Source organism: Saccharothrix lopnurensis (assembly GCF_042658445.1).
Classification (GTDB): domain Bacteria; phylum Actinomycetota; class Actinomycetes; order Mycobacteriales; family Pseudonocardiaceae; genus Actinosynnema; species Actinosynnema lopnurensis.
The window spans coordinates 57672-108044 of record NZ_JBHSQO010000023.1 but is presented as its reverse complement, the minus strand read 5'-3'; the positions used below and the strand labels follow the sequence as shown (position 1 = coordinate 108044).

General features: G+C 74.4%; 50 protein-coding genes (1 of these 50 cut by a window edge). 29 read left to right on the top strand and 21 right to left on the bottom strand.

Annotation, left to right across the window (positions count from 1 at the left end):
• Nucleotides 1-516 precede the first annotated feature (516 nt).
• Entirely contained in the window at nt 517-678 is a 162-nt protein-coding gene (locus ACFP3R_RS22270; protein WP_380638305.1) for a hypothetical protein, read from the top strand.
• Between the two features lie 3 nt (nt 679-681).
• On the opposite strand, the gene ACFP3R_RS22265 is transcribed toward ACFP3R_RS22270, so the two are convergent.
• From ACFP3R_RS22265 to ACFP3R_RS22230, 8 genes are all read right to left on the bottom strand, one after another.
• On the bottom strand, nt 682-1056 hold the full coding sequence (locus ACFP3R_RS22265) for a DUF3040 domain-containing protein (protein ID WP_380638304.1): 375 nt from the start codon (nt 1054-1056) through the stop codon (nt 682-684).
• Between the two features lie 318 nt (nt 1057-1374).
• The gene (locus ACFP3R_RS22260; RefSeq protein ID WP_380638303.1) at nt 1375-2238 is read right to left on the bottom strand and encodes a hypothetical protein; all 864 of its coding nucleotides are present in this window, start codon (nt 2236-2238) and stop codon (nt 1375-1377) included.
• The gene (locus tag ACFP3R_RS22255) at nt 2238-2591 is read right to left on the bottom strand and encodes a type VII secretion target (protein ID WP_380638302.1); all 354 of its coding nucleotides are present in this window, start codon (nt 2589-2591) and stop codon (nt 2238-2240) included. The genes ACFP3R_RS22260 and ACFP3R_RS22255 overlap by 1 nt, the downstream gene beginning before the upstream one ends.
• A 15-nt stretch (nt 2592-2606) precedes the next feature.
• Nucleotides 2607-3128 (bottom strand): YbaB/EbfC family nucleoid-associated protein, encoded by a 522-nt coding sequence (locus ACFP3R_RS22250; protein WP_380638301.1) that lies wholly within the window; start codon nt 3126-3128, stop codon nt 2607-2609.
• A 107-nt stretch (nt 3129-3235) separates the two neighbouring features.
• Complete coding sequence (locus ACFP3R_RS22245) at nt 3236-4087, bottom strand: hypothetical protein (protein ID WP_380638300.1); 852 nt, start codon at nt 4085-4087, stop codon at nt 3236-3238.
• 205 nt (nt 4088-4292) lie between these two features.
• On the bottom strand, nt 4293-5012 hold the full coding sequence (locus ACFP3R_RS22240) for a spermine/spermidine synthase domain-containing protein (RefSeq protein ID WP_380638299.1): 720 nt from the start codon (nt 5010-5012) through the stop codon (nt 4293-4295).
• Nucleotides 5013-5308: 296 nt separating this feature from the next.
• Nucleotides 5309-6739 carry an RICIN domain-containing protein gene (locus ACFP3R_RS22235; protein ID WP_380638298.1) on the bottom strand — a complete coding sequence of 477 codons (1431 nt, stop codon included), beginning with the start codon at nt 6737-6739 and terminating at the stop codon, nt 5309-5311.
• A gap of 164 nt (nt 6740-6903) precedes the next feature.
• Nucleotides 6904-8040, bottom strand: a complete 1137-nt coding sequence (locus ACFP3R_RS22230; RefSeq protein WP_380638297.1) for a substrate-binding domain-containing protein — start codon at nt 8038-8040, stop codon at nt 6904-6906.
• Nucleotides 8041-8168: 128 nt separating this feature from the next.
• On the opposite strand from ACFP3R_RS22230, the gene kduI reads away from it, so the two are divergent.
• Together kduI and ACFP3R_RS22220 are read left to right on the top strand one after the other, a co-directional pair.
• Nucleotides 8169-9008 carry a 5-dehydro-4-deoxy-D-glucuronate isomerase gene (kduI, locus tag ACFP3R_RS22225; protein ID WP_380638296.1) on the top strand — a complete coding sequence of 280 codons (840 nt, stop codon included), beginning with the start codon at nt 8169-8171 and terminating at the stop codon, nt 9006-9008.
• Nucleotides 9005-9775, top strand: coding sequence for an SDR family oxidoreductase (locus tag ACFP3R_RS22220; RefSeq protein ID WP_380638295.1), 771 nt, complete (start codon nt 9005-9007; stop codon nt 9773-9775). The genes kduI and ACFP3R_RS22220 overlap by 4 nt, the downstream gene beginning before the upstream one ends.
• Before the next feature lie 9 nt (nt 9776-9784).
• Here the strand turns inward: ACFP3R_RS22220 and ACFP3R_RS22215 are convergent, their stop codons facing one another.
• Nucleotides 9785-10891 carry a substrate-binding domain-containing protein gene (locus ACFP3R_RS22215; RefSeq protein ID WP_380638294.1) on the bottom strand — a complete coding sequence of 369 codons (1107 nt, stop codon included), beginning with the start codon at nt 10889-10891 and terminating at the stop codon, nt 9785-9787.
• 395 nt (nt 10892-11286) lie between these two features.
• Between ACFP3R_RS22215 and ACFP3R_RS22210 the strand changes: the two genes are divergently transcribed.
• From ACFP3R_RS22210 to ACFP3R_RS22185, 6 genes are all read left to right on the top strand, one after another.
• Entirely contained in the window at nt 11287-13302 is a 2016-nt protein-coding gene (locus tag ACFP3R_RS22210) for a DUF2264 domain-containing protein (protein WP_380638293.1), read from the top strand.
• Between the two features lie 81 nt (nt 13303-13383).
• Nucleotides 13384-14688: an ABC transporter substrate-binding protein gene (locus ACFP3R_RS22205; RefSeq protein ID WP_380638292.1), complete on the top strand. Its 1305-nt coding sequence runs from the start codon at nt 13384-13386 to the stop codon at nt 14686-14688.
• 81 nt (nt 14689-14769) lie between these two features.
• Nucleotides 14770-15693 carry a carbohydrate ABC transporter permease gene (locus ACFP3R_RS22200; protein WP_380638291.1) on the top strand — a complete coding sequence of 308 codons (924 nt, stop codon included), beginning with the start codon at nt 14770-14772 and terminating at the stop codon, nt 15691-15693.
• Entirely contained in the window at nt 15693-16607 is a 915-nt protein-coding gene (locus ACFP3R_RS22195; RefSeq protein ID WP_380638290.1) for a carbohydrate ABC transporter permease, read from the top strand. Before ACFP3R_RS22200 ends, ACFP3R_RS22195 begins: the two co-directional genes overlap by 1 nt.
• A complete protein-coding gene (locus tag ACFP3R_RS22190; RefSeq protein WP_380638289.1) occupies nt 16604-17296 on the top strand; it encodes a hypothetical protein in 693 nt (230 codons plus the stop codon). The genes ACFP3R_RS22195 and ACFP3R_RS22190 overlap by 4 nt, the downstream gene beginning before the upstream one ends.
• A gap of 37 nt (nt 17297-17333) precedes the next feature.
• On the top strand, nt 17334-18515 hold the full coding sequence (locus ACFP3R_RS22185) for a glycoside hydrolase family 88 protein (RefSeq protein ID WP_380638288.1): 1182 nt from the start codon (nt 17334-17336) through the stop codon (nt 18513-18515).
• Here the strand turns inward: ACFP3R_RS22185 and ACFP3R_RS22180 are convergent.
• Nucleotides 18506-19246: an AfsR/SARP family transcriptional regulator gene (locus ACFP3R_RS22180; protein WP_380638287.1), complete on the bottom strand. Its 741-nt coding sequence runs from the start codon at nt 19244-19246 to the stop codon at nt 18506-18508. The two genes, ACFP3R_RS22185 and ACFP3R_RS22180, sit on opposite strands and share 10 nt — an antisense overlap.
• A 333-nt stretch (nt 19247-19579) precedes the next feature.
• On the opposite strand from ACFP3R_RS22180, the gene ACFP3R_RS22175 reads away from it, so the two are divergent.
• The 7 genes from ACFP3R_RS22175 (at nt 19580) to ACFP3R_RS22145 (ending at nt 27148) form a co-directional block, all read left to right on the top strand.
• Nucleotides 19580-20533 carry a helix-turn-helix domain-containing protein gene (locus ACFP3R_RS22175; RefSeq protein WP_380638286.1) on the top strand — a complete coding sequence of 318 codons (954 nt, stop codon included), beginning with the start codon at nt 19580-19582 and terminating at the stop codon, nt 20531-20533.
• A gap of 42 nt (nt 20534-20575) precedes the next feature.
• A complete protein-coding gene (cmtR, locus tag ACFP3R_RS22170; RefSeq protein ID WP_380638285.1) occupies nt 20576-20935 on the top strand; it encodes a Cd(II)/Pb(II)-sensing metalloregulatory transcriptional regulator CmtR in 360 nt (119 codons plus the stop codon).
• Nucleotides 20936-21079: 144 nt separating this feature from the next.
• Nucleotides 21080-21658, top strand: a complete 579-nt coding sequence (locus tag ACFP3R_RS22165; RefSeq protein ID WP_380638284.1) for a cation efflux transmembrane domain-containing protein — start codon at nt 21080-21082, stop codon at nt 21656-21658.
• 177 nt (nt 21659-21835) lie between these two features.
• On the top strand, nt 21836-23197 hold the full coding sequence (locus tag ACFP3R_RS22160) for a PP2C family protein-serine/threonine phosphatase (RefSeq protein ID WP_380638283.1): 1362 nt from the start codon (nt 21836-21838) through the stop codon (nt 23195-23197).
• Nucleotides 23198-23528: 331 nt separating this feature from the next.
• Complete coding sequence (locus tag ACFP3R_RS22155; protein WP_380638282.1) at nt 23529-23963, top strand: STAS domain-containing protein; 435 nt, start codon at nt 23529-23531, stop codon at nt 23961-23963.
• Nucleotides 23964-24213: 250 nt separating this feature from the next.
• The gene (locus ACFP3R_RS22150) at nt 24214-26094 is read left to right on the top strand and encodes a PLP-dependent aminotransferase family protein (RefSeq protein WP_380638281.1); all 1881 of its coding nucleotides are present in this window, start codon (nt 24214-24216) and stop codon (nt 26092-26094) included.
• Nucleotides 26095-26275: 181 nt separating this feature from the next.
• On the top strand, nt 26276-27148 hold the full coding sequence (locus ACFP3R_RS22145; RefSeq protein ID WP_380638280.1) for an SAM-dependent methyltransferase: 873 nt from the start codon (nt 26276-26278) through the stop codon (nt 27146-27148).
• Nucleotides 27149-27169: 21 nt separating this feature from the next.
• Here the strand turns inward: ACFP3R_RS22145 and ACFP3R_RS22140 are convergent, their stop codons facing one another.
• Entirely contained in the window at nt 27170-27700 is a 531-nt protein-coding gene (locus ACFP3R_RS22140; protein ID WP_380638279.1) for a GNAT family N-acetyltransferase, read from the bottom strand.
• Between the two features lie 235 nt (nt 27701-27935).
• Here ACFP3R_RS22140 and ACFP3R_RS22135 point away from each other — a divergent pair, with 235 nt between their 5' ends.
• Genes ACFP3R_RS22135 through ACFP3R_RS22125 form a run of 3 tightly spaced genes read left to right on the top strand, consistent with a single transcriptional unit; the run spans nt 27936 to nt 30758 of the window.
• A complete protein-coding gene (locus ACFP3R_RS22135) occupies nt 27936-28871 on the top strand; it encodes a DUF6807 domain-containing protein (RefSeq protein ID WP_380638278.1) in 936 nt (311 codons plus the stop codon).
• Nucleotides 28868-29608 (top strand): cupin domain-containing protein, encoded by a 741-nt coding sequence (locus tag ACFP3R_RS22130; protein WP_380638277.1) that lies wholly within the window; start codon nt 28868-28870, stop codon nt 29606-29608. Before ACFP3R_RS22135 ends, ACFP3R_RS22130 begins: the two co-directional genes overlap by 4 nt.
• Before the next feature lie 55 nt (nt 29609-29663).
• Nucleotides 29664-30758: a Gfo/Idh/MocA family protein gene (locus tag ACFP3R_RS22125; RefSeq protein ID WP_380638276.1), complete on the top strand. Its 1095-nt coding sequence runs from the start codon at nt 29664-29666 to the stop codon at nt 30756-30758.
• Between the two features lie 10 nt (nt 30759-30768).
• On the opposite strand, the gene ACFP3R_RS22120 is transcribed toward ACFP3R_RS22125, so the two are convergent.
• Nucleotides 30769-31287 (bottom strand): putative immunity protein, encoded by a 519-nt coding sequence (locus ACFP3R_RS22120; RefSeq protein WP_380638306.1) that lies wholly within the window; start codon nt 31285-31287, stop codon nt 30769-30771.
• Nucleotides 31288-31424: 137 nt separating this feature from the next.
• Nucleotides 31425-31979: a sigma-70 family RNA polymerase sigma factor gene (locus tag ACFP3R_RS22115; protein WP_380638275.1), complete on the bottom strand. Its 555-nt coding sequence runs from the start codon at nt 31977-31979 to the stop codon at nt 31425-31427.
• Between the two features lie 64 nt (nt 31980-32043).
• Between ACFP3R_RS22115 and ACFP3R_RS22110 the strand changes: the two genes are divergently transcribed.
• Entirely contained in the window at nt 32044-32304 is a 261-nt protein-coding gene (locus tag ACFP3R_RS22110) for a zf-HC2 domain-containing protein (protein WP_380638274.1), read from the top strand.
• A gap of 8 nt (nt 32305-32312) precedes the next feature.
• Here the strand turns inward: ACFP3R_RS22110 and ACFP3R_RS22105 are convergent, their stop codons facing one another.
• The 3 genes from ACFP3R_RS22105 to ACFP3R_RS22095 form a co-directional block, all read right to left on the bottom strand.
• On the bottom strand, nt 32313-33515 hold the full coding sequence (locus tag ACFP3R_RS22105) for an ATP-grasp domain-containing protein (protein ID WP_380638273.1): 1203 nt from the start codon (nt 33513-33515) through the stop codon (nt 32313-32315).
• Nucleotides 33512-34639, bottom strand: coding sequence for a cysteine synthase family protein (locus ACFP3R_RS22100; protein WP_380638272.1), 1128 nt, complete (start codon nt 34637-34639; stop codon nt 33512-33514). The genes ACFP3R_RS22105 and ACFP3R_RS22100 overlap by 4 nt, the downstream gene beginning before the upstream one ends.
• Nucleotides 34640-34886: 247 nt before the next feature.
• A complete protein-coding gene (locus ACFP3R_RS22095) occupies nt 34887-35585 on the bottom strand; it encodes a DJ-1/PfpI family protein (protein ID WP_380638271.1) in 699 nt (232 codons plus the stop codon).
• Between the two features lie 550 nt (nt 35586-36135).
• On the opposite strand from ACFP3R_RS22095, the gene ACFP3R_RS22090 reads away from it, so the two are divergent.
• From ACFP3R_RS22090 to ACFP3R_RS22070, 5 genes are all read left to right on the top strand, one after another.
• Nucleotides 36136-36552, top strand: coding sequence for a universal stress protein (locus tag ACFP3R_RS22090; protein ID WP_380638270.1), 417 nt, complete (start codon nt 36136-36138; stop codon nt 36550-36552).
• Between the two features lie 216 nt (nt 36553-36768).
• Nucleotides 36769-37848, top strand: coding sequence for a GDSL-type esterase/lipase family protein (locus ACFP3R_RS22085; RefSeq protein ID WP_380638269.1), 1080 nt, complete (start codon nt 36769-36771; stop codon nt 37846-37848).
• Between the two features lie 400 nt (nt 37849-38248).
• Entirely contained in the window at nt 38249-39364 is a 1116-nt protein-coding gene (locus ACFP3R_RS22080; protein ID WP_380638268.1) for a hypothetical protein, read from the top strand.
• Nucleotides 39361-40785 (top strand): substrate-binding and vWA domain-containing protein, encoded by a 1425-nt coding sequence (locus tag ACFP3R_RS22075; protein ID WP_380638267.1) that lies wholly within the window; start codon nt 39361-39363, stop codon nt 40783-40785. Before ACFP3R_RS22080 ends, ACFP3R_RS22075 begins: the two co-directional genes overlap by 4 nt.
• Nucleotides 40786-40813: 28 nt before the next feature.
• Nucleotides 40814-41488: a hypothetical protein gene (locus ACFP3R_RS22070; RefSeq protein ID WP_380638266.1), complete on the top strand. Its 675-nt coding sequence runs from the start codon at nt 40814-40816 to the stop codon at nt 41486-41488.
• Between the two features lie 353 nt (nt 41489-41841).
• Here ACFP3R_RS22070 and ACFP3R_RS22065 read toward each other — a convergent pair whose 3' ends face one another.
• On the bottom strand, nt 41842-42123 hold the full coding sequence (locus ACFP3R_RS22065; protein WP_380638265.1) for a metal-sensitive transcriptional regulator: 282 nt from the start codon (nt 42121-42123) through the stop codon (nt 41842-41844).
• A gap of 160 nt (nt 42124-42283) precedes the next feature.
• Here ACFP3R_RS22065 and ACFP3R_RS22060 point away from each other — a divergent pair, with 160 nt between their 5' ends.
• Together ACFP3R_RS22060 and ACFP3R_RS22055 are read left to right on the top strand one after the other, a co-directional pair.
• Complete coding sequence (locus ACFP3R_RS22060) at nt 42284-43249, top strand: hypothetical protein (RefSeq protein ID WP_380638264.1); 966 nt, start codon at nt 42284-42286, stop codon at nt 43247-43249.
• Nucleotides 43242-45518: a heavy metal translocating P-type ATPase gene (locus tag ACFP3R_RS22055; protein ID WP_380638263.1), complete on the top strand. Its 2277-nt coding sequence runs from the start codon at nt 43242-43244 to the stop codon at nt 45516-45518. Before ACFP3R_RS22060 ends, ACFP3R_RS22055 begins: the two co-directional genes overlap by 8 nt.
• Before the next feature lie 7 nt (nt 45519-45525).
• Here the strand turns inward: ACFP3R_RS22055 and ACFP3R_RS22050 are convergent, their stop codons facing one another.
• The gene (locus ACFP3R_RS22050) at nt 45526-47091 is read right to left on the bottom strand and encodes a serine/threonine-protein kinase (RefSeq protein ID WP_380638262.1); all 1566 of its coding nucleotides are present in this window, start codon (nt 47089-47091) and stop codon (nt 45526-45528) included.
• Between the two features lie 759 nt (nt 47092-47850).
• On the opposite strand from ACFP3R_RS22050, the gene ACFP3R_RS22045 reads away from it, so the two are divergent.
• Together ACFP3R_RS22045 and ACFP3R_RS22040 are read left to right on the top strand one after the other, a co-directional pair.
• On the top strand, nt 47851-48063 hold the full coding sequence (locus ACFP3R_RS22045) for a hypothetical protein (RefSeq protein WP_380638261.1): 213 nt from the start codon (nt 47851-47853) through the stop codon (nt 48061-48063).
• Nucleotides 48064-48177: 114 nt separating this feature from the next.
• On the top strand, nt 48178-48570 hold the full coding sequence (locus ACFP3R_RS22040; RefSeq protein WP_380638260.1) for a hypothetical protein: 393 nt from the start codon (nt 48178-48180) through the stop codon (nt 48568-48570).
• Here ACFP3R_RS22040 and ACFP3R_RS22035 read toward each other — a convergent pair.
• The 3 genes in view from ACFP3R_RS22035 to ACFP3R_RS22025 are tightly spaced (each overlapping or abutting the next) and all read right to left on the bottom strand, a layout consistent with a single transcriptional unit that may run on beyond the window.
• Nucleotides 48506-49111 (bottom strand): hypothetical protein, encoded by a 606-nt coding sequence (locus tag ACFP3R_RS22035; protein ID WP_380638259.1) that lies wholly within the window; start codon nt 49109-49111, stop codon nt 48506-48508. The genes ACFP3R_RS22040 and ACFP3R_RS22035 overlap by 65 nt on opposite strands.
• Nucleotides 49108-49947 carry a carbohydrate ABC transporter permease gene (locus ACFP3R_RS22030; RefSeq protein WP_380638258.1) on the bottom strand — a complete coding sequence of 280 codons (840 nt, stop codon included), beginning with the start codon at nt 49945-49947 and terminating at the stop codon, nt 49108-49110. Before ACFP3R_RS22030 ends, ACFP3R_RS22035 begins: the two co-directional genes overlap by 4 nt.
• Nucleotides 49944-50373: the final stretch of a carbohydrate ABC transporter permease gene (locus ACFP3R_RS22025; RefSeq protein WP_380638257.1), read on the bottom strand. The gene runs 521 nt beyond the window's last position; only the last 430 of its 951 coding nucleotides appear in the window; its start codon lies off the right edge, out of view; the stop codon is at nt 49944-49946. Before ACFP3R_RS22025 ends, ACFP3R_RS22030 begins: the two co-directional genes overlap by 4 nt.

Here is a 50373-nt window from a genome sequence, read left to right as displayed (position 1 = left end):
GGGGTCGACCCGGGCAGGGTCACCGGGCAGTCCGCGCCGTCGTCCTCCACCGCCGCGATGGACACGTCACCGGCGGCGGCCCGGAGGGGCGTGGTCTTGGCCGTCGCCACCAGTGCTCCGGCGAGCGTCAACGCCGCTATCGCCAGCATGATGACCGTCGAACGGATTTTGGAGCGACCCAAACTGATGATCACCGATGCTCTCCTTTGAGACAGGTGGGCGGTAGGTCGCGACCACGACCGCTGATCACGTACCGACTGTCTAAAGTTTCGGACCGATTGCCGAAAGTTGTCAACACCGCTGCATCTCATCTGCCTGTCGTGCGGCCGAATGCCGTGCTCGGGTACGGCAATATGGTGCGGCAAGGGCGGTTTTCGGTGCACCGAAACTTTCGATAGACGTCATGCCCAGCGCGGCTCATTCCGCGGTGGTCATCATGGAGATCGCTACCGTTGCCCCGGCTCCCGGGGTCGCGGTCGGCGCGACGGGGCTCGGCCACGGAGGACAGGAGCGGTGATGGCGGGGAAAGCGGCGGTGTTCGGCCTGGTGACCCTCGTCCTGGTCGCCGGCGCGGCGATCCAGCAGGGGCCGCGCGCGGCGGTGTTCACGGGGCTGGGGTGCGCCCTGGCGGGGGTGGTGCTGCTCCTGCTCGCGCGATACCGGACGGGCGGGAGCTGAGCGTCAGGCGTCGCGGCGGTTCGGGCCGTCGCCGTCGGCCTCCGGCGGGAGGGGTTCGTCCGGTCCGGGGGCGGTGTGCGGCCGGGTCAGGGAGCGCAGGCGTCGCGCGAACTCCGGGTCCTCGGTCTCCAACCGACCCTCGATCGCCCGGAACAGCTCCCGCTCCCCGGGGCTCAGCACGACGGGCGCCAGGAGGAGCGCGGCGCGTCCCGACCCCGCCACGCCGCAGCGGTGGTGGGGGAGCCGGTCGCGGAAGCGGCGCCGCGCGCCGAACCCGGCGGTGACCAGGCCCGTGGCGAGGGCGGTGGCCACCGGTGGGGTGCGGGTGAGCGAGGCCAGCAGCAATCCGATCAGCACGAGCCACAGCGACCACCGCATGTCGGCCCTCCCCCCGCCCCCCGGCTCGGCGGCCGACACCCCGGCCGCCGTTCCCCTTGATGCTCTCCTGGCCGGGCGATGGGCAGAAGGGGTGAACGCGGCCGAGTGGAAGCCCCGTTCCTTGCCGGACACCGGCAAGCAGCGCGTTCGCCGCGTCCACCACGCGCACGGGCACGCCCCGCACCGCCAACCCGCACGCCGCCGCCAAGCCGGTCGGTCCGGCGCCCACCACCACTGCCGTGCAGGGCCGTGGCGGTCACCAACAGGTGTTGATCACTGACAGTTCGCCGCGAGCCCGGCCGGAACGGGAGCCGGATGTCACGCCGGCGCGGTCGCCTGGCTCTTCTTCAGCTCGTTGAGGGCGCGCCAGAAGCCGTCGAACAGGTCGCGCAGCTGGACCAGCCAGGTCAGCGCGCTCGACAGCGCCTTGCCCAGCGCCCTGAGCATGTTCGCCACGAGGCGCACCACCTGCGCGATCTTGGCGGTGGCCTGGGCCACGACCACCGGCGCCGCCGCGCCCAGCGTGCAGGCCAGCTCGATCGCCCAGCTCACCAGCGCGCCCGCCAGGGTCGCCAGCAGGTCCCGGATGGCCACCCGGATGCCGCCGACCACCTCGGCCATCGCCAGGGTGATGCCCGCGATGCCGTGCGCGCCGCCCGCCGCGCCCTGGGCGATGCCCGCGATCGCCTCCGCCTTGCGCAGGTAGCCGTCGGCGGCGTCCCCGGTCCAGGAGGGCACCCCGCCGCGCGCGGTCTCCCGGAACTCCTCGCCCAGCGCGAGCATCTCCTGCTCGATGTTGGTCCAGGTCTGGGCGTAGCCCTTGACCATGTCCGGGTTGCCGGTCACCGCGTGCAGCGCGGCCCGCGCCGGCTCGACGTGCTCCAGCATCCAGGAGAACAGCTGCCCGGCGACGTAGGCGATCGGGTCGACCGCCGCGCTCGCCACGTCCAGGGCGCCCGCCGCCACGCCGGAGATGATCAGGCCCAGGTCGTTCTGGTCGATGCCCTGGGCGATGGTCCACCCCGCCTCGAACGCGGTGATGCCGGTCATGAAGCCGGTGCCCTGCTCGGCGTCGGGCGCGCCCGTGTTCTCCAGGGGGTTGAGGTCCTGGAGGTAGTTGTTCCGCAGGTCCGACCGCTCGTCCACCAGCGGGTTGGTGCTGGAGCCGTCCACGTCGACCATCAGTTGCCTCTCCCGACGCGCGGCGCCGCCGACACGGCCTCCAGCGACCTGACCAGCGCCCGCAGCACCGCCGAGACCTTCTCCTCCGCCTCGCGGTAGGTCTTCGCGGTGTCGCCGAGGTCGGTCACCAGTTGGCGCAGGCTCTCCGAGGTGGCCTGGAGGGTGTCCACCCCGCGTTGCTGCGGGTCCTTGAGCAGGTCGGCGAACGGCCGGCACAGCAGGCCGTAGGCGTCGTCCAGGCTCGTGACGTGGCGGCCCGCGTCGGTGGCGGTGTCCGCCCGCGTCGCGAACCCGTCGAGCGCGCCGGCCTGGGCGGCCAGCTCCCCGGAGTCGACGGTGAACCCGTCTCCCATGGTCCTTCACCCTCCTCAGCGCAGGAACGACCGGTCTTCCCAGCCGTCGTCGGGTCCGTCGCCGCCCGGCGGCCGGCGCGGTGGCGGCTGCTGCTGCGGCGCGTCGTCCTCGACCTGGCCGATGCGCAGCTCCCGGTGCGCCTCGCGGCCGGCGTCCGGCTCCACGACCTCGTCGGGGAACCGCTCCCGGTACTGCGCGACGATGTTGCGCGCGGGCGCGTCGTCCACCGGCACGGTCGCCGCGACCAGGTCCTGGACCTGCTGCCGCAGCTTCGCCTGGGCGTTGCGCATCGCGGCCATGACCTGGGCCGAGATCGCCGCCGGCTCGGCGCCCCGCGCGCGGTCGGTCAGCGCGATGTCGGTGGGGACGCCGTTGCTGTCCACGGTGACCCGGGCGGTGCCGTCGGGCGACGAGGCGCTGGCGCTGGTGGCGTTCATCTGCTGTTGCAGCCGCAGGTACCGCTGCGCCCGCTGCTCAAGACCGGCGGCCCACCTGTCCAGGTCCTCCGCCGCCTTCGCGGGGTCGGGGTTGATCACAGGAGTCCTTTCCGGATGGTCGCGGGACGTCGTCGCGGTGGTCGTGGCGGGTTCGCACGCTAACCGCTCACCGGCGACCTCGCGGGCTTTTCGCCAGGTTCGCCCGATCAGGGGGTGGCCGGCCGCCGGGCCCAGCGGTTCCGCCGGGTCAGCACCAGCTCCCGCACCAGCGGGGCGTCGTCCACGGGCAGCACCCACTCGCCGGCGGCCGTCCGCACCAGCAGCGCGGGGCCGGGCGGGGCGTGGAGCACGGTGCCGTCCGGGAGCTGGAGCCAGGTCACGGGGGTGGGGCGCGGCGGCAGCGCGATCACCACGACGTCGCGCAGGTGGGCGAAGGGCACGACGCGCTCGGCGCGCGGGCCGGCGCCCCGGCCCCGGTGCAGGCGGGCGGACCAGGTGAGCCGGTCCTCCCCGACGTCGAGCCGCGCCGAGGCCAGGTCCGGCGTGGCGAGCGCGAACCGCACGGCGAGCGTGAGCGTGAGGTCGGTGGCGCCCAGCTCGGGCACCACGGGCGTGGTCAGGGCCCGGTTCGCCCGGTGGGCGAGGACGCAGGACGAGATCGCGCACGCCCAGGCGACGACGAACAGCACGCCCGCGGCGGCCCGCCCGCCGGAGGAGGACGAGTGCGAGAGCGCCAGCCCGGACCCCGGGACGACGCCGAGCAGCACCTGGCACCCCGCGACGAGGAACGCCGAGGCCAACCAGGACGACGGCTCCGCCGACCCCCGCCGCAGCCGCAGCACCCCGACCCAGGCCGCGGCCACCGCCGCCGACACCGGCAGCACCGCCCACCACGACCCGGCCAGCACGGCGAACACCGCGCAGACGCCCGCCACGGTCCACGGCAGCACCACCGCCGACCACCGCAGCAGCCGGGTCGTCCGCGCCCACCGCGGTTGCAGCGCCGCCACCGCGCCCGGGTCGGTCACACCGGGGATCGCGCCCGGGAGCACCCTCATGCCGTCACCGCCCGCGGGGGCCGGGACCACCGGGTGGCCCGGTGGGGTGAGGGCCGGCACGTCGACCGGAAACGCATGGGGTCCTCCGTCCACGTCGAACAGCCCACCGCGGTCACGGGTGGGTGTGCCGACCGGACTCCTCGACGTCGCGCGCCAAGATGCCGCACCGCGGGGTGCCGGCGCAAACCGGGGGTCCGGCGGGCGGTCACCCGGCCGACGTGGTCGCCAGGTAGACGGTGCTGGTCGCGTCGCGCCCCTGGAGGGGGTTGGGGAAGCGGACCACTTCGGCGACCGCGTGGGCGAAGTGCTCGGCCAGCGCCGCGGTGTAGCCGTCGTCGGGGGGTTCGTTGGACCACAGGGCGAACACGCCGCCGGGGTGGAGCCGCTGGGTGAGGCGGTGGATGCCGGGGGAGCCGTAGAAATCGGCGTTGTCCGGGTGCAGCAGGTGCCGGGGCGAGTGGTCGACGTCGACGACCACCGCGTGGAAGCGCCGGTGGGGCGTGGTCGGGTCGAGCCCGTCGGCGGAGCGCGCCAGGGCGAAGAGGTCGGCGTGCAGGAGCGTGCAGCGGGGGTCGCCGGCCAGCTCGGTCCCGCCGGGCACCAGGCCCCGGCGGTGCCAGTCGATGACCTCGGCGAGCGCGTCGACGACCAGCAGGGACCGCACGCCCGGGTGCTCCAGCACGGTGCGCGCGGTGTAGCCGAGCCCGAGACCGCCCACGAGGACGTCCAGCGGCCCGGTGAGCCCGGCGAGGGCCTTGCGCGCCAGCTCCACCTCGGAGACGGTGAACAGGCTGGACATCAGGAACTCGTCGTTGAGCTTGATCTCGTGGACCTCCCGGTCGAAGACCGGGTCCCAGCGGCGGCGCAGGACGAGTTCGCCCAGCGGTGTCCGGCGCCAGTCGAGCTCCTGGAAACGCGCACCCATCCGGTTGCCTCCGTGTCGTCCCTCGTCGGTCGTTGCCGAGCACCGCGGTGGTCCTCGGGGAACGAGGCCGGGCGGCGCCATGATCGCAGCAGTGGCGCGCGCCGGTCGCGGGGAGGCCGATCGCGAGGTCGGGGGGCGGTGGTCGGCCGGCAGTCGGCAGCCCGCCGGAGTGCACGTCCGTTGTGGACACCGCCGGCCCGCCGGTGGTGCGGCACGCCCTCGCGGGTGCCGCGCCGACCGGGAGCACGCGGGAACCGGGGCGGGCGGTCGGGACCACCCGCCCCGGCGCGCGGGCGTCAGGCGTTCGCCCTGGTCCACTGCTGGTTGTTGCCGCTGTTGCAGGCGTACTGCTTGATCAGCGTGCCGTCGGCGGTCGAGGCGCTCACCACGTCCAGGCACTTGCCGCTGTGGCGGGCCACGACGCGGACGTAGCCGTTGCCCGCGTCCTGCAACTGCCACTGCTGGTTGGCGCCGCTGCCGCACGTCCACTGCCCGACCACGGCTCCGTCGGTGGTGGAGCCGGCGTCCACGTCGAGGCACAGGCCGCTGTGCCGGGCGACCAGTCGGTAGTGGCCGTCACCCGTGCTCTGCGCCTCCCACTTCTGGTTGTTGCCGCCGTTGCAGGGGTACTGCTTGACCTGCGCCCCGGTGACCTGGCTGGAGGAGGGGACGTCCAGGCACTTGCCGCTGTGCCGGGCGGCCAGCGTGTAGGCGGGGGAGGACACCGGGGTCACGGTGCCCGTGGCGGTGTCGATGGTCAGCCGGGACGCGTAGCTCATCGACATGGTGGTGCCGCTGGGGAAGCTCAGCGGCAGCCACACGTACCGGGAGTCGTTGACCCGGCCGTCCCAGGCGCCGGCCCACCGGTCGCCCAGGTACAGGTAGGAGGTGGTCTGCGAGCCCTGGACGGGCAGCACGAACGCGGTCTGCGAGTTGTAGGCGGTGCCGTCGCCGACGTTGGCCAGCGCGCTCCACGTGCCGGCCACGCTGCTCGCCGTCGCGTACTTCTGCTGGTTGGGGGCCCAGCCGGTGGCGCCGGAGGTGAGCAGGAAGTACACGCCGTTGCGCTTGAACAGCGCGGGCGCCTCGCGCCAGGAGCCGGGCCACAGCACGTGCACCCTGCTGCTGACCTGGCGGTAGTCGGCGGTGAGCCGGTAGATGTGCAGGTCGGCGTTCTCCCGGGCGGCGGAGATCATGTACCCGGTGCCGTCGTCGTCGCGGAACAGGGTGATGTCGCGCGACATGTGGTTCAGCGGGCGGAAGCTGCCGTGCCAGGTGTAGTCCCCGTCGACGGTGGCGGAGCTGGCCACGGCCGCCCTCGCCTCGCCGTAGTCGCTGCCGTTCTCCTTGTGCATCCACATCACGAAACGGCCGGTCGAACTGTTGTAGATCACTTTCGGTCGTTCGATGTTGGCCACCGCCAACTCGGGGTTCGACGCCTGGGTCAGCACGTCCTTCCGGAATTCCCAGGTGCGCAGGTCGGTGGACCGGTAAACGGAAACCGCGCGGAAGGTGTTGTCCGCGTTCCGGTTTTCGCCGAACCAGTAGTAGTGCTGGTCCACCTTGATGACACCGCCACCGTGCGCGTGCACGACCTGCCCGGACGTGTCGGTGAACTGCGTTCCGTTGGCGATGGTGACGGGAGCCGCCTCGGCCGGTGTGACCAGCAGGGCGCTCCCGAGCAGGACCGCCGAGAGCACGGCGGTGGAGCCACGGCGTTGTGGCACGGCAACTCCTTGCAGGGAGGGTGTGTGATTCCGATCTCAGTCAGGTTAAGAGGACATGACCGACGGCAGCAAGGGGTGAAGTGAAAAATAGGACACGAGCCGACCGTGTTCAGGTCGCCGGAGAAGAAAAACGGAAATCGGCGCAGAGAAGCGAAGAAAAACGTTCAGGGACGGTTGCCGGTGGCCTGGCGCGGGGTTCGCGCGGGGGAGCCGGTCGAATCCCGTTCGAGCAGTTCGGAGCTGAGCACGACCCGGCGGACGGGCCGGTCCGCGCCGTGCGCCAGGCGGTCGAGCGCCAGGTGCACGGCGGTGCCGCCGATGGCGTACTTGGGCGGTCGCACGGCGGTGAGCGGGGGGTGGGCGAACCTGGCCACCTCGTCGTCGTAGGCCACGACCGCGAGGTCACCGGGCACGCGCACGCCCCGCTCCTCGGCCCGCTGCACCAGCGACACCGCCTCCCGGTCGGAGTGCACCACGAGCGCGGTGGCGCCCTGCTCGGCGCACAGGTCCAGGACCCGGTCGACGTCCACGCCCCAGCCCGGCTCGTAGTAGGCCGCGACGAGCACCTCCGGGGCGGGCGGGAGGTCGAGGTCGGCGGTCGCCCGGTGCCAGCCGTCGCGGACCTGGCCGGACGTGGGGCTGCTCGCGCTGACGACGAGCCCGATGCGGCGGTGCCCCCGGCCGTGCAGGTGGCGCACCGCCAGTTCGGCGCCCGCGGCGTGGTCGGTGCGCACGGACTCGACGTGCTGGCGGTAGGGGCCCGACACCGCGGAGCGCTCGACCAGGACCACCGGCACGGCCAGGGCCGTCAGCCACGAGACCAGCTCCTCGGCCTCCGCGCCCCGGGTGGGCGGCGCGACGAGCAGCGCGTCCACCGCGCCGCTGCCGATCATCCACTCCGCCTGGTGGCGCACCTCGTCGACCCGGTAGGACGCGCCGCGCAGCACGAGCCGGGCGCAGTTCTCCTGCGCGGCGTCCTGCGCGCCGCGGATGACCTCGGGCCAGTAGTAGTCGAGCGAGGGCACGACCATCCCGATGGCGGGCGTGGCGCCCGGCCCGCGCCCGGGGAGGGCGGCGGACGCGCCGGTGACGAGCCTGACCCCGCCGTGCACGCGCTCGACGAGACCTTCGCCGGCCAGGTCGTTGACGTCCCGCCGGACGGTCACCGGGGTGACGCCCATGATCCGGGCGATGTGGGTGATGCGCAGGACGCCCCGGCCCGCCAGGTGCTCCAGCAGCCACTGCCGCCGCGCGGCGGGCAGCATCGCGCCCCTGGCGTCCGCTCCGGGTGTGTCCGCCATGACCGCCTGCTCGCCTCGGGTGGTGATCGAAACTGATCGTAACAACGAACCGTACAGCCTTGCTTCCGCTTTGTGACTGGGATTGACTGTTTATTGTCGACAAGCGGTGAAACGATCAGCGAGAGAGGGTGAGGCTCGTGGAGCAGCGCTACGCGACCGCGCCGCAGCAGGTGCCGTCGATGACGACGGAGGAGCTGCGGGGGCACTACCTGGTGGAGGAGCTGTTCGCCGACGACGAGGTGCGGGCGGTGCACAGCCACCACGACCGGGTGGTGCTGGTGGGCGTGGTGCCGCGCACCGGCCCGTTGAGCCTGCCGGGTTTCCCGGAGATCCGGGCGGAGCGCTTCTTCGAGCGGCGTGAGGCCGGGATCGTCAACGTCGGCGGCGCGGGCACGGTGACGGTGGACGGTGAGGAGCACCGGCTCGCGCCGACCGCCTGCCTCTACGTCGGCCGGGGCGCGGTGGAGGTGTCCTTCGCCTCCGACGACACCGACGCGCCCGCCGCCTTCTACCTGTTCTCCGCGCCCGCGCACACCGCTTACCCGACGGTGTTGGTCGAGCCCGGCGGTGGCACGGTGCGCGAGCTGGGCGACCCGCTGACCTCGAACCGCCGGACGCTGACCCAGTACGTCCACGAGGACGGCGTGCGCAGCTGCCAGGTGGTGATGGGCGTGACCGCCCTGCACCCGGGCAGCATGTGGAACACCATGCCCGCGCACACCCACGAGCGGCGCACGGAGGTGTACCTGTACTTCGGCCTGCCCGAGGACGCCCGGGTGGTGCACCTGCTGGGCGAGCCGACCGAGACGCGGCACCTGGTGGTGGCCGACCGGCAGGCGGTGATCTCGCCGCCGTGGTCGCTGCACAGCGGCGTGGGCACCGCCTCCTACAGCTTCGTGTGGGCCATGGCGGGGGAGAACCAGTCCTTCGACGACATGGACCCGCACCCCGCGGCGGTGCTGCGGTGAACCCGGAGGTGTCGGGCCTGTTCGACCTGACCGGGCGGGTCGCGGCCGTCACCGGCGCGAGCCGGGGCATCGGCCTGGCGGTGGCGCGGCTGCTGGCCGCCGCGGGCGCCGACGTGATCGGCGTCAGCGCCTCGATGCCGGGGGGCGACAGCGCGGCGCGGGCGGCGGTGGAGGGCGAGGGCCGGGTGTTCACCCCGGTGCGCACCGACCTGGCCGACCCAGGGCAGGTGGCGGAGCTGGGCGCGCTGCTGGCCGCGCGGGATGTGGACGTGCTGGTCAACAACGGCGGCACGATCCGCCGCGCCCCCGCCGCCGAGCACGCCGACGCCGATTTCGACCACGTGCTGGCGGTCAACCTGCGCGCCACGTGGGTGCTCTCGCGCGAGGTCGGCCGGTCGATGCTGGCGCGCGGCTCGGGGCGGATCGTGAACATCGCGTCGGTGCTGAGCTTCCAGGGCGGGATCACCGTGCCCGGCTACACCGCGTCGAAGGCGGGCGTGGCGGGGCTGACCAAGGCGCTGGCCAACGAGTGGGCCCACCGCGGCGTCAACGTCAACGCCGTGGCCCCCGGCTACGTCGCCACCGACAACACCGGCGCGCTGCGCGCGGACCCGGACCGCACCCGGTCCATCCTGGAGCGCATCCCGGCCGGCCGCTGGGCCGAGCCCGACGACATCGCCGGCGCGGTGCTGTTCCTCTGCTCCCGCGCGGCCGACTACGTCCACGGCACCGTGCTCCCGGTCGACGGGGGCTGGCTGGCCCGGTGACCCCTCCGGTCAGCCCGCCGGCGGGGCCGTCGAACCGCGCACGCGCAGGGACGGGGTGATCACCACCCGGTGCGTCGGCCGGTCGGGGTCGTGCAGCCGGGCCGCCAGCAGCGCCAGCGCCGCCCGCCCGATGGAACGCCGCGGCGGGCGCACCGCGGTCAACGCCGGGGTGAACAGCGCCGCCACCTCGTCGTCGTAGGCCACCACCGACAACCCGGCGGGCACTTGGACGCCGCGCTGCTCGGCGCGCTGGACCAGGGCCATCGCCTCGGTGTCGGCGTGCACGAGCACCGCCGTGGTCCCGGTCGCCGCCAGCCCGTCGAGCACCGCGTCCAGCGCGGCGTCCCAGCCGGGCACACCGGGCCGGGGGACGGCGGTGTCCACGGTGGACGCCGGGTCGAGGCCGGTCTCCGCGCACGCGTCCAGCCAGCCGCGGTGCACGTGCGGCGAGGTGGGGCTGTGCTCGCTGGTGACGACGCCGATCCTGCGGTGCCCCAGGGAGGAGAGGTGGTGCACGGCCATGGCCGCGCCCAGGGCGTGGTCGGACACCACGGACTCCACGACCGCCTGGCGCGGGCCGACCGTCGCCAGGCGCTCGACGAGCACGACCGGGGTGTCGATGGTGCTCAGCCACTCGATCGTGGCGGCCGAGGACGGCGCGGTCAGGCTCGGCGCGGCGATCAGGCCGCACACGTCCTCGTGGTCCAGCAACCGCTCCAGTTGCGGCCGGTCGTCGGCGCTCTCGTAGGACGACCCCCGCAGCAGGATGCGCAACCCCTGCGCGGACGCCTCCTCCTCGGCCCCTCGGACGACCTCCGGCCAGTAGTAGTCCAGCGAGGGGACCAGCATCCCGGCCGAGCCGAGGTACGGGGGTCGGGCGGCGTCGAAGGGCGCCGCGCCGGGGACCGGGGTGTCGGCGGTGCGCAGGGTCGCGCCGCCGTGCACCCGGTGCAGCAGGCCCTCCCCGGCGAGGTGCGCGATGTCGCGGCGCAGCGTCACGGGGGTGACGCCCATCCGCTCGCTGAGGTCGGAGATCCGGACCACGCCGTCCCGGTGCAGCGCTTCGAGGATCGACGCGCGCCGGCTCGCGGCGAGCGTGCGGGACTCGGGGTTCACGGCGCCCCCGCCGCGGTGGTGCCCCAGGACGACGGCACGCCGCGTGACGGCACGCCGCGTGATGGCACGCCGGGCGCTGTCGCCGGCCCGGACGGCACCCGGTCCGCGCCGACCGTGCCGTTCCCCGTGCGCGCTCTCGTCACCGCGGACCCTCCCGTTGTTCGGACGTGGGCCCAATTATGTGGCCGGCCGGTGGTGATCCCTCGCGCCGACAGGCCGGGCTGGAGGTCCGGGCGCGCCCCGGTAACCGCGGCCGGTCGGGACGGTCCCGCTCCGTGTGACCCTTGACACGATCACTCGTGCACGTATTTACTGTTTGACGAGCAAAGCGATCAAAAACGAAAGTAACTGCGCATCGTGTGATCGAACGTCTTCCGACGACGAAGGACGGGCACATGCCGCCGGAACCCCTCCCGAGGGCCGCCGAAGCAGCCGCCGAGCGGACCCGCGAGCAGTGGACCCGCAAGCAGTGGACCCGCAAGCAGTGGACCCGCGAGCAGTGGACCCGCGGGCAGTGGGCGGCCACGGCCGACGGGATGCTGCGCGCGGTGCGCCCCCACGGCTCCCCGGGCCACGCGCGGATCTCGCTGCCCGGCCCGACCGGCGGCTACGGCGCCGACGTGGACGGCCTGGAGGGCTTCGCCCGCACCTTCCTGCTCGCCGCGTTCCGGCTCGCCGGCGAACACGGCGCGGACCCGGACAACCTGGCCGAGTGGTACGCCGAGGGCATCGCGGCGGGCACGGACCCCCGGTCCCCGGAGCGCTGGGTGCGCCTGGACGAGCACGGGCAGGCGAAGGTCGAGGCCGCCTCGCTGGCGCTGGCCCTGGACCTGACCCGGCCGTGGCTGTGGGACCGGCTCGACCCGGCCGTGCGGGAGCGGGTCGTGGACTACCTCGCCCCCGCCGTGGGCGACCCGACCTACCCGCGCATCAACTGGGTGTGGTTCCGGCTGGTCGTGCAGGCGTTCCTGCGCTCGGTCGGCGGCCCCTGGTCGGCCGCCGACGTCGAGGAGGACCTCGCCACCCACGACGGCTTCCGGCGCGAGGACGGCTGGATGGCCGACGGCCACGAGCGCGCGTTCGACCACTACGTGGGTTGGGCGCTGCACCTCTACCCGCAGCTGTGGGCCCGGATGCCCGGCGCGGCCGGCTTCGCCGAGGACCGCCGCGCCCGCGACACCGGGCTGCTCGACCGCTTCCTGCTCGACGCCGTCCACCTGGTCGGCGCGGACGGCTCGCCGCTGGTGCAGGGCCGCAGCCTGACCTACCGCTTCGCCGCCGCCGCGCCCTTCTGGGTCGGGGTCCTCGCCGAGGTCCCCTCCACCCCGCCCGGTGTCCTGCGCCGCGCCGCGACCGCCGTGGTCCGCCACTTCACCGACCGCGGCGCCCCCGACGAGCGCCGCCTGCTGTCGCTGGGCTGGCACGGCCCGTGGCCGCGCATCGCCCAGTCCTACTCCGGTCCGGGATCGCCGTACTGGGCGGTGAAGGGGATGCTCGGGCTGGTGCTGCCCGCCGAGCACCCGGTGTGGACGGCCGACGAGCAGCCGCTGCCCGTGGAGCGCGGCGACTTCGTGCGGGCGATCACGGCACCGGGCTGGCTGGTCACCGGCACGGCCGCCGACGGCGTGGTCCGGGTGGTCAACCACGGCACCGACCACGCCACCCCGGGCGACACCCGCGGCGACTCCCCGCTCTACGCCCGCCTCGGCTACTCCACCGCGACCTGCCCCCCGCTGGACCCCGGGAGCTGGGCCGACCCGTACGACCAGGCCGTGGTGCTGCTCGACGCCGAGGGCCGGGCGTCCCACCGGTCCGGCATGGCCGCGGGCCCCACCCGGGTCGTCGACGCCGACGGCGTGGCCGTGGGGTTGGGCTCCTCGTCCGGCGTGGTGCGCTGGCTGGAGCCCGACGAGGAGCAGGTCCACCACGGGTCGGGCTGGACGGGCCGCCACCACGACGCCGGGACCGCCACGGTGCACTCGCTCGTGCGCGGCCCGTGGGAGGTGCGCCTGGTGCGGGTCGACGACCTCGCCGAGGACCGACCTCCCGCGGCGCTGCGGCTGTCCGGGTGGCCCGTCGCGGGCGCGGAACTCGACATCGCCCCCGGCCCGGCGCCGGCCGTGCGCGCCGACGGCGGAACCCGGTCGGCGCTCACCGTCCTGCTCGGCCGGGCGACCGGCGCGGGCGTGTCCGTCCGCGCCGACGCCGGACCCCTCGGACCGGTCGCCGCGGTCCCCCGGGCGCACTTCCCCGCCCTGCCCGGCGAGTGGTTCGCCGTCCTGCTGGACCTGGCCCGCGACGACGGACCCCGGTCCGCCGAACCCGGGCTGCGGCTCGACCGCGACGGATCGACGACCTGGGTCGCCACCCGGTGGCCCGACGGCGTGCGGACCCGCACCGCACTGCCCTGACCGGACTGCCCCGACCGGCGGGCACCGCACACCCGGCGCCGGCGCCCGCCCTCCCGTTGGCCGACCAGGAAGTGAAGGACCATGCGACACCGGCACCCCAGGCGGACCGCCCTCACGGCCGCCGTCACCGCCCTCGCGCTCACCGCCACCGCGTGCGGCGGGAGCGACACCGCCGACAGCGGCGGCCCGGTCACCCTGACGATGAGCGCGTGGAGCCTCAACTCGACCCCCGAGTTCACGAAGCTCGCCGAGGCGTTCCAGGCGGAGAACCCGGACGTGAGGGTGGAGTTCAAGGAGTACGACGCCGCCAACTACGACACCCAGCTGACCGCGGACCTGGCCGCCGGCAGCGCGCCCGACATCTACGCGCTCAAGACCCTCAAGAACTTCATCACCTACCAGAGCGGCGAGCAGCTGCTGGACGTGTCCGACGTCGCGGCGGGACTGGGGAACCGGGTCAACGGCCTGGGCAACTACCAGGTGGACGGCGTGGCCTACGCCGTGCCCTACCGCCAGGACTCCTGGTACCTCTACTACAACGAGGACCTCTTCGCCGCCGCCGGCGTGGCGCCGCCCACCGACACCTGGACGTGGGCGGAGTACGAGCGGGCCTCGGCCGACCTGACCGCGGGCCTGAAGGCCGCGGGCTCCCCGGCCAAGGCCGCCTACCAGCACGTGTGGCAGTCCACCGTGCAGGGCCTGGCGCTGGCCCAGACCCCCGGCGCGGACCTGAACAGCGGCGACTACGGCTACCTCGAGCCCTACTACGAGCGCGCCCTGGCGCAGCAGGCGTCCGGCGCGCAGGTGGACTACGGCACGGCCACCACCAACACCCTCCAGTACCAGGCGCAGTTCGGCACGCAGCAGGCCGCGATGATGGTGATGGGCAGCTGGTACGTCGCCACCCTCCTCGCCCAGCAGGAGTCCGGTGACGCGCAGCCCTTCCGGTGGGGCTTCGCGCCCGCGCCGCAGCGGGACGGCAGCACCGAGGACCGGCCGGTCACCTTCGGCGACCCCACCGGTCTCGGCATCAACCCCGCCATCGACGAGGGCGAGGTGGCGGCGGCCAAGGAGTTCCTGTCCTTCGCGGCGGGGGAGGGCGGCGCGACCGCGCTGGCGTCCATCGGCATCACGCCCGCCACGCTGACCGAGCCGGTGACGCGGGCGTACTTCGCGGTCCGGGGCGTGCCGGGCGACGAGCTGTCCCGGTTCGCCTTCACCACGCACGACACCCGCGCGGAGAACCCCGTCTCACCGGAAACCGCCGCGTTGCAGAACATCCTCCAGGACACCCACTCGGCGATCATGTCCGGCAGCACGCCGGTGGACGAGGCCCTGCGCGAGGCGGGCGACCGGGCCCGCAGCGAGGTGCTCGGGTCCCGCTGACCCCCGTGCGGGCCCGGTGCCCCGTCGCCGGGCCCGCACCGGTCCCCTCCCGCACCCCACCCACGCAGGAGCACAGAGCCGATGAGCACCACGACGGTCGGCGGTCCGCGCACCCCGGCGGACCGGAGCAAGCGGTGGTACCGGGCGCGCCGGTCACTCCAGGGCGCCTCGTTCGTCCTGCCCAACTTCCTCGGCTTCGGCCTGCTCACCCTGGGCCCGGTCGTCGCGCTGTTCTACATCTCCCTCACCAACTGGAACGTCTTCGGCACCGCCAGGTGGGTCGGGCTGGACAACTTCACCCGCCTGGCCCGGGACGCGAGCTTCCACCGCGCCCTGCTCAACACCCTGTACTACTCGGCTTTCCACATCCCGCTCACGCTCGCGCTGTCGCTGGGCCTGGCCCTGCTGCTCAACCGGAAGCTGCGCGGCGTGGCGTTCTTCCGCACCGCCGCGTTCTTCCCCTACGTCACCTCGATCGTGGCCATCGCCATCGCGTGGAACCTGCTGTTCAGCCGGGACGCCGGACCGGTCAACCAGCTCCTGGGCCTGGTGGGGGTGGACGACCCGCCCGGCTGGACCGCGTCCTCGGACTGGGCCATGCCCGGTGTGGTCGTCGTCAGCGTCTGGCGGGAGGTGGGCTACTACATGCTGCTGTTCCTGGCCGGGCTCCAGACCGTGCCGCCGGAGCTGCACGAGGCGGCCCGGATCGACGGCGCGACCGCCTGGCAGCGCTTCCGCAACGTGACCCTGCCGTGCCTGCGCCCCACGACCTTCTTCGTCACGGTCATGCTCACCATCGGCAGCTTCAAGGTCTTCGACCTGATCCTGGTCATGACCAACGGCGGCCCGGGGCAGTCGACGCTGGTGCTGTCCCAGTACATCTACCAGAAGGGCCTGGTGGAGAACCGGTTCGGCTACGCCTCCGCCATCTCCGTCGTGCTGTTCCTGCTCTGCACGGCGGTCACGGTCGTGCAGTTCGCCGTCAACCGCAGGAGGAACCCCTGATGGCCGCGCCGCACACGCTGCCCGACCCCGCCCCGCCCGGCGCGGTCGACCCGGGGACGCGACCCGGGACGCCACCGCGCCGCCGCACCGGGCGGCTCCCCGCGCCCGGCCGGGTCCTGGGCCACACCGTCCTCGCGGTGGCGGCGGCCGCGCTGCTGCTGCCGTTCTTCTGGATGGTCTCCTCCTCGCTGAAGACCGACAACGCCGTCTTCTCGGTCCCGGTGAGCTGGTTCCCGGACTCGCCGCGGTGGGCCAACTACGTCGAGATCTGGCGGGTCTCGGACCTGCTGGGGTGGTTGGGGAACACGGTGTTCCTGTCGGTGGTCGTCACCGCGCTCCAGCTGCTCACCGGCAGCTTCGCCGCCTACGGGTTCGCCAAGACCCGCTTCCCGGGGCGCAACCTGCTCTTCGTGCTCTACATCGGCACGATCGCCGTGCCGTGGCAGGCGTACATGATCCCGCAGTTCATCCTGATGTCGGAGGTCGGGCTGACCAACACGCCGTGGGCGATCGTGGCCCTCCAGGCGTTCGGCGCCTTCGGCGTGTTCCTGATGCGGCAGTACTACGCCACCATCCCCGACGAGCTGTGCGAGGCCGCGCGCGTGGACGGCCTGAGCGAGTACGGCATCTACTTCCGGATCATGCTGCCGCTGTCCGTGCCCGCCCTGGCCGGCCTCGCGCTGCTGACCTTCGTGACCACCTGGAACGACTACCTGGGGCCGCTGATCTACCTGCGCGACCCCGACCTGTGGACGATCCAGCTGGGGCTCAAGTCGTTCGTCAGCCAGTACAACGCCGAGCACGCCCTGATCATGACCGGCTCGGTGCTGTCCGTGCTGCCCGTCGCGGTGGTGTTCCTGCTCGGGCAGAGGTACTTCGTCGAGGGCATCGCGACCAGCGGGGTGAAGGGGTGACGGCCGTGTCGCACGAGACCTACGCCCGGGTGTTCGGCACCGTCCACGGCCTGCTTGCCACCGGCGTCCTCGTGGTGACCGCGAGCGCGCCGTTCCTGGCCGTGCTGCTGTTCACCCCGGTCGCGACCGCCTGGCCGCTGCTGGTGCTCACGGCCCCGGTCCTGGGACCGGCCGTCGCCGCCGCGCACGCCGTGGGCGCCTCGATCGCCCGGGACGACGGCTCGCCGGTCCTGCGCGGGTTCTGCCGCGCCTGGCGCCGGCACGCCCGCCGGGCCGCCGCCGTGTCCGGCGCCGCGACCGCCGCCCTGCTGGTGCTGGCCGTGGACCTGCGCGCGGCCTGGGGCACGCCGATCGGGGCCGTCGCCACCCCGGTCCTGGCGGTGCTGGTCGTGCTCACCGCCGCGACCGCGCTGGTGGCGCTGACCGGGGTGGTCGAGCACCCCGACGTGCCGGTCCGCCGCCTGGTCCGGGCCTGCCTGTTCCTGGCCGTCCGCCGGCCCCACCTCACGCTGGTGTCGCTGGCCGCCCTGTGGGTGCTGGCCGCCGCGGTCGCCGCCGCGCCCGTCCTCGCGCTCACCCTGCTCACCGGCCCGGTGCTGCACGTCGTCGGCGTGAGCGGCCGGGCGACCCTGAGCCCCCTGCGCGCCCGCGCCGAACGGCCCGACCCGCGCTCCGCCGCGGCGCGCTGAACCCCGCGCCCGCCGCAACCCGTCCCGAGGGAGAACCATGTCCGCGGAAGCAGACCGCGCCGCACCCCCCACCGATGTCCTGGCCGCGGCCTGGGACGCCGCCGCGGCGACCGTCCGCGGCAACATCCCCGACTTCGGTCGCTGGTACCCCGACGACACCACGACCGGCGGCGTCTACCGGCCGCGCACCCCGCGCGGCGGCCGGCCCGAGGGCGCGAACGCCGGGTGGACCACCGGGTTCTGGCCGGGGATGCTGTGGCTGGTCTGGGAGCGCACCGGGGACGAGGCCGTGCTGCTCGCCGCCCGGACCCAGGTCGACAGCTTCGCGGAGCGCGTCGAGCGCGGCATCGACCTGGACACCCACGACCTGGGCTTCCTCTACACCCTGTCCTGCGTGGCCCCGTGGCGGCTGCTCGGGCACCCGCGCGCCCGCGACGCCGCCCTCAGGGCCGCCGACCACCTCATGGACCGGTTCCTGGAGCCGGCGGGCATCGTGCAGGCGTGGGGCGACCTGGGCGACCCGCTCCAGCGCGGCCGCACCATCATCGACAGCCTGATGAACCTGCCGCTGCTGTACTGGGCGGCCGAGACCACCGGTTCCCGGTCGTTCGCGCGGGCCGCCGTCCGCCACACCGAGCAGCTCGAACGGCACGTGATCCGCCCGGACGGCACCACGTTCCACACCTACTACTGGGACCCGGACACCGGCGAACCGCTCCGGGGCGCGACCGAGCAGGGCCACCGGGACGGCTCGTGCTGGGCGCGCGGGCAGGCGTGGGGCGCCTACGGGTTCGCCCTGGGCTACCGGCACGCGCGGCAGGAGGCGTTCCTCGACGCGGCCCGGCGCTGCGCCGACCACTTCCTGACCCGGCTGCCCGAGGACCGCGTGGCCTACTGGGACCTGGTGTTCACCGACGGCAGCGGGCAGGAGCGCGACTCCTCGGCCGCCGCGATCGCCGTGTGCGGCCTGTACGAGCTGGCCGACCACGTGGACGAGCGGGCCGCCGCGCGCTACCGCGCCGAGGGCGACGCCATCCTGACCAGCCTCGCGACCTCGTACTCGACCGCCCACGACGGCACGTCCAACGCCCTGCTCCGGCACGGCGTCTACGACAAGCCCAAGCTGGTCGGGGTGGACGAGGGGAACCTGTGGGGCGACTACTTCTACCTGGAAGCCCTGTTCCGGCACCTGGAGCCCGGGTGGCGCGGTTACTGGTGAGCCGCCCGGTGGTGGGACGGGTCGAGCGCCCGTCCCGCCTGGTCGCTGGTCAGGATCACCTGGTGCAGGTGCCGCAGCTCCTGGCAGGGGCCGATCCCCAGCACCTCGGCGAGGTGCCGGCGGAAGCGGTCGTAGTGCGCGAGCGCCTCGGTCCGCCGGCCGGTGCGGTGGGCGGCGAGCATGTACTGGGCGGCCAGGCGTTCGTCCAGGGGGTTCTCGGCGGTGTGCCGGGCCAGGGTCGCGGCGACCCGGTCGTGCTCGCCGGCGGCCAGCGCGAGGTCGGCGTGGACGTGCAGGACCGTGAGCCGTTGCCGCCGGGCGGCGGCGCGCAGGTCGTCCGCCCAGGGGCTGTCGAGGGCGGGCAGCGCGTCGCCGCCCCACAGGTCCAGGGCGGTGCGCAGGTCGTCCTCGTCCGGGGTCCCGGCGCGGATGCCCGCGAAGGCCGCGCGCAGGGCGTGGAGGTCACCGACCGCCGGGTCCATCTCCAGCACGTAGCCGCCCGACCGGCGGACCAGGTCGAGCCCCCGGACGGGCGCCAGGACGTGGCGCAGCCGGGAGACGTAGCTGTAGACGGCGCTGCGGCTGCCGGGCGGCCGCCGGTGCCCCCACACCCGGTCCGCCAGCCGGTCGGCGGTCACGACGGTGTTCGCGTCGGCCGCCAGCACGCCCAGCACGTGGCGGCGCACGGCGTGGCCGAGGTCGAGCGCCCGGCCGTCCACGAGCACCTCCACCCCGCCGAGGAGGCGGACCCCCAACCCTGGCCCGGGTCGCCCCGTGCGGTGCCCTCGTCGTGGTGAGCTCGACATCGGCATCCTCTCCTGCTCTCCCGGTCCGGACTGCCCGGAAGTGGTCGGTGGGGCCAGGCAACCCGTCCGGCGCGGTGTCCGACAACACCCGCTGACCGGCCCGGACGGGTCCCGGACGCGTCCGGGACACCTCGAACCGATCCCGGCGGAAAGCGGCGAACCGGCAGTGGGCGCGACCGCGGTGGTGCCATCCTGGGTCGGTACCGCGCAGGGCCCAGTGCGGCGAGAGCCGCCCGGACCGCCCCAGGAGGTCGGGAGATGAACACCGGTCCGTGGTGGGTACCACCCGACACCGACGACCCGGCGGAGTTCGTCGCCGCGCTGGCCGAGCTGCGCCGCCGCACCGGTCTGAGCTACCGGGAGCTGGAGCGCCGCGCGGCGCGGGCGGGTGACGTGCTGCCCACCTCCACGCTCAACACCGCGCTGACCCGCACCACCCTGCCCAGCATGCAGGTGGTGGTGGCGTTCCTGCGGGCCGCCGACGCCACGGCGGAGACGGTCGCGGCCTGGACCGCCGCCCGCGCCGCGCTCGCCGCCGCGCCGGCCCTCGCCGCCCAGGCCGGCGGGTCGGTCCTTGCCGCTCCAGCCGCCACCCCGGCCCTCGCCACTCCAGCTCTGGCCACTCCAGCTCTGGCCACTCCAGCTCTGGCCGCCCCCGCGCCGGCCGCCCCAGCGGAGATCGCGAGCGATGAGCGCCGACCGGTCGGGCCACCCCAGGTCAGCAGACCGCAGGCCAGCCGACCGCAGAACACCCCGCCGGCGGCCCCGCGCCCGGTGTCCCGCCACCTGCGTCATCGGGCCCTCTTACCGGCCGCCGTAGCCGTGCTGGCCTCGTTCCTGCTCGCCGTGCTGGCGGCCTCCGCCCCGGACGGGCCCGGGACCAGCACGGACGCGGACGGGCGCCCCACCGGCCCCCTCACCTCCCAGGTCTCGGCGGACCCCACCACCCCGTCGGACGAGCCCGTGACCGGCGACCCCGTGGACGCCGTCGCCGACAACCCGGTGGTCCCGACGGTCGCACCACCCCGGCCGGGCGGCGAACCCACGCGCGGCCGCCCCTCGGTGACGACCTCGTCGACGACCGGCCCGACCTCCCCGAGCCGGCCCTCGACGACCACCACGACCGTCGAGGTGCCCCCGTCGTCGCAGCCCCCGTCCTCCGGGGTCGGCTGCGAACCGCCGTCCGGCGCCTGCGCCGACCCGGTCGGTTAGACGGCGTTCCGACAGTACAGCGACGGCTGTGTGGTTCCTCCCGTGCTGAAACGCGAGACGCGGGAGGACGCCCTGGCCCGCTTGGGCAAGGCGCTGGCCGACCCGACCCGGTGCCGCATCCTCGTCGGCCTGCTGGACGGGATCAGCTACCCCGCCCAGCTCGCCGACCACCTCGGGCTGACCCGCTCCAACGTGTCCAACCACCTGTCCTGCCTGCGCGGCTGCGGCCTGGTCGTGGCGACCTACCAGGGCCGCCAGGTCCACTACGCCCTGGCGGACGCGCACCTGGTCCGCGCCCTGGGCGAGCTGGTCGAGGTCGTGCTGGCGGTGGACACCGCCGAACCGTGCCTCGACGGGGACGGGGCCGTCCCGGCGCCGACCGCCGTGGCGGCGGCCGGATGAGCGACGGCCTCGATCCCGGCCTGACCACGGGCACCGGGCCGGCGGCGCGGGAGGACGGGTGCGCGGGAGGACGGGTGCGCGGACGGCTGCTGCGGGTCCCCGGCCCCGGCACCGCGCGGCGCGGTCGACCCGCGGCGGCGGGCCGTGCTCACCCGGCGGGTGCGGCTGCTGGTGGCCGCGACGATCACCTACAACGTGGTCGAGGCCGTCGTGGCGATCACCGCCGGGACGATCGCCTCGTCCACCGCGCTCATCGGCTTCGGCCTGGACTCGGTGATCGAGGTGGCCTCCGCCCTGGCGGTGGCCTGGCAGTTCGCCGGCCCGGACCCGCAGGCGCGGGAGCGGACGGCGTTGAAGGTCATCGCCGTGTCGTTCTTCGCGCTGGCCGGCTACGTCGCGGTCGAGTCCGCCCGCACCCTGCTGGGCGCGGGGACCGCCGACCACTCCACCGTCGGCATCGCGTTGGCGGCGGTGTCGCTGCTGGTCATGCCGTTCCTGTCGGCCGCGCAACGCCGCACCGGGCGCGAACTGGGCTCGGCCGGCGCGGTGGCGGACTCCAGGCAGACGCTGCTGTGCACCTACCTGTCCGGCGTGCTGCTGGTCGGGCTGCTGCTCAACTCGCTGTTCGGCTGGTCGTGGGCCGACCCGGTCGTGGCCCTGGTCATCGCGGCCGTGGCGGTCGAGGAGGGGCGCGAAGCCTGGCGCGGGGAGCACTGCTGCTGACCGGGACGGGACGACCGGCCCGGCCCCGGACCGCGCCCGGCCCCTACCCGACTCCCCGGTCCGACTCAAGCCGACGGCGCGCCGACGACGGACTACCGTGAGTACCCGTCGGGCGGTACAGCGCTCGGCGCCGGTCCCCCGCGCGGGTGACCGGTGACTGGCGCGAAAGGGTTCGTCGTGGCTGCGGTGGCTGGTGTGGTCTTCCCCGGCGGGCTCAGGCAGGACGGGTTGCCCGCCGCGCTGTCGGACCCGGCGCGCCTGGCGGCGGTGCGGGCCACGGGCCTGCTCGACACCGGGCCGGAAGAGGCGTTCGACGACCTGGCGCAGCTGGCCTCGACGGTCACCGGGTGCGCGCGGGCGGTCATCGCACTGGTCGACGAGCGGCGTTCGTTCTGGAAGTCCGCCGTCGGGGTCGACCCGGCGACCCGCCAGGACCCGGTGGGGGAGGGCTTCTGCGGCGTCCTGGTCGGCCTGGGCGGCGAACCGTTCGTCGTCGACGACGCCGCCACCGACCTGCGCACCCGCGACCACCCCTCGGTGGTCGCGGCGGGGATCGGCGCCTGGGCCGGCTACCCGGTGCTGGGGCCGGGCGGCGATGTGCTGGGCGGCATGTACGTGATCGACGACGTCCCGCACCGGTGGCGGCCCGGTGAGCTCAAGTCGCTGGCCACGCTGTCCCGCGCGGTGTCCAACGAGCTGAACCTGCGTCGGACGCTGACCACCGCCCGGGAGGCGCTGACCGCCTCGCGGGACCTCGCGCGGAGCCTCCAGGACAGCCTGCTGCCCCCGGCCCTGGTCCCGGTGCCGGGGCTGGACGTGGCCGCGTCCTACCTGCCCGCGCACGGGGACCGGGTCGTCGGGGACTTCTACGACCTGTTCCAGGCCACCGGCCGGTGGTGGTGCACCGTGATGGGCGACGTGTGCGGGCACGGCGCCGAGGCCGCCAAGGTCACCGCCCTGGCCCGCTACACGCTGCGCGCCGAGGCCACCCGCCACCTGTCCCCGGCCACGATCCTGGCCAACCTGAACACCGCGATGCTCGACCAGCGCGGGTCCGACCGGTTCCTCACCGCCGCCTACGCCACCTTCCGCGCCACGTCCGGCGGCGTCGCCGGACGCCTGTGCACCGCGGGCCACCCGCCCGCGCTGATCCGCCGCGCCGACGGCCGCGTCCACCCCGTGGGGCGCACCGGCACCCTGCTGGGCGTCCTGCGCGAGGTCAAGCTCACCGACGTCCGCTTCCGCCTCAGACCCGGCGACACCCTGCTGCTCTACACCGACGGCGCCACCGAGGCCCGCCCGCCGGCCACCGACCCCGACGCGGTGCGGCCCCAGTTCGGGGAGGACGCCCTGGCCCGGGTGCTGGCCGAGTGCGGGGGGATGACCGCCGAGCAGGTCGTCACCCACGTCGGCCAGGCCATCGCCCGCCACGACCACGGTCGACCCGACGACGACACCGCCCTGCTCGCCCTGCGCGTCCCGCCGGGAACCGGTGATCGACAACGCCGCGGCACGTGGAATTTCGCCGTAGCCGCATAGTCGGCGGCGTGCCCGGGTACCACTGGGGAGCGGGAGCAGGGCCCGCGACGGGGTAAGTGCCCGGCGCCCTGCCGGTGGTGCGGTGCGTGGTTCGGGGCCACGCTCGGGGGCATCACCGGCAGGGCGCCGATGCCTTGTGCGCCGACTGCGCGCCGACCGGACCCCCGCGACAATCACCCTGCGTCACCCGGACCCGGGCCGTCGCACCGTCGGCGCGACCGTCCCCCCGCCGGGGGTGGACTGCCGTTACCGTGGCCTTGGCGGACGCCGTGCGGACGGGTCGCCGGGTCGACCCCCCCACCGCCGGCCGGGGAGGACGAGGGGTGCGCGGATGAGCGAGGACAGCGCGTCTGCGGTGGTCTCGGTGGACGCCGGTGCGGTGGTCTCGGTGGACGCCGGTGCGGTCGGGGGCGTGCCGGTGCTGCGGGTCGGCGGCGAGATCGACATGGGTACGTGCGACGTGGTGCGCCACGCGCTGCTGCCGTGGCTGGACGGCGCCTCCGGCGGGGTGGTGGTGGACCTGTCCGGGGTGACGTTCCTGGCCTCCAGCGGTTTGGAGCTGCTGATCGAGGCCGCGCGCCGGGCCGACCGCGGCGGTGTGCGCCTCGTCCTGGTCGCCGGTCACCGGGCCGTGCTGCGCCCGCTCCAGGCCACCAACCTGGACGCGGTGCTCGCCCCCCACCCGGACCTGGACGGGGCCGTCGCCGCCGCGCGGACCGCGTCCGGCGCCACCGAGCCGCCGCCGGACGTGCCCGGACCCGCCTGAACCGGACCCGCCTGAACCTGGGTCCGCCTGAACCCGGACCCGCCTGAACCCGGACCCCCGCGCACCGGGCCGGGCAACCGCCGTTCCTGCCTGTCCTCCGATCGTGAAACCCGCCCAATGGGGTGAACATCCGCCACGACCCGGCGAACCCGCCGGTCCGGCCCCCGGGTCCGAGGTCGGCCGGTGGCACGCTCCGACGCACAGTGCGGCGGACCGGCGCGGGCGGTCCGGCGGGTCGAGGGAGGACGTCATGAGCGGGCACCCCACCGGGCGGCAGCACCCCGATTTCCCCTACGGGCCGGACGACACGACGTGGTCGGAGCTGCTGGCCTCGGCGGGACTGGCGGACGGGCACGCGCCGGTCATCGCCGGCCCGGACCGGGACCCGAGGGAGGTCTACCCGAGCGACCCGGAGCTGGAGATCGGGGAGTTCGAGATCCCGGCCGAGGGGCTGACCGACCAGCAGCGGAAGCGGGCCCTCAACCGGTTGGAGACCTACCTGGTCGGCAAGCACGGGACCATGGTGGGGTTCCAGGGCAACCAGGACATGGCCCGCTGCCAGCAGGACCTGGGCCGGTTCCTGGAGTTCCACCTCAACAACGTCGGCGACCCGTTCCAGCAGGGCAACTACAAGGTCAACACCAAGATCGTGGAGCGCGCGGTCCTCGACCACTACGCGTCGCTCTGGCGGGCGGCGTGGCCCTACGACGCCGAGAACCCCGACAGCTACTGGGGTTACGTGCTGACCATGGGCTCCACCGAGGGCAACCTCTACGCGCTCGCCTCCGCCCGCGACTACCTGTCGGGCAAGAAGCTGATCACCGAACCCGGCGGCGACGACGGGCAGCCGGTGGCGCAGATGATGTACGTGCAGGCCGCGCCGCCGACGCCGGCCGCCGGCGGTGACCCCCGCCCTGAGGCCCCGGACAACGCCTACCGGCCCGTGGCGTTCTACTCCGAGGACACCCACTACTCGGTGATCAGGGCGGTCCGGACGCTGGCGATCGACACCTTCGCGGCGATCGGCAGGCGGGAGTACCCCGGGCAGTGCCCCATCGCCGACGAGTGGCCGATGGAGGTGCCGTCCAGGGGCGGGGCGGAGGGCAGCGGCGAGATCGACGTGGAGGCGCTGGAGGGGCTCGTCCGGTTCTTCGCCGAGCGCGGGCACCCGATCCTGCTGCTGCTCAACTTCGGCACCACCTTCAAGGGCGCCTACGACAACGTGGAGAAGGTCGCCGCCCGGCTCGTCCCGATCTTCGCGGAGCACGGCCTGCTGGAGCGCGAGATCGAGTTCGAGCCCGGCAGGATCGACCGCCGCCGGGGCTTCTGGGTGCACGTCGACGGCGCGCTGGGCGCGGGGTTCATGCCGTTCCTGCGGATCGCGGCGGCCGAGGAGCGCGGCAGCGAGCTGGCCGTCCAGCTGCGCCGGGAGATCAAGGGCAAGATCCCCGAGTTCGACTTCGGCCTGGAGGTCCACGGCGTCGACGTGGTCAGCTCCCTGGTGATGAGCGGGCACAAGTGGCCCGGCGCGCCCTGGCCGTGCGGGGTGTTCATGACCAAGAACAAGTTCCGGGTCGAGCCGCCCGCCACGCCGGCCTACACCGGTTCCCCCGACACCACGTTCGCCGGGTCGCGCAACGGCCTGTCGCCCCTGGTGCTGTGGAACCACCTGGCGTCCAGGTCCATCCGCGAGCACGCGGCCCTGGCCGTGCGGGCACTGCGGGTGACCCGGTACCTGGAGAGCTCGCTGCGCGAGCTGGAGGACCGCCTCGACCGGGAGGACCGGCTCCCCGAGGGCGGCCTGCACGTCGACCGCAGCCCGATGGCGCTGACCGTGCGCTTCCTCCGGCCCAACGACCACCTGGTGGAGAAGTGGTCCCTGTCCTGCCAGCCGATGCCGGTGAAGTCCGGCGGGCCGCGCCACTACGCGCACGTGTTCGCCATGCCGTCGGTCACGGAGGAGAAGGTGGACGCGTTCGTCGAGGACCTCTTCGCCGAGGGCGCCTTCGACCGGCCCGAGCCCCGGCCCGGACCGATGCCGGGGGCCGGACGACCGGCCGGCGCGGCGACGTTCGCCACCGACGTGCGGCCCCTGGCCTTGGTGCCCGTCCTCGGTCGCGGGTTCCAGTGAGTCGCGGGTTCCAGTGAGTCGCGGGTTCCGGTGACCGGGGGCGCCCGCCGCGCGGTCGTGGGAACGGCCGCCCGCGCGGGCGGCCCCGTTCGGGCATCGGGGTGAGTTCCGGGCACGGCGACCGGAACAGTCGGTACGGTGGTGCAACTCACGGCTCACTGCGTCGAGGGAGACCCGATCGATGACGGAGACCGACGACGGCACGACCGCGCCCACCCCCGAGGAGATCGGGGCCAACTACGACCGGTTCACCGACCTGTACGGGCTCATCACCGGTGACATCGGCCTGCACGTCGGCATGTGGTCCGAGCCCGGTGAGCGCGCACCGGCCTCCGGCCTGGGCGACCTGGCCAACCTGGCCCAGGAGCGGCAGACCGAGCACCACATCAAGACCCTCGGGCTCAGGGCCGGCGAACACCTGCTGGACATCGGCTGCGGCACCGGGGTGCCCGCGGTGCGGGTGGCCCAGCGCACCGGGGGCCGCGTCACCGGCATCAACGTCAGCCGCGAGCACCTGGCCCGCGCCGAGGCGGCGGCCAGGGCGGAGGGCGTGTCCGACCGCGTCTCGTTCCGCTACGGCAACGCCATGGACCTCGACTTCCCGGACGGCTCGTTCGACGCCGCCCTGTCGATCGAGGTGTTCCCGCACCTGTCCGACCGGCCGCGGGCGTTCCGCGAGGCCGCCCGGGTGCTGCGGCCCGGCGGTCACTTCCTGATGAGCGACTTCACCGTGCGCGGGACGCCCGCGCCGGAGGGGTTGGTCGCCTACCGGCAGGTGTGGCGCTGCATGCCCCCGACCACGCCCGCGGAGACCATCGGCTGGGCGGCCGACGCCGGGTTCGAACTGGCCGGGGTCGAGGACATGACGCAGAACAGCGCGTTCACCGGCGACCTGATGGGCCTGCTCTACGCCGACCGGCACGACGAGGTCGTGGAGCGCTTCGGGGCCGAGGAGGTGGCCGGGTTCGACGCCCTGGTGCCGCTGATGCGCACCTTCTTCCACGACCACCTCGGGTCCTACCTCTTCCTCTTCCGCAAACCCGCCGCGGCGTGAGGACCGGCGCCCCGCGCCCGGTCAGCCGGCGAGGTCCAGGGTGAACACGACCAGCGGCGCGCCGAGGGGATCGGTGAAGGCGCCGCGCTCCACCCACCCCCTGGCCCGGTAGAGCCGTCGGGCCGGGGCGTCGGCGTGGGTGCACAGCCAGGCGCGCGGGAACCCGCCGACGAGGCGCCCCAGCAGTTGCCCGCCCAGGCCCCGCCCCCGGTGCTCCGGGGCCACCATCAGCTCCACCACCTCGATCGCGGGCGGGCGGAGGCGGTGCCGTTCGGCGGGGTGGAGGGCGTTGTGGACGCCGGTGTGGAACGGCGTGTCCGGCAGTTCGGGCGCGGCGGGCCAGCCGTACACGACGGCGGTGGGTTCCCCGTGGTGCCAGGCGACGAAGCCGCGCACGCCGGGTTCGGCGACGTGCCGGGCGAGGCGGTCGGCGAACCCGGCGAAGCGGGCCTCGTCCTCGTTCCACGGCGGTTCGGCGAAGCAGGCGCGGTAGATGCGTTCGAGGGGCTGGGCGAGGGCGAGCAGACCCGGTGCGCCGACTTCGGTGAGCACGTGTTCCCCCGTCCTGCCGCGCTGCGGGAACCACAGGTCATCCTACGGCCCCCGGCGCGTCGTGGGGCGGGGATCGTGCGGAACGGAGGCGGTGCGCCTTGACGGCGGGCGAGGCCGGTTGAATACTCCGGGGAAAGCGCTTTCCGAACGGAAGGGGACCGGGTGGACGCCCTCACCGCCACCGTGACCGGGGAGGTCGGCCCGTGACCGCGCCCGCTGCCGGGGAGGTCGGTCCGTGACCGCGCTCGCCCTGCGCCACGACATCGGTTCCGCGTTGACCATCCGCGCCGGGGACGTCGAGCTGGCGCGCTACGACTACGCGCCCGACACGCGCCAGGCGGAATCCCCCAAGCCGTTCCTGCACCCGGTCCGCACCCGGGCCGGTCGGCTGGTGAGCCTGTTCCGCCCGCACGACCACGTGTGGCACAAGGGCATCGCCTGGTCGCTGCCCAACGTCGGCGAGGACAACTTCTGGGGCGGTCCGACCTACGTCCGCGGGCGGTCCTACGTGCAGCTGGACAACAACGGCACGCAGCGGCACCGCCGGGTGGTCGACGTCGGCGCCTCGGGCGGGACCGCCTGGTTCACCCACGACCTGGACTGGGTCACCCGGTCCGGGCGGACCGTGCTCACCGAGCGCCGGACCGTCGGCGCCGCCCTGCTGTCGGCGCGGGCGTGGGCGCTGACCTTCGACACCACCATGACCAACACCTCGGGCGGGGACCTCGCCTTCGGCTCACCGACCACGAAGGGCCGGGAGAACGCCGGGTACGGGGGCCTGTTCTGGCGCGGCCCGCGCTCGTTCACGGGCGGGAGCGTCGTGGCGGCCGAGGGCGTGGGCCGCGCCGAGGACCTGCGCGGCCGGCGCGCCGAGTGGATGGCCTTCACCGGCCGGCACGACGGCGACGGCGCGGACTCCCTGGTCCTCCTGGTCGACCACGCCGACAACCCGGACCACCCGCCGCGCTGGTTCGTCCGCTCCGCGGAGTTCGCCTGCCTCAACCCGGCGCCGTTCTTCAGCGAGGAGCTGGTCCTCGCGGACGGCGACGCGGTGCGGTTCCGGTACGGCGCGGGGGTGGCCGACGGCGACGCCGACGACGCCGGCGACCTGGCCGACGCGGTGCGGGAGCTGCTGGGGCAGGACCCGCCCGGTCCGGGCGGGGCGGCGTGAGCACCTTCCCGGGCGGCGCCTCGCTGTCGTTCCTGGACGTCTACGACGACCCCGCCCCCGACGGCGTGGTGGGCGGCAGCCCGCACCTGCACCTCGTCTCGACCGAGTGCTACGTGGTGGTGGGCGGGGAGGGCGAGCTGCACACCGTGACCCCGGAGGGCTGCCGCGAGGTCCCGCTGCGCCCCGGTTCGGTCGTCTGGTTCACCCCGGGCACCCTCCACCGGGCCGTCAACCACCACGACCTGCGCGTGGTGGTCCTGATGGGCAACGCCGGGCTGCCCGAGGCCGGGGACGCGGTGCTGACCTTCCCGCCCGGGGTCGTCGCCGACGCGGACCGCTACCGGGCCGCGGCGACCCTGCCGACCGGGGCCCCGGAGGCCGAGCGCGCCGCGGCCGCCCGCCGGCGCCGCGACCTGGCGGTGGAGGGCTTCCTCCCCATCCGGGACGCGGTCCGGGCCGGTGACCGGGGTCCGCTGCGCGAGTTCTACGCCGCCGCCGCGGCGCTGGTCCGCGACCGGGCCGGGGACTGGGAGGAGATCGTGCGGGAGGGTCCGCTCGGCCAGGTCGACGCGGCCCTGGCCGCGCTGGGCGACCTGGCCGGGGGAGCGGCGCCGCACCTCGACCGCGCCACCGTCCTGCGGGCCCCCGAACCCCCGCCGGGACCGGTGTTCGGCATGTGCGGTCGTCTGCGCCCCCACGACGTGCGCGCCGCCCTGCCGCTCACCGACTTCGCCTGAACCCCGCGGCGGGCCCACCGCCCCCGCGCCGACAACCCCGTGAGGAGCGCCTTCCGTGACCCGAACCAGCGCCGTCGTCGGCACGGGCGCGATCGCCCACGCCCATGCCCAGGCGGTCGTCGACCTGGCCGACCGGGCCCGGCTCGTCGGCGCCGTCGACGTCGACCCCGGGCGGGCGGCGTCCTTCGGCGCGAAGTGGGACGTGCCGGTCTACCCGGACCTGGCCGAACTGCTCGCCGGCGCCCGGCCCGACCTGGTGCACCTGTGCACGCCGCCGGGGTCGCACCTGGCGCTGGCGCTGGAGTGCCTGGCGGCCGGCGCGGTGCCGGTGGTGGAGAAGCCGCCGGTGCTGTCGCTGGCGGAGTTCGACCGGTTGCGCGCCGCCGAGGCCGAGGCGGGGCTGCCGGTGGTGACGGTGTTCCAGCACCGGTTCGGCTCCGGGGCGGTCCGGCTGCGGCGGCTGGTCGCCGAGGGCGCGCTGGGCCGGCCGCTGCTGGCGTCGGCGACCACGCTGTGGTTCCGCGACGACGACTACTTCGCGGTGCCGTGGCGGGGCAGGTGGGAGCTGGAGGGCGGCGGGCCGACGATGGGGCACGGCATCCACCAGTTCGACCTGATGCTGTCGGTCCTGGGCCGGTGGACCGAGGTCACCGCGATCGCCGCCCGCCAGGCCAGGCCCACCGACACCGAGGACGTGTCCGCGGCGCTCGTGCGGTTCGGGTCGGGCGCGCTGGCCACCGTGGTCAACTCCCTGGTGTCACCCCGGCAGACCAGCCTGCTGCGCTTCGACTTCGAGCGGGCCACGGTGGACCTGGAGCACCTCTACGGCTACTCCGACGCGAACTGGGCGGTGACCGCCGCCCCCGGCGTCGACGACCTCGCCCCGCTGTGGGCCGGTGAGCCGGTCGACACCCCGAGCGGGCACACCGCCCAGCTCGCCGCCGTGCTGGACGCGCTGGACACCGGCGCGACACCCCCGGTCACCTCCGCCGACGCCCGCCTGACGATGGAGCTCGTGGCCGCCACCTACGCCTCGGCGTTCACCGGCCGGACGGTGGCGCAGGGCGAGATCACCGAGGGCCACCCGTTCCACGACCGCATGGTGGGCAGCGGCGCGCCCTGGCCGGCCACACCCCGCGACGAGGGGTGATCCCGGGCGCTCACCGGAGCGACGCGTCCAACCGGCGCACCAGTTCCCCGACCCGCCCACCGCCGGCGGGGGCGGCCGGGTAGCGCCCCAGGACGTCCACCACGACGGGGTCCGCGAGGGCCCGCGACCGCGCGAGGTGCCCGTCCCCGGTGGCGTGGTCGTCCCCGGCGTCCAGCTCCAGCGCCCGCGCGGCGTGGGCGGCCGAGCCGAGGACGTGCTTGACCTGGGTGGCTTTCGCCAGGGGGTGGAGGAACGCCGCGCCCGCCGCGTGACCGGCCGCGCGGGCGGCCTCGCTCGCCGCGGCCCGTCCCGCGTCCCGGGTCTCCTGGGCCGCCCGGTGCGCGGCCCACGCGCGGTCGCGCAGCGCCTTGGTGCGCTCGACCCCGTCCGCGAACGCCCGCCCCGCCTCGATCGCGGCCCGGGGGCGTCGGTCGTCGGGGTGCTCGCGCTCGAAGACCGCCAGGGCGGTCCGCGCGCACGCCACGGCGTAGGCGGTGACCGCCCGCAGCTCGTCCCGGCCGAGTTCGATCGTGGCGGGGTCGGGTGTGGTGGGGGCGGGCGTCGCGGCGTTGGCCGTGGTGGGGTCGGGCGTCGTGGGGTCGGGCGTCGTGGGGTCGTCGGCCACGGCGCCATCCTCCCGCACCGGGCCCCGGTGCGGGAAAACCCTCAGCCGACCTCGGTGGCCTCGTCGTCGTTGGTGGCCCGCACCAGGTCGTCGCGGGCGCGGGCGACGCGCGAGCGGATGGTGCCGATCGGGCACCCGGCGATCTCGGCCGCCTCGGTGTAGGACAGGCCCAGCACCTGGGTGAGCACCAGGGCCTCGCGGCGATCCGGGTCCAGCCCGTCGAGCAGCAGGTTCAGCTCGACGACGTCCTCGAAGCCGGAGTGGGCGGCCTTGCGGTCGGCCTCCCGCACCCAGTCCACGCCGGGGGACAGGCGCGGCCGCGCCCGCGCGCTGCGGATCTGGTCGACCACCACGCGGCGGGCGATGACCAGCAGCCACGTGCGCGCCGAGGACCGCCCGGCGAAGCGGCGCAGGCTGGTCAGGGCACGGGCGTAGGTCTCCTGGGCGAGGTCGTCGGCCACCCCGACGTCGGCCAGGTGGGCGATGAACCGCCACACGTCGCGCTGGGTGGCGCGGACGAACCGCTCCAGGGCCTCGCGGTCGCCGGAGCGGGCCCGGAGCGCCCAGCGCGTCACCTCGTCGTCGGGTTCTGTCACGATTCCGGATCGTAACCACACCGCGCCCGGGAACTCTTGAGCCGAACGGAGCGACCAGTGGGACGTGGACTGCGAAACCTGCCGTGAAGCGCTCTCGGCCCGCCTGGACGGCGAGGCCGAACCCGGGCCCGCCGCCGAGGTGGACGCGCACCTCGGGCAGTGCGCGGCCTGCACGCGCCGGCGGACCCGGGCCCAGGCGCTGACCAGGACCGCCCGCGCCGACGAGCCGCACCACGGACCGGGCCACGGCGACGGCCCGCCGCAGGGCCGGCGGCGGGGTGGGCCCCGGCACCTGCGGCCCACCGCCCACCGGCGGGCCGCCTGACCCCGCGGTCACGGCGCCGCGGCGTGCTGCCGCGCCCGCACCAGCGGGGTGATGCCGCCCGTCGCCGCCAGGGCGCGGTGCAGGGCCAGTTCGGCGGTGGGGCCTTCGGCGAGCACGATGCCGGTGCACGACCGCTGGTCGGCCAAATGTTCGAGCACGTCGCCGGGGCTCGCGGTCGGGTACCACTCCGGGCCGCCGGGCAGGTCGGGCAGGCGCTCCAGCCCGGACCAGCCCTCCAGCACCCCGGCCTCGCGCGGGTAGAGCAGCACGAACCCGGTCGCGGGCCCGGTCGGCGCGGGCCCGGTCAGCAGGTCCGGTTCCTCGTCGAGGGCGACCTGGACCATTGCGTCGTAGGCGTTGACGCCCAGCGCCCTGCACAGCGCCTCGCCGACGAGGGCGCCGCCGATGCGGGCGTTGACCTCGACCACCTCGGGCCCGTCAGCGGTCAGCACGAACTCGGTGTGCGCGAACCCCCGCTCGTGGCCCGCGACCGCGAGGACGCGGCCGATCCACCGCGCCAGCCCGTCCAGGTCGGCCTCCGGGAAGGCGACCGGGAACGCGGCGGCCTCCTCGCGCCTCACGGGCTCGGGGGACAGCTGCCTGCTGAGCACGCCCAGCAGCCTGGTGCGGCCCCGCCAGGTGATGGTCTCGGCGCTGTAGAGGGGGCCTTCGAAGTACGGTTCGGCGGTCAGGCGGCCCTTGAGCGGGGTGTCGGCGGCCTCGCGCAGGGCGGCGTCGCGCTCGGCGGGGGTGCGGCACAGCCACACGGCGCGGGACGACGTGCCCGCGGAGTCCTTCACCACCAGCGGGAACACGTCGGCGGTCGCCGGGTCCAGCGGGCCGCCGCGGCTCAGGCCGTGCTCGTGCAGCCGGGCGCGGACCGCGCCCTTGTCCCGCAGGGTGCGCACCGCCTCGGGGGAGGGACCCGGCAGGCCGAGGCGGTGGGCCAGGTCCGCGCCGGGCAGCGCCCAGGTGTCGGTGGAGCTGATCAGCCCGGCCAGGTCGGGGAGGTCGCGCAGCACGCGCTCGCACGTGGCGATGTCGGTGGTGTCGATGTCCACGACCCGCAGCCGCCTGCCGTGCCGGGACAGTTCGTGGCGGTAGATCGACCGGTCGCCGGTGAGCAGCACCAGGTCGTGCCCGGCGGTGGCCGCGGCGTCGGCGGTGCGGCCGAGGCCGAAGGTGAGGGCTTCGAGCAGCACGACGGTCACGGCACAGGGTCCTTCCTGAGGTCCCGGGACGGTTCCCGGGGGTGTTCCGGTGAGTGTTCCCGGGTGGTGTCCCGGGGGCGTTCCCGGGCGGGCACGGCCGGTCCGTACGACCGGCGGGCCCAGTCGATCGCGGCCCACGGCGGGGCCAGCCGGTCCAGCGAGGCGATCTCCACGGGGGCCAGCAGCGCCGGGTCGAGGGCCTCGCGGTGGCGGGCGAAGACGCGGCGGGTGTAGCGGTGGCCGGTGTCCGCGCCGATGACCACGTGCGTGCGGTCGGGTTCGCGGGCCGCCTCCCACCTCGCCACCAGGTGGGCCGCGCCGGTGGAGAGGCCGGCGAACACGGCGTGTTCGCGCATCAGGTCGATGGTGGCGGCCATGGCGTGCTGGAAGTCCAGCCAGTGGACGCGGTCGTAGAGGTGGTGGTGGACGTTGTCGAAGGGGATGGCGCTGCCGATGCCGGCGATGATGGCGTCGGGGTCGGTGAACCGTTCGCTGCCGAAGGTGACGCTGCCGAAGGGCTGCACGCCCACCAGCCGGGTCAGGGGGTCGTGCTCGCGCAGTGCCCGGGTGAGCCCGCCGGTGGAGGCCCCGGTGCCGACGCTGCCCACGACGGTCAGCGGCTGGTCGGGCAGGGCTCGGCGCAGCAGGTCGGCCAGTTCGGCGTAGCCCAGGTGGTGGACGGGGTCGTGGTACTGGCGCATCCAGTGCAGGTCGGGGTGGCGGGCGAGGAGTTCCCGGACGCGGGCGACCCGCCGGTTCTGGTCCAGGCGCAGGTCGTCGGAGGGCGGCATCTGGTCGACGGTGACGCCGAGGATCTCCAGCTGGGCGCGCAGGGTCTCGTCGACCGTGGTGGAGGCGACGACGTGGCAGCGCAGGCCGTGGCGGTGGCAGGCCATGGCCAGGGCGAGGGCGTAGATGCCGCTGGAGCTGTCGACCAGGGTCTGCCCGGGGCGGACCACGCCGGTGTCCAGGAGGTGTCGGACCGCGCCGAGCGCGGCGTAGACCTTCAGGGTCTCGAAGCGGACCAGCACGGTGTTCGGCGTGAGCCGGATCAGCGAGGGCGCCTTGACCGCGTCGGTGACGTGGTCGTGGACCGGCGGCGCCACGGCGTTGTGGTCGCGCACGGTCGTCACCTCCCGGTGGGGCGCGGGTGGGCGGCGTGCGGCGCGTCGCCGGCGGCCGGCGGGGTGGCGCGCGTCAGGGTCATCGGTGGGTCTCCTCGGGTGTCGACGCGGGGTGCGGGCACGTCGCGGAGCGGCGGCGGGGTGCCGGCCGTGGCTGCACCGTTCCAGTCCCACAGGTCGGCGGCGGACCGCCGCCGGTTCCCGCCCGCCGCGGATCCGCGCCGATTTCCCGCTGTCGACGCGGCTTTCAGGCCCGCCACACAGTGCCGCGCCGCTCGTACTCCAGCACCGTCTCCACCCGCTGGGCCGTCCGCGCCCCGAGGAACCGCTCCACCAGCCACAGCGCCACGTCCAGCCCGGAGGTGATGCCGCCGCCGGTGACCAGGTCCCCGTCGTCGACCACGCGGGCGTTCACCACGGTCGCGCCCCGCGCCGCCAGGTCGGCCTTCGCGCCCGAGTGGGTGGTGGCGTTGCGGCCCCTGGTGAGCCCCGCGGCCGACAGCGCCATGACCCCGGTGCAGATGCCGGCGTGCAGCACGTCCGCGGCGGCCAGCCGGCGCAGGAACCCGGGGTCGCCGATCAGCCGGTTGACCCCCGGACCGGTCTTGTCGTTGTACCCGCCGCCGGGCACCACCAGCACGTCCGCCTCGCGCGGCGACCAGCCCCGGGCCACCTCGACCCGCGTGCCGTGGACGCACGTGACCACCCCCGGCCCGCCGGTGGTGACCTGGGTCGTGGTCAGGGCCCCGCCGCTCATCCGCCCGGCCAGCCCGAGCACCTCCACCGGGGCCGCGAAGTCCTGCTCCTCGACCCCGTCGAACATCAACACCTGCACGCGTAGCGGGTTCGCCGCCGACGCGGCAGGCGCCCCGGCCGCGAGCCCCCCGAGCCCGCCGGCCGTGCCGACCGACAACGCCGAAGCACGCAGGAAAGCACGACGTTCCACGATGACCTCCGGATTTTCCCGTTTCCCCAGAGGTCGGCCGGCGGGGCGGCGGAGTTCCGGGGCCCGGTCAAGTAGCCCCCCGGTACGCGGTCGGCGGCACCCCTTCGGCCACGCACGCCCGAGCGGCTGGCGTCGACACGCGGAGCAGGCCGGGGAGGTCGGCGTGCCTGCGCCCGGTCGGCAGCGCGAGGGCGGGGAGCCCCGGTGACCCGCCACGAGGGCCGGCTCGCCCGTCCGCCACGGCTCGCCCCTGCCCGCCTCTTCCGCCGCCCCACCGCGCTCGGCGGGCCCCGCACCGGTCAGGCGACCGGTGACGGTTCGTCGCTTTTTCGACCGGGGGTCAAGCCGCGTTAAAGCTCTGGTCGCTCCTTTCTTATTTCCGTGATCGGCGTGGCGTAAGAACGGCGTAAAGACCACTAATGGTCTCTCGACGGGAATGGGCAATTGCCCGACCATTCCCCTACGTGTTCGGCGACGTTCGAACCGGGCGCACTCACGTTGATCCGCGACGTGGCCCCGTTCGCCGACACCGCAGCCGAGGAGGCCCTTGGTGGACGCCAAGCAGATCGTCGTCGGTTTGGACAACTCACCCGCCGGTGCGGCGGCCCTGGAGTGGGCCGTGCGCCACACCCGCGACGGCGGCACCGTGGTGGTGGTGTCGGTGTGCGGGATGCACACGCCCCACGGCGGCCAGGACGTCTTCCACAGTGCCCGGCTGCGCACCCTGCGCGACGCCCTGGCCCGGTTGACCGCGTACGGCGACGTGCGCGTGGAACAGGCGGTGCTCGACGGGGAACCGGGGCCCGCCCTGGTGAAGCTGGCGGAGACGGCCGACGGCCTGGTGCTCGGGCGCCACGGGTACCGGCGGGGCGGGGTCACGGTCATGGGCTCGGTGATCACGCACTGCCTGACGCACGCCACCTGCCCGGTCGTGGTGGTCCCGACCGGGGCGCGGTCGGCCGGCTGACCCCTGTTCGGGCGGTGGCCGTGCGGCGCACGGGGCGGCGGGGCGCGGGGCGTCTCGAAACAACCGTTGATTTTTCCGAAACTTTCCGTACGCTCGGGACGGTTCCGGGGGTCGCGCGGCTCGTCCGGGCGCGGCCCCCGGCTTTGACCGTCCACAGGGGACGGATTCGGCGCCGCCGCCGTGCCGGACCGCACCGACAGCAGGGAAGGAACGACCATGGCCGGAAAACCCCGGTTGTCCGCCGCCGTCGCCGCGCGCACGGCGGCGGCGGCGCTCGTCGCGGCGCCCGCGATCAACGCGGCGCAGGCCCCCTCCGGCACCGCGCCCGCGGCGGCGGTGCGGGTGATGCCGCTGGGCGACTCGATCACCGACGGCTTCAACGTGCCCGGCGGCTACCGCGTCGACCTGTGGCAGAAGTTCACCGCCGGCGGTTACGCCGTCGACTTCGTCGGCTCGGCCGCGAACGGGCCGAGCAGCCTGGGCGACCGCGACCACGAGGGCCACTCCGGGTGGACCATCGCCCAGATCGACACCAACATCACCAACTGGCTGCGCACCTACACCCCGCGCACGATCCTGCTGCACATCGGCACCAACGACATGTACGGCGGCGACCCCGGCGGCGCGCCCCGGCGCCTGTCCGCGCTGGTCGACAAGATCACCGCCCAGGCCCCCGACGCGCACCTGTTCGTGGCCACGATCGTCCCGCTGTCCTCCGGCGACCAGACCGTGCGCACGTTCAACGCCACCATCCCCGACCTCGTGCGGCGCAACGCCGACGCGGGCAAGAAGGTGCACCTGGTCGACATGTACCGGGCGCTGACCACCGCCGACCTGGCCGACGGCGTGCACCCCAACGCCGGCGGCTACAGCAAGATGGCCACCACCTGGTACAACGCCCTGCGGGCGGTCCCGGACAGCATCACCGACGGCCCCACCACGACGTCCACCACCACGACCACGACGTCGACCACCACGACCACCACCACGCCGCCTCCCGGCGCGTGCACGGCCACCCACCGCGCGGTCAACTCCTGGCAGGGCGGGTTCCAGGCCGAGGTCACCGTGAGGGCCGGCGCGTCCCCGATCACCGGCTGGGTGGTCACCTGGTCCCTGGCCTCCGGGCAGGCGGTCAACCAGGTCTGGGGCGGCGTGTCGACCGGCAGCGGGGCCGCGGCGTCGGTCCGCAACGCCGACTGGAACGGCCGCCTGGGCGCGAGCGCCTCGACCACGTTCGGCTACATCGCCAACGGCAGCTCGTCGTCCACGCCGGTCCTCACCTGCGCGAGCCGCTGACCCCGAGCGGGGGGACCGGCACCGGGACGAGACCGGTGCCGGTCCCCCCCGCGACGGGAACACCAGCGGACACGGCTCCCGGCGGTGTCGTAACCGCTACCGCGTTCGCCGCGCGGGTGCCACGAGCCCGCGCCCGGGTGCGACGACGAAGTTCGCCGCCGAATTCCCGCGCCCGGAATGCGCCGCCGTTCGGGCGGTCGACAATTGCGAACCCCGGTCCACCCGGAACGGGGTGAATGAATCCGCGGCTGATGGAACGGTGCTGTTCGGGTGAACCGACCGCCGTTCCGCACCCGCGGCGGTATCCGCTCGGGCAAGGTCGTCTGATCGGCGGAGTGCGTGCGGCGGCCCGGCGTCGTTCAATGTGTGCCCGGGGGCGTTGATGTTCGAGGGGGGGCTCGTGGACGAGCCTGTTTTCCGACCGCTGCGGAGGTTCGGCTGGTGGTGGGTCGTCCCACCGGCTCTGGTGGCGCTGGTCGGCGTCCTGGCTCTGGTGGCGTCGGGCACGTGGGCGGGCCCGTTCCGCAACGTCACCGAGGTGCGGGCGATGCTCGCGTCCAAGCGCGAGTTCTTCCAGGACCCCGAGGTCAAGCGCATCCTGCTGACCCACGGGCTGCGGGTGCACGTGACGCCGGTCGGGTCCTTCGACCTGGCGGAGAAGGAGGACCTGGACTCCTACGACTTCGTGTTCCCCTCCGGTCAGACGGCGAACGAGCGGGTCAAGGAGCGGCGGGCGGGCAAGCACACCGTTCCCTACCGGCCGTTCTTCAGCCCGGTCGTGCTCTCCACCTACCGCGACTACGCGGAGGCGCTGGTGCGGGCGGGGGCCGTGGTGCCCCAGCAGGACGGGGGCGAGCTGTACTACGACCTCTCGATCGAGACCCTGATGGGGTTGATCGACGACAAGAAGCTGTGGACGGACTTCGGCGTCGACACCCAGAACCGGATCATCGTGCAGACACCGGACCCGTGCCGCACCTACTCGGGCGCCGTGTACGTCGGGTTCGTGGCGTTCGCGGCCCAGCGCGACACGCCGAAGAGCGAGGCCGACACGATCGCCCTGGCCCAGCGGATCAAGTCCTACTTCAACGTCGAGGGCCAGCACCTGGAGGACATGGCGCCGAAGTACTTCTCGCCCGAGGGCCGCACGTTCGCGCCCATCGCGGTCATCTACGAGCACCAGTTCATCGCCTACCAGGCCGCCTCCGCCCAGCCCGACCGGGACCGCGTGCTGCTCTACCCGAGGACCGCGCACCAGAGCGTGCCCGAGCTGATCTCGTTCGGCGCCCTGGGCGACCGGATCGGCGAACTGCTGATGCAGGACGCGGATCTGCGCAAGCGGGCGGTTGAGCTGGGGTTCCGCCTGCTCGGCGCGGGTGGCAAGCCGGAGGAGGACTTCGGCGCCTTCGTCTCCGGCCGGGGGCTGCCCGTCCCCCGGTTGAGCGACACCCGGGCCTACCTGCCGGATGTGCCGCTCTTCGAGCTGATGCGCAAGGAGGTCGGCAATTGCGCGTGAGGGCCGCGTTCACGGCCGCGCTCCTGCTGGTGACCGCCTGCGCGGCGTGCACGCCCGAGCCGGCCCGCCTGAGCGTGCTGGCCACCTCCGAGCTCGCCGATCTCGGCCCGGTGCTGGCGGAGCTGCGACGGGACACCGGGGTGGAGCTGGTGGTGGAGCACCGGGGCACGGTCGAGGCGGCCGCCGAGCTCGACGGCTTCGACCTGGCCTGGTTGTCCACCAACCGGTTCCTGCGGCTGGGCGGGGGTGAGGAGCCGCTGTCGACGAGCGTCATGCTGTCCCCGGTGGTGCTCGGCGTGAAGCCGGACGTGCCGCTGGGGGAGCGGCCGACGTGGGCGGACATCGCGGACCGCGCGGCGCTGGGCGAGCTGAGGTTCGGCATGGCCGACCCCCGGCTGTCGGGCGAGGGGCTGGCCGCGCTGATCGGGGTCGCGACCGCCGCCGCCGGCACCGGCACCGCGCTGCGCCCGGAGGACGTCGGGTGCGACCGCGTCCAGGGGTTCCTCGCAGGCCGGGCGTTCGACTCCCGCGACCTCGTCGACGAGTTCGTGAACCGCCAGTCCGATGTGGACGCGATCGTGGCGCACGAGTCGGAGGTGCTGTCGCTCAACGCCTCGGGCAGGCTCGCGCAACCCCTGCGGGTCGTGTACCCGCACGACGGGATCGTGCTCTCCGACTACCCCCTCACGCTGCTGCGGCCCGAGAAGCGCGCCGTCTACGACCGGGTGGTGGACTGGCTGCGCTCGCCGGCCGCCCAGGAGCTGATCATGCAGCGGACGTGGCGGCGGCCGGTGGACCCGTCCGTGCGGCGGGTCGAGCTGTTGCGGGAGCCCCTGGGGAACGCGCTGTACTTCCCGGACAGCCAGGAGGTGATCGACCGGCTGCTGGCGTTCTACGACCGGGCGGGCACCGGCCGCCAGGTCGTCTTCGTGCTCGACTACTCGACCTCCATGGCGGGGGAGAGGGCCGCGCGGCTGCGGGAGGCGTTCGCCGCCCTGAACGGGTTCGAGCGCTTCCACCTCGGCGAGACGGTCACGGTGGTGCGGTTCGCCGGCGAGGTGCTGGAGGAGTTCTCGGTGACGATCTCCACGCGGGAGGACCTGGACGGCCTGCTGGCCGTCGTGGGGTCCGGGGACTTCCGGGACCACACGGCGATCTGGTCCGCCCTCGACCACGCCCACGGGCTCGTTCGGGGGGAGGCGTCGATCGTGCTGATGACCGACGGGGAGAACAACGCGGGCATGGCGGTGGACGAGTTCCTGCGCGTCGGCCGGGCCGGGGCGCCCACGTACCCGATCCGCTTCGGCGAGGCGGACCTCGCGGAGCTGGACCGGGTGGCGCGGGCCAGCGGTGGCCGTGTCGTGGACGCGACGACGAAGTCGTTGCTGGAGGCGGTGAGGGAGATCCGTGGGTGCCGGTAGCGGAGCGTTCTGGAACATCGTGTGGGGTGTGACCGTCCTGGCCGTGCTGGTGGCGCTCGGCGTGGTGGTGGTGAACCTGCGGCGCGGCCGGGGTCCCGTGCCCGTGCCCGGCCTGCCGCTGCTGCTGAACAAGGGGCGGGTCATGAGCCTCTACCAGGGCGGCGGCTACGGCGACGCGCTCGTCCGGGAGGTGCAGGAACGCGTCACCGTCACCAGGGACGGCAAGCTCCAGATCGGGGTCAGGCTCGTCGACCTGGTCGGTGGCGGGTCGGTGGAGCACCAGATCGTCAACACCTACGTGAAGCACGCGGAGCCGGTGGAGGTGCTCGGCGTCGTGATGAAGGCGCTGGACAGCGCGCGCGGCATCGTGCACGTCGACCTGGCGAACCTGCGCGTCCAGACCAACGTGGTGTGGCGGCGGACGAGGCTGTCGGAGCTGGGTGACGGCCCCCGGGACGTGTACGTGTCGGTGAAGGGGAAGTTCCGGCTCGCCAAGGGGCCCAACGACAAGATCGTGTTCCTGGCGGCCATCGGGAGGGACGACTCCGGGGCCCACGTCCGGATGGAGTGCTCGGGCGAGGACATCCACCTGGACGACGAGATCCCGGAGGGCGTGTTCTACGCGCGCTGCCTGGGCAAGGCCCAGCCGTGGCGGGGCGAGGCGGGCGAACTCGACATCCTGCCGGTCGCGATCTTCCAGTAGTCCCGCCCCGGTGCGCGGCCGAGCCGGAGCGCGGCCGCCCGCCGGGTCCGGTCTAGCAGCTGGAGCAACACCCGCAGCCGGGTCCGGTGCAGCCGCCGCAGCAGTTGCAGCCACCCGCGTGCGGTTGCGGCGTGGGTGTGGTTTCCGTGGTCATAGTCGGCCTCCGTGGCGGAAACGGTTCAGGGCTTCGCTGTCACGGTGCGCCGCCTCGGCGGAACTCATAAGCCCCTTCACCCGTCCGCCCACACCGGTCACCTGTACGGTCGAGCGCTTCAGCGCTGGAAGAACCGGGGGGTGGCACGCCGTTCGGCCGGGCCGCGTCGGACGCTCCCGTCGAGCGCGTGCGGGAGGGATCAGGACCGCACGAGTCGCCCGATGGCCGCGCTCGCCTCGGCGATCTTCGCCTCGGCCACCTCGCCGCCCTCCTCGGCGGCCTGGGCCACGCAGTGCCGCAGGTGCTCGTCGAGCAGGCTGATCGACACCGCCTGCAACGCCTTGGTGGCGGCGGCGATCTGGGTGAGCACGTCGATGCAGTACTCGTCGTCCCCGATCATCCGCTGGAGGCCCCGGACCTGGCCCTCGATGCGGCGCAACCGCTTCAGGTGGTCGTCGCGGCGGTCTGCGTAGCCGGGCATGACGAGTCCTCTCCGCAGGTCTACGGCGTCCACGATATCGCGGGGGCGGGGGTGGCCGGGGTCTCGTTGGGGATTGATACCCCATAGGGGTATGTTGGGCGGTGTCGGGCGAGGGGGCGCACCAGCCTCCCCGCCCCCCACCACCATGAAGGACGTCGACATGAAAGCAGCAGCGAGGCTCTCCGCCTACGGTGCGGTGCTCGCCCTGGCCGCCGGTGGCGCCTGGGCGGTCGGGAGCGCTGTCGGTCCCCTGCCCGTCGGGGCCGCGGGCCACGACGGGTCCGGCGGCGGGGACGCCGGGCACGGGGACGACCGCGGCGCCGTCGCGGGGGCCGGGCGGGGCCTGCCGGCCGGGCTGGCGTCGTCCCGGGGCGGTTACACCCTCGCGCCCGTCGACACGACGCTGACCGCCGGGGCCACCGACACCTTCTCGTTCCGGGTCACCGGGCCCGACGGCGCGGCGGTGACCGCGTTCGACGTCGAGCACGACGAGCGGATGCACCTGGTCGTGGTGCGCCGGGACACCTCCGGCTTCCGGCACGTGCACCCCGGGATGGCCCCGGACGGCACGTGGACGGCGTCGCTGGAGGTGTCGGGCGCGGGGTCCTACCGGGTGTTCGCCGACTTCAGGCCCACCGGCGGGGAGGCGACGACCCTGGGCGTGGACGTGACCGCCGCCGGGTGGTTCGAGCCCCGGGAGCACGCGCCGTCGCGGGTGGCCGTGGTCGACGGGTACGAGGTGCGCCTGGACGGCGAGCTGGAACCCGGCGAGGCGTCCCCGGTGACGCTGACCGTGAGCCGGGCCGGCGAGCCGGTCACCGACCTGGAGCCCCACCTGGGCGCCTACGGCCACCTCGTGGCGCTGCGCCGGGGCGACCTCGCCTACCTGCACGTCCACCCCGAGGGCGCGCCGGGGGACGGCAGGACGGCGGCGGGGCCCGGCATCGCGTTCGTCGCCGAGGTGCCCTCCGCCGGCGGGTACCGCCTGTTCCTGGACTTCCGGCACGGCGGGGTCGTGCGCACGGCGGAGTTCACCCTGACCACCCGGGGAACCCCGGAAGGGCCCGCGCGGACCTCGACGGCGCCCGCCGGGCACGGGGAAGAGGAGGAGCACGGCCATGGCTGACACCCGGCTCGAACTGTCCATCACGGGCATGACCTGCGCCTCGTGCGCGAACCGGATCGAGCGCAAGCTCAACAAGCTCGACGGCGTGACCGCGAGCGTCAACTACGCGACCGAGAAGGCCCGGGTCACCTTCCCCGAGGGGGTGGACCCGCTGACCCTGGTCGCCCAGGTCGAGGCCGCCGGCTACGGGGCCGCCCTGCCCGCCGCCGAACCCGAGGCCGAGGTGGTGGAGGACCCGATCCGGTCCCTGCGGCAGCGGGTGGTGGTGTCCGCGGTGCTGGCGGTGCCGGTGGTGGTGCTGGCGATGGTCCCGGCGTGGCAGTTCACGTACTGGCAGTGGATCTCGCTGGCGCTGGCCGCGCCGGTGCTGGTGTGGGGCGCGTGGCCGTTCCACCGGGCGGCGTGGGCCAACCTGCGGCACGGCGCGGCGACGATGGACACGCTGATCTCGATGGGCACGATCGCGGCGTTCGGCTGGTCGCTCTACGCGCTGCTGTTCGGCACCGCCGGGCGGCCCGGCATGACCCACCCGTTCGAGCTGACCGTCACGCGGACGGACGGCGCGGGGGCGATCTACCTGGAGGTCGCGGCCGGGGTGACGGTGTTCATCCTGGCGGGCCGCTACTTCGAGGCCCGCTCCAAGCGGCGGGCCGGGGCCGCGCTGCGGGCGCTGCTGGAGCTGGGTGCCAAGGACGTGGTGGTGCTGCGCGACGGCCGTGAGACCCGTGTCCCGGTCGCGGAGCTGGCGGTGGGGGACCGGTTCGTCGTCCGGCCCGGTGAGAAGATCGCCACGGACGGTGTCGTGGACGAGGGCGGTTCGGCGGTCGACGCGAGCATGGTGACCGGCGAGTCGGTGCCGGTCGAGGTCGGCCCCGGCGACGCCGTGGTGGGCGCGACGGTCAACGCCGGCGGGCGGCTGGTCGTGCGGGCCACCCGGGTCGGGTCGGACACGCGGTTGGCGCAGATGGCCCGGCTGGTCGAGGACGCCCAGAACGGCAAGGCCGAGGCCCAGCGCCTGGCCGACCGCGTCTCCGGTGTGTTCGTGCCGGTCGTCATCGCCCTGGCCGTGGGCACCCTGGCGTTCTGGCTCGGCGCGGGCGGAGGGGTGTCGGCGGCCTTCACCGCGGCCGTGGCGGTGTTGATCATCGCCTGCCCGTGCGCCCTGGGCCTGGCCACGCCGACCGCGCTGCTGGTCGGCACCGGTCGGGGTGCCCAGTTGGGCATCCTCATCAAGGGGCCCGAGGTGCTGGAGTCCACCCGGCGGGTCGACACCGTGGTGCTGGACAAGACCGGCACCGTCACCACCGGCCGGATGAGCCTGGTCGCCGTCCACCCCGCGGCCGGGATCGACGAGGACGAGGTGCTGCGCCTGGCGGGTGCCTTGGAGCACGCCTCCGAACACCCCATCGCCAAGGCCATCGCCGCCGGCGCGGCCGGCCGGGTCGGGGAGCTGCCCGGCGTCGAGGACTTCCGCAACCACGAGGGCGTGGGCGTTCAGGGCGTGGTCGACGGGCACGCGGTCGTCGTCGGCCGCGAGCGGCTGCTGGCCGAGTGGTCCGTGCACCTCGACAGTGACCTGGCCGGGGCCAAGCGCGCCGCCGAGGAACTCGGGCACACCGCCGTGCTGGTCGCCTGGGACGGCGAGGCCAAGGCCGTGCTGGCGGTCGCGGACACGGTCAAGCCCACCTCCGCCGAAGCCGTCCGGCGGCTACGGGAGCTGGGCCTGACGCCGGTGCTGCTGACCGGCGACAACTCCGCCGCCGCCCGCGCGGTCGCGGTCGAGGTCGGCATCGACGAGGTCATCGCCGAAGTGCTGCCCGAGGAGAAGGTCGACGTGGTGGCGCGCCTCCAGGCCGAGGGCCGGGTGGTGGCCGTGGTCGGTGACGGGGTCAACGACGCCGCCGCCCTGGCCAAGGCCGACCTGGGGCTGGCGATGGGCACCGGCACGGACGCGGCGATCGAGGCGAGCGACCTCACCCTGGTGCGCGGCGACCTGCTGGCCGCCGTGGACGCGATCCGGCTGGCCCGGCGCACCCTGGGCACGATCAAGGGCAACCTGTTCTGGGCCTTCGCCTACAACGTCGCCGCCCTGCCCCTGGCCGCCGCCGGCCTGCTCAACCCGATGATCGCCGGGGCCGCCATGGCGTTCTCCAGCGTGTTCGTGGTCAGCAACAGCCTGCGGCTGCGCGGCTTCCGGGGCACCACCGCGACCACGTCGCCCGCCGGGGCCGAGCCCACCGCGGCGAAGGTCCCCGCGCGCGTGGCCTGACCGCCGGTCAGCCGCTCGAACTCGGTGCGGTCGGCTCCTCCGGCTCGGCGGTGGTGCCGGGGTCGTCGGTGGTGGGCTCCACCGGGTCCGAGGTCTGCTGCGGGACGGTGGTGGGGACGACCGGCTCTGTCGGCTCCGTGGTGGTGCCGGTGTCCGGCCCCGCGGCGGGTTGGCTCGTGGGGACCGGGGTCGCCGCGGACGTCGTCACCGGTGGCGCGGTGGTGGTGACCTGCGGCGCGTCGGTCGCCTGCGGCGGGTTCACGACCTGCCGGGGGCCGGCCGTGACCTGCGCCGGCGTGCCCGGTGAGCCCGGTGGCGCCGTGGCCGCGGACTGGACCGGGGCGGAGGGGGAGGTGGTGGGGACGGGCGCGGAGGTCGCGGGCTCGTCGCCCCAGGTCAGGGCCGTGGTGATGGCGAACGCCCCGAACAGCGCGCCCGCCGAGGTGAGGAGCGTCTTGTTCGGCAGTCGCCGCTCGCGCGGGGGTGCGGCGGTCATGACGGTGGCGTCCGGCGCGATGGCTGGTGCGACGGCCGGGGCGGTGGCGCTCGGCGCGACGGCCGGGGCGGTCGCGTCCGGCGCGATGACCGGCGCGGTGGCGGCCAGGGTGGCGGCGGGTGCGGCGATCTCCGGCGCGGCGGCCGGGGTGGCGATGTCCGGGGTGGCGATGTCCGGTGCGGTGGCGGCGGGGCCGGTGACGGCGGCCGGGGCGGCACCGCGGGGCAGGGAGATCCCGCCGGCGGGGGTGGTGCAGGAGCGGGGGAGGGGGACCAGGCCCGCGGCTTCCGCGGCCAGGACCTCCGCGCAGTCGTGGGCGGCGGGGCGCTCGTGGGGCTCGGCGGCGGTCATCCGCGACAGCAGGTGCTCGACGTCGGAGGGCAGGTGCTCGGGCAGGACCGGCGCGCGGTGCAGGCGGGCGATCGCCGCTTCGACGTCGCCGCCACCGTACTCGCGCCGCCCGGTCAGGCACTCCAGCAGGACCAGGCCGAGGGCGTAGACGTCGGCCTGGGGGTCGATGTCCTGGCCGAGCACCTGCTCCGGGGCGAGGTAGGCGGCGGTGCCCACCATCTGGTCGGTGCGGGTCAGCCGGGTGGCGCCGGTCAGGTGGACCAGGCCGAAATCGGCGAGGTAGGGGTTCTCCTCCTGGTCGAGCAGGATGTTGGACGGCTTGACGTCGCGGTGCACGAGACCGCGGGAGTGCACGTGGGCCAGCGCGTCCGCCAGCCCGGCCCCGAGGCGGCGCACCCGGTCGACGGGCAGCGGTCCGCGCGAGATCCGCTGGCGCAGGGTGTCGCCCTCGACGAGCTGGAGCACGACGAAGGGCGTGCCCGCCTCGGTGTCGGCGTCGTAGACGGAGACCAGTCCCGGGTGGGAGAGCCCAGCCAGGGCGCGGACCTCCTGGTCGAACCGCTGGGCGGCGGCGGGGTCGAACCCCGGCTGGAACAGCTTGATCGCCACGTGCCGCCGCAGGACGGTGTCCCAACCCCGGTGCACCTCGGCCATGCCGCCCGTGCCGATCGGCTCGATGAGCCGGTAGCGGCCTGCCACCTCGTTCTCACTAACCGACTGTGACACCGACATACCTCCGGTCGCGCCCGTGGACCACTTTCGAGTGCCCTGATAACGGAGAGTGCAAACAGGCCCTTCGGCTGTCGGACGATCGGCGCACCGCACTACCCGGCGCTGACCTGGGCAACCTCGAATTCGAACGGATTTCGACGATCCCGTTCCGGGAAGGGGCGACACCGTGGGTCATGAGCAGTCCTCAGGCATCGCGCGGACCGCGCGGGGCCGCGCAGGCGTCCGAACCGCTGCCCATGCCGCTCGGCGCGGCAGCGGGAAGTCCTTCCGGGAACTCCCGCCCTCACCGCACGCGCGGGACCGGCGGGGCCACCGCGCGGGCCGCCGCCACGGCGTGGTTGGCGGTGGAGCCGATCTGGAACCGCAGTCTCGCGACCGCCAAGCGCATGCTGGCGGCGACCTGCTCGGGGGAGGGTGCGGGCCCGCGTCGAGGGGCCCGTTCGTCCGGGTTCACCCGAACTGGGTACCCGGCTGTCCTCCGATCGACACATCCCGCGACACCGGGTGCCCCAACCCCGGTGGACCGACGAGCGGACCGGGTCGAGCCGCGGTTCGCGGTAACGTCGGTGCCGGGGTCCTGCCCGACGTCCGAGGTGATCGCGGTGCACCAGCTCTCATGACGGCCCCGTCCCGGGGCGTCACGGAGCCGAAAGGCGACCGGATGAGCAGGACCGACAAGACCAGGCCCCGCTGGGTGCGGATGGCCGACTCCCCGATGGTGACCTGCGTGCCCGTGCACGACCACCGCGCCGGGTGTGCACGCTGCCGGAGGAGGTCACCGCCGACAGCGCCGATTCCCGTCACCGCGTGGCCGGGTGCCACTGGGGAGGCAACCCCCGCCGCCCGATCCGGGACGACACCAGGGGCGGCAACCGGGAGTGGTACCACTTCCGGCGCGGGGAGCGCCGCCGCGGCCGTCACCGGGCGCGCCGCGAGCTGCGCGCCCACCGCGGCCAGGACGGCTGAGGTGGCGGGTGGGGCCGGTCGGCGACCGGCCCCACCCCGATGAGCCGGGTCTCCGGGCGTCGAGCCGACCCTGGTACTACGGTGGTGGCGGCCGAACGCGGGAGGCAGACGAGCGTGACCACCTGGACCGATGTGATCAACTACGTCCGCACCCGTTACGAGGTGCTGGAGGAGACCGACGACTGGCTGCGCTTCCGGCTCGACACGGGCGACGGCCGCACCCAGCAGGTCTCGGTGCACCACGTGCCCGACGAGGCCGGCCGGAGGTGGCTGGAGATGTCCTCGCCGGTCGGCCGGGCCGACGCGGTCGACCAGGGGCGGCTGCTCGAACTCGCCGGCTCCTCGCTCGTCGGCGGCGCGGCGGTGGTGGACGGCGTGGCCCTGCTCAAGCACGCCGTGCCGCTGGAGGACCTGAGCGTCCGGGAGGAGTCCGAGCACCCCCTCACGATGCTCGTCGCGAACGCGGACGCGTTCGAGCACGCGCTGACGCGGTCCGACCACTTCTGACCCGGGGCCGGCGGTCCACCGCGACCGCCGCCATCAGCAGGCAGCCGAACGCCGGCAGGAACAGCACCGGCAGCTGCCACGTGATGACGGTCAGGACGGCGAGCGCCAGGAGCAGCAGCAGGGAACCGCGGGCGTCCCCCGCGCCGTGCCGCGCCGCCGCGCGCAGCACCTCGCCCCACGTCCTGCCCGGTGACCAGCCGGCGGCCGCGCGCAGGACGACCACCGCGAGCCCCGCGCCGGCGGCCGCGCGGATCGCGGCGACGACCTGGCCGCCGGCCAGGCCGGCGTCGAGCAGGACCAGGTCCGCGGCCAGCACGCCGAAGGCGGCGACCACGCCCAGCGACGGCTGCCAGCCGCCGGGGAACGCCGCGCGCACGTGGCCGAAGAAGGCCCGGACCGCGGTGCTCTCGCCGTCGACGTGGGCCTTGACGTGCGCGCACCCCGCCGCCAGCGCGGGCAGCAGCGTCACCACCGGCAGCGCGGCCAGCAGCGCCAGCAGCCCGGCGGTCAGGCACTCGCCCAGCAGCGCGAGCTTCCTCATCCCTTGATCCCCGTGGTGGACACGCCCTCGACCAGGAAGCGCTGGAAGAACAGGAAGAACAGCACGACCGGCACCAGCGCGAGCACGGACATGGCCATCAGCGCGCCGAAGTCCGAGCCGGTGGTCTCGTCGATGAACAGCTGGAGCGCCAGCGGCAGCGGGTACTTGTCCGGGGTGCTGAGGTAGATCAGCGGTCCGAAGAAGTCGTTCCAGCTCCAGATGAACGTGAAGATCGCCGTGGTGATCAGCGCCGGGCGGCACAGCGGCAGGACTACGTGCCAGAAGACGCCCCACTGCCCGGCGCCGTCGATCTTGGCCGACTCGTCCAGGTCGCGCGGCAGGGTGCGGATGAACTGCACGATGAGGAACACGAAGAACGCCTCCGCGGCCAGGAACTTGCCCACCAGCAGCGGCACGTAGGTGTCGACCAGGTCCAGCCGCTGGAACACCACGTACTGCGGGATGATCAGCACGTGCACGGGCAGCAGGAGCGTCGCGATCATCACCGCGAACAGCGGGGTGCGGCCGCGGAAGCGCAGCCGGGCGAAGGCGTAGGCGGCGGGCGCGGACGACGCGACCGTGCCGACCACCGACAGCAGGGCCAGCACGGTGGAGTTGAGGAAGAAGCGGGCCACGTCGATGCCGACCACGCCGTCGAACACGCGCTCGTAGTTGGCGGTGGTGGCCGCGTCCGGGAGCAGCCGCAGGTCGCCCAGGATCTCCGCCGACGGCTTGAAGGTCGACGCCACCACCCACACGACCGGGTACAGCACGACGCCCAGCAGGACCAGCACGCCGAGGTGCCAGACCACCCCGTGCACCCGCTGTCGCCTCATCGCGCGTCCCCCGAGTAGTGGACCCAGCCGCGCGCGGTGCGGAACAGGAACGCCGTGACCAGCCCGACGCCCAGCAGCAGCATCCACGCCATGGCCGAGGCGTAGCCCATGCGGTAGTCGCCGAAGCCGCGGTCGAACAGGTAGACGGTGTAGAACAGGGTGCTCCCGGCGGGCTGGCCGTTCGGCCCGCCGACCACGTAGGCCGAGGTGAAGACCTGGAAGGCGTTGATCACCTCCAGCACCAGGTTGAAGAACACCACGGGCGAGATCATCGGCAGCGTGATCGAGCGGAACCGCCGCCACGGTCCGGCCCCGTCGACCTCCGCGGCCTCGTACAGGTCGCGCGGCACCTGCTTGAGCCCCGCCAGGAAGATCACCATCGGCGCGCCGAGCTGCCACACGGCCAGCAGCACCAGCATGAGCACG

Bases quoted from the DNA above. Each gene is read 5' to 3' on its own strand.
- ACFP3R_RS22270 (WP_380638305.1), top strand. From the start codon at position 517: ATGGCGGGGAAAGCGGCGGTGTTCGGCCTGGTGACCCTCGTCCTGGTC.
- ACFP3R_RS22265 (WP_380638304.1), bottom strand. From the start codon at position 1,056: ATGCGGTGGTCGCTGTGGCTCGTGCTGATCGGATTGCTGCTGGCCTCG.
- ACFP3R_RS22260 (WP_380638303.1), bottom strand. From the start codon at position 2,238: ATGGTCGACGTGGACGGCTCCAGCACCAACCCGCTGGTGGACGAGCGG.
- ACFP3R_RS22255 (WP_380638302.1), bottom strand. From the start codon at position 2,591: ATGGGAGACGGGTTCACCGTCGACTCCGGGGAGCTGGCCGCCCAGGCC.
- ACFP3R_RS22245 (WP_380638300.1), bottom strand. From the start codon at position 4,087: ATGAGGGTGCTCCCGGGCGCGATCCCCGGTGTGACCGACCCGGGCGCG.
- ACFP3R_RS22240 (WP_380638299.1), bottom strand. From the start codon at position 5,012: ATGGGTGCGCGTTTCCAGGAGCTCGACTGGCGCCGGACACCGCTGGGC.
- ACFP3R_RS22230 (WP_380638297.1), bottom strand. From the start codon at position 8,040: ATGGCGGACACACCCGGAGCGGACGCCAGGGGCGCGATGCTGCCCGCC.
- ACFP3R_RS22210 (WP_380638293.1), top strand. From the start codon at position 11,287: ATGCCGCCGGAACCCCTCCCGAGGGCCGCCGAAGCAGCCGCCGAGCGG.
- ACFP3R_RS22205 (WP_380638292.1), top strand. From the start codon at position 13,384: ATGCGACACCGGCACCCCAGGCGGACCGCCCTCACGGCCGCCGTCACC.
- ACFP3R_RS22200 (WP_380638291.1), top strand. From the start codon at position 14,770: ATGAGCACCACGACGGTCGGCGGTCCGCGCACCCCGGCGGACCGGAGC.
- ACFP3R_RS22195 (WP_380638290.1), top strand. From the start codon at position 15,693: ATGGCCGCGCCGCACACGCTGCCCGACCCCGCCCCGCCCGGCGCGGTC.
- ACFP3R_RS22185 (WP_380638288.1), top strand. From the start codon at position 17,334: ATGTCCGCGGAAGCAGACCGCGCCGCACCCCCCACCGATGTCCTGGCC.
- ACFP3R_RS22175 (WP_380638286.1), top strand. From the start codon at position 19,580: ATGAACACCGGTCCGTGGTGGGTACCACCCGACACCGACGACCCGGCG.
- ACFP3R_RS22155 (WP_380638282.1), top strand. From the start codon at position 23,529: ATGAGCGAGGACAGCGCGTCTGCGGTGGTCTCGGTGGACGCCGGTGCG.
- ACFP3R_RS22150 (WP_380638281.1), top strand. From the start codon at position 24,214: ATGAGCGGGCACCCCACCGGGCGGCAGCACCCCGATTTCCCCTACGGG.
- ACFP3R_RS22145 (WP_380638280.1), top strand. From the start codon at position 26,276: ATGACGGAGACCGACGACGGCACGACCGCGCCCACCCCCGAGGAGATC.
- ACFP3R_RS22085 (WP_380638269.1), top strand. From the start codon at position 36,769: ATGGCCGGAAAACCCCGGTTGTCCGCCGCCGTCGCCGCGCGCACGGCG.
- ACFP3R_RS22065 (WP_380638265.1), bottom strand. From the start codon at position 42,123: ATGCCCGGCTACGCAGACCGCCGCGACGACCACCTGAAGCGGTTGCGC.
- ACFP3R_RS22060 (WP_380638264.1), top strand. From the start codon at position 42,284: ATGAAAGCAGCAGCGAGGCTCTCCGCCTACGGTGCGGTGCTCGCCCTG.
- ACFP3R_RS22055 (WP_380638263.1), top strand. From the start codon at position 43,242: ATGGCTGACACCCGGCTCGAACTGTCCATCACGGGCATGACCTGCGCC.
- ACFP3R_RS22035 (WP_380638259.1), bottom strand. From the start codon at position 49,111: ATGAGGAAGCTCGCGCTGCTGGGCGAGTGCCTGACCGCCGGGCTGCTG.
- ACFP3R_RS22030 (WP_380638258.1), bottom strand. From the start codon at position 49,947: ATGAGGCGACAGCGGGTGCACGGGGTGGTCTGGCACCTCGGCGTGCTG.